The sequence below is a fragment of the Polaromonas sp. genome, from assembly GCF_030689685.1.
Classification (GTDB): Bacteria; Pseudomonadota; Gammaproteobacteria; order Burkholderiales; family Burkholderiaceae_C; genus Polaromonas.
On record NZ_JAUYEY010000006.1, the window covers coordinates 110176 to 167846 of the forward strand.

General features: G+C 61.0%; 47 protein-coding genes (2 of these 47 only partly in view). 31 read left to right on the forward strand and 16 right to left on the reverse strand.

Going from position 1 to position 57671, the window contains the following annotated elements:
• The 18 genes from Q8O29_RS01400 to Q8O29_RS01485 form a co-directional block, all read left to right on the forward strand.
• Window positions 1-790 carry the final stretch of a xanthine dehydrogenase small subunit gene (locus Q8O29_RS01400; protein ID WP_305560263.1) on the forward strand. The gene continues 827 nt to the left of window position 1, outside the view, so 790 of the gene's 1617 nt are visible here — the last part of the coding sequence; the start codon falls outside the window, past its left edge; it ends in the stop codon at window positions 788-790.
• A 65-nt stretch (window positions 791-855) separates the two neighbouring features.
• A complete protein-coding gene (xdhB, locus tag Q8O29_RS01405) occupies window positions 856-3171 on the forward strand; it encodes a xanthine dehydrogenase molybdopterin binding subunit (RefSeq protein WP_305560318.1) in 2316 nt (771 codons plus the stop codon).
• 72 nt (window positions 3172-3243) lie between these two features.
• On the forward strand, window positions 3244-3876 hold the full coding sequence (locus tag Q8O29_RS01410; RefSeq protein WP_305560264.1) for a bifunctional 2-polyprenyl-6-hydroxyphenol methylase/3-demethylubiquinol 3-O-methyltransferase UbiG: 633 nt from the start codon (window positions 3244-3246) through the stop codon (window positions 3874-3876).
• 274 nt (window positions 3877-4150) lie between these two features.
• Complete coding sequence (locus Q8O29_RS01415) at window positions 4151-4480, forward strand: iron-sulfur cluster assembly accessory protein (RefSeq protein ID WP_305560265.1); 330 nt, start codon at window positions 4151-4153, stop codon at window positions 4478-4480.
• Window positions 4481-4553: 73 nt separating this feature from the next.
• Entirely contained in the window at window positions 4554-5990 is a 1437-nt protein-coding gene (gene sufB, locus Q8O29_RS01420) for a Fe-S cluster assembly protein SufB (protein ID WP_305560266.1), read from the forward strand.
• Entirely contained in the window at window positions 5987-6781 is a 795-nt protein-coding gene (gene sufC, locus Q8O29_RS01425; protein ID WP_305560267.1) for a Fe-S cluster assembly ATPase SufC, read from the forward strand. The genes sufB and sufC overlap by 4 nt, the downstream gene beginning before the upstream one ends.
• Window positions 6778-8139, forward strand: coding sequence for a Fe-S cluster assembly protein SufD (sufD, locus tag Q8O29_RS01430; protein ID WP_305560268.1), 1362 nt, complete (start codon window positions 6778-6780; stop codon window positions 8137-8139). Before sufC ends, sufD begins: the two co-directional genes overlap by 4 nt.
• Window positions 8136-9395 (forward strand): cysteine desulfurase, encoded by a 1260-nt coding sequence (locus Q8O29_RS01435; protein ID WP_305560269.1) that lies wholly within the window; start codon window positions 8136-8138, stop codon window positions 9393-9395. The genes sufD and Q8O29_RS01435 overlap by 4 nt, the downstream gene beginning before the upstream one ends.
• Window positions 9395-9880, forward strand: coding sequence for a Fe-S cluster assembly sulfur transfer protein SufU (gene sufU / locus Q8O29_RS01440; RefSeq protein ID WP_305560270.1), 486 nt, complete (start codon window positions 9395-9397; stop codon window positions 9878-9880). The genes Q8O29_RS01435 and sufU overlap by 1 nt, the downstream gene beginning before the upstream one ends.
• A 102-nt stretch (window positions 9881-9982) precedes the next feature.
• Window positions 9983-10303 (forward strand): Grx4 family monothiol glutaredoxin, encoded by a 321-nt coding sequence (gene grxD, locus Q8O29_RS01445; RefSeq protein WP_305560271.1) that lies wholly within the window; start codon window positions 9983-9985, stop codon window positions 10301-10303.
• A gap of 16 nt (window positions 10304-10319) precedes the next feature.
• On the forward strand, window positions 10320-10880 hold the full coding sequence (locus Q8O29_RS01450) for a NifU family protein (protein WP_305560272.1): 561 nt from the start codon (window positions 10320-10322) through the stop codon (window positions 10878-10880).
• A gap of 257 nt (window positions 10881-11137) precedes the next feature.
• Window positions 11138-11779 carry a GTP cyclohydrolase I FolE gene (gene folE / locus Q8O29_RS01455; protein ID WP_305560273.1) on the forward strand — a complete coding sequence of 214 codons (642 nt, stop codon included), beginning with the start codon at window positions 11138-11140 and terminating at the stop codon, window positions 11777-11779.
• A 61-nt stretch (window positions 11780-11840) separates the two neighbouring features.
• Window positions 11841-12098 carry a BolA family protein gene (locus tag Q8O29_RS01460; RefSeq protein ID WP_296501662.1) on the forward strand — a complete coding sequence of 86 codons (258 nt, stop codon included), beginning with the start codon at window positions 11841-11843 and terminating at the stop codon, window positions 12096-12098.
• A gap of 45 nt (window positions 12099-12143) precedes the next feature.
• Window positions 12144-13394, forward strand: coding sequence for a P-loop NTPase (locus Q8O29_RS01465; RefSeq protein ID WP_305560274.1), 1251 nt, complete (start codon window positions 12144-12146; stop codon window positions 13392-13394).
• Window positions 13387-14082 carry a NifU family protein gene (locus Q8O29_RS01470; protein WP_305560275.1) on the forward strand — a complete coding sequence of 232 codons (696 nt, stop codon included), beginning with the start codon at window positions 13387-13389 and terminating at the stop codon, window positions 14080-14082. Before Q8O29_RS01465 ends, Q8O29_RS01470 begins: the two co-directional genes overlap by 8 nt.
• 21 nt (window positions 14083-14103) lie before the next feature.
• Entirely contained in the window at window positions 14104-14424 is a 321-nt protein-coding gene (locus Q8O29_RS01475) for a non-heme iron oxygenase ferredoxin subunit (RefSeq protein WP_305560276.1), read from the forward strand.
• A gap of 104 nt (window positions 14425-14528) precedes the next feature.
• A complete protein-coding gene (gene lipA / locus Q8O29_RS01480) occupies window positions 14529-15524 on the forward strand; it encodes a lipoyl synthase (RefSeq protein WP_305560277.1) in 996 nt (331 codons plus the stop codon).
• Window positions 15525-15619: 95 nt separating this feature from the next.
• A complete protein-coding gene (locus Q8O29_RS01485) occupies window positions 15620-15853 on the forward strand; it encodes a hypothetical protein (RefSeq protein WP_305560278.1) in 234 nt (77 codons plus the stop codon).
• Between the two features lie 162 nt (window positions 15854-16015).
• Here the strand turns inward: Q8O29_RS01485 and Q8O29_RS01490 are convergent, their stop codons facing one another.
• A complete protein-coding gene (locus Q8O29_RS01490) occupies window positions 16016-16915 on the reverse strand; it encodes a LysR family transcriptional regulator (RefSeq protein ID WP_305560279.1) in 900 nt (299 codons plus the stop codon).
• A gap of 96 nt (window positions 16916-17011) precedes the next feature.
• Between Q8O29_RS01490 and Q8O29_RS01495 the strand changes: the two genes are divergently transcribed.
• From Q8O29_RS01495 to Q8O29_RS01510, 4 genes are all read left to right on the forward strand, one after another.
• Window positions 17012-19240, forward strand: coding sequence for an indolepyruvate ferredoxin oxidoreductase subunit alpha (locus tag Q8O29_RS01495; RefSeq protein ID WP_305560280.1), 2229 nt, complete (start codon window positions 17012-17014; stop codon window positions 19238-19240).
• An 11-nt stretch (window positions 19241-19251) separates the two neighbouring features.
• A complete protein-coding gene (locus Q8O29_RS01500; protein WP_305560281.1) occupies window positions 19252-20859 on the forward strand; it encodes an indolepyruvate oxidoreductase subunit beta family protein in 1608 nt (535 codons plus the stop codon).
• A gap of 51 nt (window positions 20860-20910) precedes the next feature.
• Window positions 20911-21900, forward strand: a complete 990-nt coding sequence (locus Q8O29_RS01505) for a tripartite tricarboxylate transporter substrate binding protein (protein WP_305560282.1) — start codon at window positions 20911-20913, stop codon at window positions 21898-21900.
• A gap of 101 nt (window positions 21901-22001) precedes the next feature.
• Window positions 22002-22421, forward strand: coding sequence for a thioesterase family protein (locus tag Q8O29_RS01510; RefSeq protein WP_305560283.1), 420 nt, complete (start codon window positions 22002-22004; stop codon window positions 22419-22421).
• A 161-nt stretch (window positions 22422-22582) separates the two neighbouring features.
• Here the strand turns inward: Q8O29_RS01510 and Q8O29_RS01515 are convergent, their stop codons facing one another.
• From Q8O29_RS01515 to Q8O29_RS01530, 4 genes are all read right to left on the reverse strand, one after another.
• On the reverse strand, window positions 22583-23848 hold the full coding sequence (locus Q8O29_RS01515; RefSeq protein ID WP_305560284.1) for an Nramp family divalent metal transporter: 1266 nt from the start codon (window positions 23846-23848) through the stop codon (window positions 22583-22585).
• A gap of 90 nt (window positions 23849-23938) precedes the next feature.
• Window positions 23939-25255 carry a glycerate kinase gene (locus Q8O29_RS01520; protein ID WP_305560285.1) on the reverse strand — a complete coding sequence of 439 codons (1317 nt, stop codon included), beginning with the start codon at window positions 25253-25255 and terminating at the stop codon, window positions 23939-23941.
• 89 nt (window positions 25256-25344) lie between these two features.
• The gene (locus Q8O29_RS01525; protein WP_305560286.1) at window positions 25345-26292 is read right to left on the reverse strand and encodes a tripartite tricarboxylate transporter substrate binding protein; all 948 of its coding nucleotides are present in this window, start codon (window positions 26290-26292) and stop codon (window positions 25345-25347) included.
• Window positions 26293-26352: 60 nt separating this feature from the next.
• On the reverse strand, window positions 26353-27447 hold the full coding sequence (locus Q8O29_RS01530) for a tartrate dehydrogenase (protein ID WP_305560287.1): 1095 nt from the start codon (window positions 27445-27447) through the stop codon (window positions 26353-26355).
• A gap of 102 nt (window positions 27448-27549) precedes the next feature.
• Between Q8O29_RS01530 and Q8O29_RS01535 the strand changes: the two genes are divergently transcribed.
• Window positions 27550-28485: a LysR family transcriptional regulator gene (locus Q8O29_RS01535; protein WP_305560288.1), complete on the forward strand. Its 936-nt coding sequence runs from the start codon at window positions 27550-27552 to the stop codon at window positions 28483-28485.
• A 19-nt stretch (window positions 28486-28504) separates the two neighbouring features.
• Here the strand turns inward: Q8O29_RS01535 and Q8O29_RS01540 are convergent, their stop codons facing one another.
• The 3 genes from Q8O29_RS01540 to xdhC form a co-directional block, all read right to left on the reverse strand.
• Entirely contained in the window at window positions 28505-29635 is a 1131-nt protein-coding gene (locus Q8O29_RS01540) for an ABC transporter substrate-binding protein (protein WP_305560289.1), read from the reverse strand.
• A 207-nt stretch (window positions 29636-29842) separates the two neighbouring features.
• Window positions 29843-31084: a urate hydroxylase PuuD gene (locus tag Q8O29_RS01545; RefSeq protein ID WP_305560290.1), complete on the reverse strand. Its 1242-nt coding sequence runs from the start codon at window positions 31082-31084 to the stop codon at window positions 29843-29845.
• Window positions 31085-31189: 105 nt separating this feature from the next.
• Window positions 31190-31996: a xanthine dehydrogenase accessory protein XdhC gene (xdhC, locus tag Q8O29_RS01550; RefSeq protein ID WP_305560291.1), complete on the reverse strand. Its 807-nt coding sequence runs from the start codon at window positions 31994-31996 to the stop codon at window positions 31190-31192.
• 145 nt (window positions 31997-32141) lie between these two features.
• Between xdhC and Q8O29_RS01555 the strand changes: the two genes are divergently transcribed.
• Window positions 32142-32669, forward strand: coding sequence for a hypothetical protein (locus Q8O29_RS01555; protein ID WP_305560292.1), 528 nt, complete (start codon window positions 32142-32144; stop codon window positions 32667-32669).
• Between the two features lie 183 nt (window positions 32670-32852).
• On the opposite strand, the gene Q8O29_RS01560 is transcribed toward Q8O29_RS01555, so the two are convergent.
• The 7 genes from Q8O29_RS01560 to uraH all read right to left on the reverse strand — a co-directional run bounded on the left by Q8O29_RS01560 (window position 32853) and on the right by uraH (window position 48338).
• A complete protein-coding gene (locus Q8O29_RS01560) occupies window positions 32853-33200 on the reverse strand; it encodes a type II toxin-antitoxin system PemK/MazF family toxin (protein WP_305560293.1) in 348 nt (115 codons plus the stop codon).
• The gene (locus tag Q8O29_RS01565) at window positions 33197-33439 is read right to left on the reverse strand and encodes an AbrB/MazE/SpoVT family DNA-binding domain-containing protein (protein WP_305560294.1); all 243 of its coding nucleotides are present in this window, start codon (window positions 33437-33439) and stop codon (window positions 33197-33199) included. The genes Q8O29_RS01560 and Q8O29_RS01565 overlap by 4 nt, the downstream gene beginning before the upstream one ends.
• Window positions 33440-33554: 115 nt before the next feature.
• A complete protein-coding gene (locus Q8O29_RS01570) occupies window positions 33555-42974 on the reverse strand; it encodes a calcium-binding protein (protein ID WP_305560295.1) in 9420 nt (3139 codons plus the stop codon).
• Between the two features lie 2 nt (window positions 42975-42976).
• Complete coding sequence (locus Q8O29_RS01575; protein WP_305560296.1) at window positions 42977-43582, reverse strand: hypothetical protein; 606 nt, start codon at window positions 43580-43582, stop codon at window positions 42977-42979.
• A gap of 248 nt (window positions 43583-43830) precedes the next feature.
• The gene (locus Q8O29_RS01580; RefSeq protein ID WP_305560297.1) at window positions 43831-45198 is read right to left on the reverse strand and encodes an HlyD family type I secretion periplasmic adaptor subunit; all 1368 of its coding nucleotides are present in this window, start codon (window positions 45196-45198) and stop codon (window positions 43831-43833) included.
• Window positions 45199-45469: 271 nt separating this feature from the next.
• The gene (locus Q8O29_RS01585) at window positions 45470-47659 is read right to left on the reverse strand and encodes a peptidase domain-containing ABC transporter (protein WP_305560298.1); all 2190 of its coding nucleotides are present in this window, start codon (window positions 47657-47659) and stop codon (window positions 45470-45472) included.
• A gap of 325 nt (window positions 47660-47984) precedes the next feature.
• On the reverse strand, window positions 47985-48338 hold the full coding sequence (gene uraH, locus Q8O29_RS01590; RefSeq protein ID WP_305560299.1) for a hydroxyisourate hydrolase: 354 nt from the start codon (window positions 48336-48338) through the stop codon (window positions 47985-47987).
• An 85-nt stretch (window positions 48339-48423) separates the two neighbouring features.
• On the opposite strand from uraH, the gene puuE reads away from it, so the two are divergent.
• The 3 genes from puuE to Q8O29_RS01605 are packed head-to-tail and all read left to right on the forward strand — an operon-like array spanning window position 48424 to window position 52414.
• On the forward strand, window positions 48424-49368 hold the full coding sequence (gene puuE, locus Q8O29_RS01595; protein WP_305560300.1) for an allantoinase PuuE: 945 nt from the start codon (window positions 48424-48426) through the stop codon (window positions 49366-49368).
• A 2-nt stretch (window positions 49369-49370) separates the two neighbouring features.
• Window positions 49371-51191, forward strand: a complete 1821-nt coding sequence (gene uraD, locus Q8O29_RS01600; RefSeq protein WP_305560301.1) for a 2-oxo-4-hydroxy-4-carboxy-5-ureidoimidazoline decarboxylase — start codon at window positions 49371-49373, stop codon at window positions 51189-51191.
• Window positions 51191-52414: an ArgE/DapE family deacylase gene (locus Q8O29_RS01605; protein ID WP_305560302.1), complete on the forward strand. Its 1224-nt coding sequence runs from the start codon at window positions 51191-51193 to the stop codon at window positions 52412-52414. The genes uraD and Q8O29_RS01605 overlap by 1 nt, the downstream gene beginning before the upstream one ends.
• A 77-nt stretch (window positions 52415-52491) precedes the next feature.
• Here Q8O29_RS01605 and Q8O29_RS01610 read toward each other — a convergent pair whose 3' ends face one another.
• Window positions 52492-53406 carry a LysR family transcriptional regulator gene (locus Q8O29_RS01610; RefSeq protein WP_305560303.1) on the reverse strand — a complete coding sequence of 305 codons (915 nt, stop codon included), beginning with the start codon at window positions 53404-53406 and terminating at the stop codon, window positions 52492-52494.
• 111 nt (window positions 53407-53517) lie between these two features.
• On the opposite strand from Q8O29_RS01610, the gene gcl reads away from it, so the two are divergent.
• From gcl to Q8O29_RS01630, 4 genes are all read left to right on the forward strand, one after another.
• Window positions 53518-55305, forward strand: coding sequence for a glyoxylate carboligase (gene gcl, locus Q8O29_RS01615; protein ID WP_305560304.1), 1788 nt, complete (start codon window positions 53518-53520; stop codon window positions 55303-55305).
• Window positions 55306-55318: 13 nt separating this feature from the next.
• Window positions 55319-56098, forward strand: a complete 780-nt coding sequence (hyi, locus tag Q8O29_RS01620; protein WP_305560305.1) for a hydroxypyruvate isomerase — start codon at window positions 55319-55321, stop codon at window positions 56096-56098.
• Window positions 56095-56997 carry a 2-hydroxy-3-oxopropionate reductase gene (locus Q8O29_RS01625; RefSeq protein WP_305560306.1) on the forward strand — a complete coding sequence of 301 codons (903 nt, stop codon included), beginning with the start codon at window positions 56095-56097 and terminating at the stop codon, window positions 56995-56997. Before hyi ends, Q8O29_RS01625 begins: the two co-directional genes overlap by 4 nt.
• Window positions 56998-57227: 230 nt before the next feature.
• Window positions 57228-57671, forward strand: the beginning of a protein-coding gene (locus tag Q8O29_RS01630; protein WP_305560307.1) for an ABC transporter substrate-binding protein. It continues 594 nt past the right edge of the window; only the first 444 of its 1038 coding nucleotides appear in the window; the start codon lies at window positions 57228-57230; the stop codon falls past the right edge of the window.

Below are 57671 nucleotides of genomic sequence, written 5' to 3' on the forward strand. Positions count from 1 at the left end.
CGCGCTGGTGGCCGACCGGCCGCAACTGCAAACTTTTACCGCGCGTTTTGCGGGCCTGCCCGTGCGCAATGCCGGCACGCTGGGCGGCAACGTGGCCAACGGCTCGCCGATTGGCGACTCGATGCCGCTGCTGATTGCGCTCGGTGCCAGCGTGGTGCTGATGAGCCAGCGCGGCCACCGCGAGCTGCCGCTGGAAGCGCTGTACACGGGGTACCGGAAAAACGTCATGGCGCCCGATGAGGTGCTGGCGTGGGTCAAGGTGCCGAAGCCGGAGCGCCCTCACCCTCTCCCGGGGGGAGAGGGGAAAAGCCAGCGCGCTCCTGCTCCCTCGCCCCTCAGGGGAGGAGAGGAGGAGGAGGTAAACCAGAGCGCTCTTGCTCCCTCGCCCCTTCGGGGAGAGGGCTGGGGTGAGGGGCAGGAGCTGCTGCGTGTGTACAAGATTTCCAAACGCTACGACGACGACATCTCCGCCGTTTGCCTGGCCGTGAACCTGCAGATAGAGGCCGGCGCGGTGGCACGCGCCTCGATAGGTGCAGGCGGTGTCGCCGCCACGCCGGTACGCGCCCTACAAACCGAAGCCGCCCTCACCGGCCAGCCCTGGACGCTGCAAACCGTACAGCAGGCCATCAACACGCTGCGCACCGAGTTTTCACCCATCTCGGACATGCGTGCCTCCGGCGCCTACCGCAGCGAGGTGCTGGGCAATCTGCTGCAGCGTTTCTGGCTCGAAAGCCAGGGGCTGCAGCAGATCAACCTGGAATCGTTTGTACTCGAAGAGGTGACGCCGTGAACGCCCGCGAACAACCTCATAACGAAGGCCCGGTCAGCCGCGCCGACAACCCGTCCGGGCCACAGATGGCGGTGCCGCCGGTGACGCCGCCTCCTGGGCCACAGTCGCCCGCCCGCGGCGCGGCCGGACGCTCGCACAAACACGAAAGCGCACGCGCCCAGGTGGCCGGAGCCGCGACTTATGTGGACGACATTCCCGAGGTGCGCGGCACCCTGCACGCCGCGCCCATCCTGTCGACCGTCGCACACGGCCGACTGCGCGGTGTGGACGCCCGCGCCGCACTGCTCATGCCGGGCGTGCGCGATGTGATTCTGGTGCGCGACGTACCGGGCGACCCGCTGCTCGCCACCTTTGTGCATGACGAGCCGGTGTTTGCCTCGGGCACCGTCGAGCACATCGGCCAGGTCATTGGTCTGGTGGTCGCGGCTTCGGTGATGCAGGCACGGCGTGCCGCACGGCGGGTGGTGCTCGACATCGAGGAACTACCAGCCATCCTGAAGGTGCGCGATGCGCTCAAGGCCGAAAACTATGTGCTTCCGCCGGTATTCGTCAAACGTGGCGACGCCGCGCAGGCCTTGAAGTCGGCCCCGCACACGCTGAGCGGCCAACTCGAAGTTGGCGGCCAGGAGCATTTCTACCTGGAAGGCCAGGTCGCCTACGTGCTGCCGCAAGAGCAGAACCAGTGGCTGGTGTACTCCAGCACCCAGCACCCCGGTGAGGTGCAACACTGGGTCTCGCACGCGCTGGGCATCAGCAACCATGCGGTGCGTGTTGAATGCCGGCGCATGGGCGGCGGCTTTGGCGGCAAGGAGACCCAGGCCGGCCATCTGGCCGTGTGGGCGGCCATTGCCGCCAACAAACTGAAATGCCCGGTGAAGCTGCGGCTGGACCGCGACGACGACTTTCTGGTCACCGGCAAGCGCCACCCCTTTGCCTACGATTACACGGTGGGCTTCGACGACAGCGGGCGTCTGGCCGGCCTGAAGCTGATGATGGCCGCCAACTGCGGCTTCAGCGCCGACCTGAGCGGGCCGGTGGCCGACCGCGCGATTTTCCACACCGACAACGCCTACTTTCTCGAAGACGTGGAGATTGCGTCTTACCGCTGCAAGACCAACACACAAAGCCACACAGCCTTCCGAGGATTCGGCGGGCCACAAGGGGTGGTGCTGATTGAAACCATACTCGGCGACATCGCCCGGCAGTTGGGCCTGGACCCGCTCGATGTGCGCATGCGCAACCTGTACGGTGTTGAAGACCGCAACATCACCCATTACCAGATGAAGGTTGAAGACAATATCCTCCAACCTCTGCTATCAAAACTGGAGCTGACTGCGCAATACCGGCGTCGGCAAAAGGCCATTTCGGCATGGAACGCGCGCAGCCCGGTGATCAAGCGCGGCATGGCCATCACGCCGGTCAAGTTTGGCATCTCGTTCACCGCCACGCTGTTCAACCAGGCCGGCGCGCTGGTGCATGTGTACACCGACGGCAGCGTGCAGGTGAACCACGGCGGCACCGAAATGGGTCAGGGCCTGAACACCAAGGTGGCGCAAATCGTCGCCGATGAACTGGGCGTGGCCTTTGAAGACGTGCTGGCGACGGCCAGCGACACCAGCAAAATCCCGAATGCCTCAGCCACTGCCGCTTCTGCCGGCACCGACCTGAACGCCCGGGCCGCGCAGTACGCCGCGCGCAATGTGCGTGACAACCTGGCGCAGTTTGTGGCCGGCCTGGACAACTGCGGCGCCGGCGCCGTGCGCTTTGCGAGTGGCACCATCAGTTCGCCCCAAGCCAGCCGGCCCTTTCCCGAAGTGGTGCGCCTGGCCTATGCCAACCGCATCCAGCTCTGGAGCGACGGCTTCTACCGCACGCCAAAAATCCACTATGACAAAACCACCCTGACTGGGCGGCCGTTCTATTACTTCGCCTACGGCGCCGCGTGCACGGAAGTCGCCATCGACACGCTGACCGGCGAAAGCCGCGTGCTCAAGGTGGACATCCTGCACGACGTGGGTACAAGCATCAACCCGGCCATCGACATCGGCCAGATCGAGGGTGGTTTTGTGCAGGGCATGGGTTGGCTGACCACCGAGCAGTTGGTGTGGAATGACAAGGGCTACCTCAGCACCCACGCGCCCAGCACCTACAAAATCCCCGCGACCGGCGACATTCCGGAACACTTCAAAGTCGATTTCTGGCCGGAGCCGAATCGTGAAGACAATGTTTTCGGCAGCAAGGCGGTCGGCGAGCCGCCCTTTATGCTGGCGATCAGTGTGCTGGAAGCGCTCAGGGAGGCTGTGTCTGCGGCGCGCGCCGGAGCTGTTCGGCTGGATGCGCCGGCGACTGCCGAGAACGTACTGAGGGCACTTAAAGCCTGAGGCGTTCATGGCATCAGCCCATCCGAATTCTCACCGTTTCCGCCCCGTCAGCAATCGAATAGCATGACGGCTATGACCATGACCTCCGAAGCTATCGAACACACCGCCGCACTGACGCTGGCGCATTATGAGCGTCACGCAGACGAGTTCTGGCAAGGCACGCGCGATCATGACGTCAGTCAAAACATCGCCGCGCTGCTGCACTACATTGAGGCACCCCCGCCGTTTGAGCTGCTCGACTTCGGGTGCGGTCCAGGACGCGATCTCAAGACCTTCCAGGAGCTCGGCCACCACCCCACCGGTCTTGAGGGAGCAGCGCGGCTTGCCACGATGGCGCGCGCCTACAGCGGCTGCGACGTGCTGCAGCAGAATTTTCTCGAACTCAATTTGCCTGCCGCGCACTTCGACGGCGTGTTCGCCAACGCCGTGCTGTTCCATATCCCCAGCCAGGCCTTGCCACAGCTACTCAATGAGCTGTATGCGACCCTGAAACCAGGCGGCGTACTCTTCAGCTCCAACCCGCGCGGCGATGGGCGGGAGGGGTGGAGCGGCGAGCGCTACGGCGTCTTTCATGACTTGGAGGCGTGGCGCACCTATTTGTCAGCAGCGGGCTTCGTCGAACTGACGCACTACTACCGCCCCGCCGGCCTGCCGCTCAACCAGCAGCCCTGGCTGGCCAGCGTGTGGCGCAAGCCGGGGGCCTGAGAATGCCGGGCTGCATGGGCAAGTACGCAACAAAATAATCCCGAGCTGTCTTCATCAACCTCGGCAGCGACCACCCAGCCGCGTCGAGGCATTTGCCTACCTACACAAGCACGAAGCCGTGGCCTTGAACGCCAAGGTCACGCTAAACAACCTGCGTCTTTTTGGCCTCTTACCCGCTTGGTCAACATGGTTGACTCAATTACTCAAGCATGGTCCGATGTATTGTTGACTAAAATAGTCAACAATACAGGTTCAATTTGAGAGGTAAATGGTTATGGCAATCACCTTGACGGAAAAAGCAGCGAAAAAAATTCAATCGCAGCTGGCGAAAAACGGCAGCGGGATTGGGTTGCGCCTGGGCATAAAAAAGGTCGGCTGTAACGGTTTTGCCTACACTTTTGACTACGCCGCCGAAGCGCTGGCTGGCGACCAGGTGTTCGAGTCGCACAACACGATGCTGGTGGTTGATGCTGTCAGCCTGCCATTTATCGATGGTTCACACCTTGATTTCGTCAAGGAGGGTTTCAATGAAAGCTTCAAGTTTGACAACCCCAACGCCCAAGGTGAATGCGGTTGTGGTGAAAGCTTCAATCTAAAAAAATAAGCAACGCCAAACCGTAAATCGTCACTGGGGACGCGCATGAGCGTGGCCCGGAAAACAACCAGAGGTAAGTTCAATGAGTGCAGTACTGCAAAACTTGGTCAACCAGCCCTACAGGCACGGCTTCGTCACCGACATCGAATCGGAGGTCGCGCCCAAGGGTCTCAATGAAGACATCATTCGCATGATTTCGAGCAAGAAAAAAGAGCCCGGGTGGCTGCTCGACTTTCGCCTCAAATCCTACCAGGCATGGCTCAAGATGACCGAGCCCGAGTGGCAAAACTGTCATCACCCGAAGATCGATTATCAGGCGATCAGCTACTACGCCGCACCCAAGATCAAAGCCAAGTTAAACAGTATCGATGAGGTCGATCCCGAGTTGCTGCGTACCTTCGAGAAGCTGGGTGTGCCGCTGCATGAGCGCATGGCGCTGGCGGGCGTTGCGGTCGATGTGATTTTTGACAGTGTCTCGGTCGCCACCACCTACAAACACAAGCTGGCCGAAGTCGGCGTCATTTTCTGCTCCATGTCGGAAGCGGTGCTGGAGCATCCCGAGCTGGTGCAGAAGTATCTTGGCACCGTGGTTCCCACTGGCGACAACTTTTACGCGGCGCTCAATTCGGCGGTATTTACCGACGGCTCGTTCTGTTTTATTCCCAAGGGTGTCAAGTGCCCGATGGATTTGTCGACCTACTTCCGTATCAATACCGAGGAGTCGGGGCAATTCGAACGCACGCTGATCATCGCCGAGGAGGGGGCGTCCGTGTCTTATCTGGAAGGTTGTACCGCGCCGGCGTTCAGCACCAATCAGTTGCATGCGGCGGTGGTCGAACTGGTCGCGCTTGACAATGCCGACATCAAATATTCAACGGTACAGAACTGGTATGCGGGTGATGAAAACGGTGTCGGCGGCATTTACAACTTTGTCACCAAGCGGGGGCTGGCCAAAGGTGTCAACGCGCGTATTTCGTGGACCCAGGTCGAGACCGGTGCAGCGATCACCTGGAAGTATCCCTCGGTGGTCTTGCTGGGTGACAACTCGGTTGGTGAGTTCTATTCGGTCGCGGTCACCAACAACTACCAGCAAGCCGACACCGGCACCAAGATGATCCACATTGGAAAAAATACGCGCAGCACGATTGTCAGCAAAGGCATTTCCGCCGGCAAGTCGAACAACAGCTACCGGGGGCTGGTCAAAATTGCAGCCAGTGCCACCGCTGCGCGCAATTACTCACAGTGCGACTCGATGCTGATTGGCGAAGAGTGCGGCGCCAATACCTTCCCTTATATCCAGGTCCTCAACAACAGCGCCCAGGTTGAGCACGAGGCGTCAACCTCGAAGATCGGTGAAGACCAGATGTTTTACTTTGCCCAGCGCGGCGTCGATGCCGAGGCAGCGGTGTCGATGATCATCAACGGCTTCTGCAAAGACGTATTTCAACAATTACCTCTGGAGTTTGCAGTCGAGGCGACCAATCTCCTGAGCTTCAAACTGGAAGGAAGTGTCGGATGATTTACCCGAACAGCAAAGTATTACTCGAAGTGCGTGGACTGTGCGCGAGCGTCAATGGCGTCGAAATTCTGAAGGACCTTGACTTCACGGTCAGGAGCGGTGAAGTTCACGCCATCATGGGCCAAAACGGTTCGGGCAAGAGCACCTTCGCCAAGGTACTCGCGGGCCACCCTGCCTATGAAGTGACCAGTGGCAGCGTGCTGTTCGAAGGCCAGAACCTGTTGGCGCTGAAACCCGAAGAACGTGCGCGAGCCGGCTTTTTTCTGGCCTTTCAGTATCCAATCGAGGTGCCCGGCGTCGGTAACGGCCAGTTCCTGCGCCTCACCTACAACACGCTTCAAAAACAGCGTGGCAAGGAAGAACTCGACCCGCTTGAGTTTGACGACTTCGTGCGCGAAAAGATGAAGCTGCTGGAAATGAATCCCGATTTTCTGGACCGCAGCGTCAATGAAGGTTTCTCCGGTGGCGAGAAGAAGCGCAACGAAATACTGCAGATGGCACTGCTCGAGCCCCGTCTGGCCATCCTTGATGAGACCGATTCCGGCCTTGACATCGACGCGCTGAGGGTCGTCGCCCACGGTGTGAATCAGCTCACCACCCAAGACAATGCGATGGTGATGGTGACGCATTATCAGCGTCTGTTGAACTATATCGTGCCCGATTACGTGCACGTGATGGATGGCGGCCGCATCATCAAGACCGGCGGCAAGGCGCTGGCACTGGAGCTTGAGACGCGCGGCTACGAGTGGGTCAGCGCCGAGTACCAGTCCGCGGCGAGTGTGCCCGCATGATTGATGCCACCGCACCGACGCCGGCGCCGGCGTCGTCACTTATCGGGCCTTATCTCGAAAGCCTGTTGGCAGGACAGCCGCAACTGGAGGCAAGCCCCTTGGCGTGGCTCAAGGCGCTGCGCGCGGAGGCGGTTGAGCGCGTGGGCGTGTTGAAACTTCCCACCACGCGAGACGAGGAGTGGCGTTTTACCGATATTTCCCTTCTCAGCAAAATGTCGTTTGCGTCAGCGCTCAGTGCCACTTGTCTGGAAGCGGCAGATGCCGCCCCCTTTTATATCGAAGAAGCAAGCACCCGACTGGTGTTTGTGGATGGTATCTATGCGCCGGAGTTGTCCAGTCCCAATGCAGGTAGTGCTAGCCACAGCGGCGTGGTGGTGTCCAACCTGACGGCCGCGATGACTGCGCACGCAGCGGCGATAGAGCCTCATCTGGGCCGCCACACAGCATTCAAAAACGACGTATTCGCCGCGCAAAATACCGCATTTCTGCACGATGCCGCCGTGGTCATCGTGCCGCGTGACGTAGCGGTGGCAGCGCCAGTCCATTTGCTGTTTATTGCGACCCAAAAAGATGTTGTGAGTACCCCGCGCTGTCTGGTGCTTGCCGAGGCTGGCAGCGCCGTGACCGTGATCGAAGATTACGTCGTGTTGTACCAACTGGGCTGGCAGGAAGAAGCCCATTTCACCAACGCCGTTACCGAGGTCGTGCTGGCAGACAATGCGCATGTGACGCACATCCGGGTTCAGCGCGAAGGCAGTAAAGCGTTTCATATTGCCAACTGCGCGGTGTCGCTTGGGCGCGCCAGCAACTACCAGTCGGTCAGTGTCGCGCTGGGTGCGCGCATTTCTCGCTACAACCTGAACGTGCTGCAAACAGCCGAGGGCGCCACCTGTGCGCTTGACGGCCTGGCGCTGATCTCTGGCAGGCAGTTGGCCGACACCCATAGCTGTATGGACCATGCTCATGCCAACGGCAGCAGCCGCCAACTGCACAAATGCATCGTCGGCGGCAACGCACATGCCGTCTTCAACGGCAAGGTCATGGTGCGCGAAGGCGCGCAGCGTACCGACGCCCAGCAGACCAACCGCAACCTGCTCTTGACCGCCAAGGCGCACATCGATACCAAGCCGCAACTGGAGATTTTTGCCTCCGACGTCAAGTGCACGCACGGCGCAACCGTTGGCCAGCTCGACAGCGAAGAGGTGTTTTATCTGCAAAGCCGCGGGCTGACCGAGGCGGCGGCCCGAAACCTGCTGACCTATGCGTTCGGTGCCGAGATCATCGACCGCATTCCGATCGCATCGCTCAAGCGGCAACTCGAGCAGACGGTGCTCGAACAAACAACAAGTCTGCCATGAACGCCCTGCAAGCGGTACGCAAAGCACCAGCGGCGCCAGGCCTGGACGTCGAGCGGATTCGCGCCGATTTTCCGATCCTTAAATTGCAGGTCAACGGCAAGCCGCTGGTCTACCTCGACAATGCGGCGTCGAGCCAGATGCCGCAGCAGGTCATTGATCGGCTGGTGCGGTATCAGGCCACGCAGCACGCCAATATCAATCGTGCGGTGCATAGCCTGTCGGAGATCGCGACCAACGAGTATGAGCAGGCGCGGCGCAAGCTGCAGCATTTCATCCATGCGCGGGAAGAGCGCGAAGTGATCTTCACCAGCGGTACCACCGATGCCATCAATCTGGTGATGCACGGCTACGGCCGCAAGTTCATCGGGCCTGGCGACGAAATTATCCTGACCACGATGGAGCACCATTCCAACATCGTGCCGTGGCAGATGCTGGCCGAGGAAAAGGGCGCAACGATTCGTGTGGTGCCGATCAACGACGCTGGTGAGCTGGTGATTGAGGACTACGAGAAGTTGTTCAACAAGCGCACCAAGTTCGTCGGCGTGATGCAGGTCTCGAACGCGCTGGGCACGATCAACCCGATCAAGCAGATGATCGCCTTTGCCCATGCGCGCGGCGTGCCGGTGCTGGTCGATGGCGCGCAGGCCGTGCCGCACATGCAGGTCGATGTGCAGGATCTCGACTGCGACTTTTACGCATTTTCGGGTCACAAGCTGTGTGGCCCGACCGGCATCGGAATCCTCTACGGCAAGGCGGCGCTGCTGGAGCGGATGCAGCCCTTCAAGGGCGGTGGCGACATGATCATGTCGGTGACGTTCGAGAAAACCACCTACAACACGATCCCGCATAAATTCGAGGCCGGAACACCCCCTATTGCGGCGGCCATCGGACTGGCCGCCGCAGTGGATTATTTGTCGGCCATCGGCATGGACGCCATTGCTGACCACGAACTCGACCTGCTCAATTACGCGACCGAACAGATGAACCGGATGCCGGGCGTGCGCATTATCGGCACCGCCCGCGACAAGGCCTCGGTCATATCGTTCGCAGTTGACGGCGTGCATCCGCACGACATCGGCACCCTGCTCAATCAGGAGGGCGTCGCAGTGCGCACCGGACATCATTGCGCGCAGCCGGTGATGCAGCGCTTCAAGGTGCCTGCCACCTCGCGCGCCTCGTTTGCGTTTTACAACACCTTTGCCGAAGTCGACGCCCTGATCGCCGGCATTCGCAGTGTGCAGAAAGTGTTTTCATAATGGCCGACCCCAGAGCTTTGTATCAAGAGGTCATCCTCGACCACAACAAGAAGCCGCGCAATTACGGCACGCTCGCGCACGCCAGTCACCAGGCGGCGGGCCACAACCCGCTGTGCGGCGACCAGATCGACGTGGCACTCCATCTCAGTGACAAATGCATCGACTGCATCGCGTTTCAAGGTGCATCGTGCGCGATCTGCAAGGCGTCGGCGTCGATGATGACGGTGGCTGTCAAGGGCAAGACCCGGGCCGAGGCAGAAACACTGATTCACGAATTTACCGCTATGTCGACCGGCAAACTTGATCTGAGCGGCGATCATCACATCGGGCGGCTGGTGGTGTTTGCCGGCATAGCCGACTTGCCGGTGCGCGTCAAATGCGCGATTTTGCCGTGGCACACGCTGCACGCCGCATTAAACGCCGTTGAGAGCACATCGACCGAGGCGGAACTTGATCCGATGCACGTGACGATCGGTAATGCATGAAGATGAAAATAATTTCCCCTCATGGCGTACACAGCGCTTCACGCCGGACGCCTGGCTAATTCACCCGTAAAGACGGCAACTAAACAACTTTGGAGAATGAACATGACGGATGCGCAGACCAGAATCAACCAGCAAGTGACGACCAACCCGGTCGTGCTTTACATGAAGGGCACGCCGCAGTTCCCGCAGTGTGGCTTCTCGGGCTCGGCGATCCAGATGCTGAGGGCCTGCGGCGGACCGAGCCTCTTCACGGTAGACGTGCTGGCCGACCCGGAAATCCGGGATGGCATCAAGTCCTACGGCAACTGGCCGACCATTCCGCAGCTTTATATCAAGGGCGAATTTGTGGGTGGTTCGGACATCATGCGCGAGATGTTCGAGCAAGGTGAACTGCAACAATTGCTGCAGGCAGCAGAGGGATAAGTTTGAGGAAATCAACATGCCAAAAATTGCTGACATCGAAGATACCCCCAACCCGAATGCGGTGAAGTTCACGCTTCATGAGCCTCTGACCTGGGGCATTTCGCATTCCTACGAGAACGCAATCCAGGCCCAGGACGATGCGCTCGCCTCCACGCTGTTCGACATTGAGCATGTCAGCAATGTGTTTTACGTGGATCGCTGGCTCACCGTGACGCAGGATGGCGGCGCCGACTGGCCGGAGCTGGTGCGCCTGATTGCCGTGCCATTGCGCGCCGCACCGGCGGCGGCCGCGCAGTCCGCCGCTTCAGTTTTCGCAGCGCGCACGGCAATTGCCGACCTTGATGTCGAAGATCAGGAGCGGCTTGAGCATATCAACGTGCTACTGGATGCCCAGATACGCCCCTATCTGAAAAGCGATGGCGGCGATCTGCATGTGGTTGGTCTGGCCGGCAACCAACTCAGCGTGCACTACCAGGGCGCATGCGGCACCTGTCCAAGCTCGATATCCGGCACGCTCAAAGGCATCGAGAACCTGGTTCGAACCATAGAGCCGGACATCGAAGTCGTGGCTGTTTAGATTAGCAATCGCTGTTCTATCCCACGGCTACTTTCCCACGCTTAGTTGGGCTAGTACTGCAACCCGAAAATATCCAAACATGAAAGCGCGTCTTCGCACCCATGGCGGCGTTGCAACTCTTGCGAAGGCGGCCAGCCTTCGCTGCGGCTTGCGCCTTGCCCTGGGCACGAAGCCATCACTTTCATTATGTTTCGCTACTTCCGGGTTGCAGTACTAGTGCCCGACTGGCTAAAAACTTGAAAAGACTAAAAAATCGCATGAGTCAAAATTTCACGGCGCGAGCCATCGAAGAATCTGTTTTACAGGCACCGTCCCCGACAGAAAAAGCACAGAGGCTAGAACAAGGGTTTACCGAGCAGGACTGGCGCCGACTCCTGATCAGCTTGGGGGAGAATCCCGATAGAGCGGGCCTGGTAGAAACACCGTCCCGCGTTGCAAAAGCCTGGAAGCACTGGACTTCCGGCTACGCCAAAGACCCGGCTGAATGTCTCAAAGTATTTGAAGACGGCGCGCAGGAGTACAACGAACTCATCGTGCTACGCGGCATCCCTGTGTACAGCCATTGCGAGCACCATCTAGCGCCATTCTTTGGCAGTGCCACGATCGGCTATGTACCCAACGGAAAAATAGTAGGCTTGTCAAAGCTGACGCACCTGGTCGATTGCTTTGTCCATCGATTGCAAGTGCAAGAGCGACTCACCATCCAGATTGCCACTGCCCTGATGACGCACCTGGAACCGCAAGCCGTTGGCGTAGTCATTCGCTGTCGCCACCTGTGCATAGAAAGTCGCGGCATTCGCACCCAGGGAGAAGAAACCGTCACCTCATCCATGCTCGGCACATTGCAATCCAACCACGCATTGCGCGCGGAATTTTTCGCTGTTGAGCGTAAAGCGTAATTTTGTTTCTGTAAAAGGCGGCATCGAATCCCCCTGCCGCGCTACCAATAAGGAGAGTCACATGTCATCCCATCCAACTGAGTTCCAAGGTTCCGTCATCGATGCCCTGCGCGAGGCCATCGAGCGCCAGGTTCCTGATTCACGGGCCGAAGTAAACGGCGGCGGCGGCCATTACACCATCGAGGTCACGTCGCCCGCGTTCGCCGGCAAGAACATGCTGCAGAGCCAGCGCTTGGTGTACAGCGCTATCACCGATTTAATGAAAGGGGACATGGCGCCGGTGCATGCCGTCGACAGTCTGAAGACCCGGACACCCTGAGCAAAGATAGCCTGGAGAATCATTGAAGAGACAAGGAACTTAGCCATGCAGACCACTGAGCACGACCCACAGCAGCACGCGCCTGACGCGTTATCCCAGCCGCCCGTCGGCCCCGAGAAGCTGCCCGGAATCCGTCACATCATCGCCGTCGGCAGCGGCAAAGGCGGCGTCGGAAAATCCACGGTGAGCGTCAATCTGGCGCTCGCGCTGCAGCAGCTCGGGGCGAGTGTCGGGATAGTAGACGCCGACATTCTTGGCCCCAGCATCCCCGGCATGCTTGGCATTCCGACGGGTGAGCCGCCAGCGATGACCCCGGAGGGCAGGATGATCCCGGCGGAGCGGCACGGCCTCAAGGTGGTGTCTATGGGCATGCTCACCGGCGACGACAAACCGGCCGTCTTGCGCGGGCCGATGGTGGGCAAATACCTGAAGATGTTCGTCGGCGGCGTGCAATGTGGAGCGCTGGACTATCTGATCCTCGACCTTCCGCCAGGCACCGGCGACACCCAGTTGACGCTGGCGCAGAGCATGCCGCTGTCGGGCGTGGTGATCGTGACGACACCCCAGGCCGTGAGCCTCAAGATCGCCCGCCGCGGCTTGCGGATGTTTGAGAAAGTGCAGGTCCCGATTCTCGGGATCGTCGAGAACATGCGTACCTTCACCTGCCCCCACTGCGGCGAGAGCACGGATATCTTCCGTCACGGTGGCGGCGAGCAGATGAGCCAGGAGCTCGGCGTCCCGTTCCTCGGCGCCCTGCCTCTCGATGCCGATGTCGTCACCTGCGGTGATGAGGGCAGGCCCATCGTGGTGGACCAGCCGACGTCGGTCAGCTCTCTGGTGTATGCCGCCATCGCCGCAGCGCTGGTGGAGCAGCTCCACGCGGCGGTCGCGACGCTGAAGCCCTTTGTCTGGAAGTGGGACAGCAACGATGGTGCACCGGCCTGGCTGGAAGACGCGGTGCGGCCCTCCGGAGCGCGCAACACGCCCATCGGACTCCTGCGCCGCGATCCGCGTACCTTGTCCATCTTGTGGGAGGACGGTCATCGCGACGACTTCGACGTTCGCGACCTGCGCCTGGCGTGTCATTGCGCCCTGTGCGTCGAGGAGATGAGCGGACGCAAGCTGCTCGATCCCAAGACGGTGCGCGCTGATGTGAGCCCGCGCCAGATCGTGAGCGTAGGCAACTACGCGATCGGGTTCGATTGGAACGATGGTCATAACAGCGGTATCCATTCTTTCAACGACCTGCGCGCCATGGGCGAGCGCGCTGCGGCGAAGAGCGTCGAAAATGTCTGAAGCCCTGACTGTGGATAGGACGGCTGAGAATCCGACGCTGGTGGAGCAGCCGATCCGCATCCGCGCGGAGACTTCGCTGGCCGACCCCGACACCTGCAAGTTCACCGTGAGCCGCAGCTTGCACCCCGGTGGCCCCTTCTTCTTCCGAAACAAGGAAAGGGCTGCCGGCTCGCCGCTGGTCGAGCGACTGTTCGCGCTCTCCGGTGTGGCCAATGTGCTCATCGCGGAAAACGTGGTGACCATCGGCAAGGAGTCGGGCGCCTCGTGGGCGGGTCTGAAAGCGGCCATCGGAACGGCCATCCGGACGCAGCTGCTCACCGGCGTGCCGGCGATCCTGGAGATGGCGACCTGCGCCAGCACGCAGGGCAGGTCCGACGCCGAGCTTGGCGTGGTCGTTCAACAACTGCTGGACAAGGAAGTCAATCGTTCCATCGCGAACCACGGCGGGAAGATTTCGCTCGTGGAGGTCCGCGAAGGCAAGCTTTTCATCAGCATGAGTGGCGGCTGCCAGGGCTGCTCGTCCTCTCAGGTGACGCTGAGGCAGGGCTTCGAAGTCATGGTGAAAAGGGTCGCCCCGGAAATCGAGGAAATCGTCGATGCGACAGACCACGCAGCGGGGAAGAAGCCGTTCTACCCGCGCGCAGTCAGTCCACGCAACAAAGACCCCCATGACCGCCAAGGTAATTGAATTTGTGAATGAAGGATTGAAATGAGCGAATGGATCACGGTAGCGCGGGCCGAAGAGCTCACGCCAGGCGAGCGGCGGGCTACAGAGGTGGACAACGCGCAGATCGCCGTATTCAACCTCGACGGTCAGTACTTCGCCATCGAAGACGTCTGCACCCATGATGGGGGACAGCTCACCGGCGGCACCGTCGAGGGTGATCAGATAGTTTGCCCTCGACACGGGGCACGCTTTTGCATCCGCACCGGCGCGGCATTGTCCGCGCCAGCTTACGAGCCGACCAGAACCTTCCCGCTGCGCATCGAAAATGGTGAGATTCAGATACGCGATAGCCGCTGGGATTGATTCCAACAAGCAATTCCCCCTCACCCCAACCCCTCTCCCGCAAGCGGGCGAGGGGAGCACTGAGAGTCGCTGCGCGATTTTCACGTTACCAGGACAACCCCATCATGGCCATTGAAACCATCCGCTTCAGAAATATCGTGTCGGTGTTACCGCACGCGTCCGCGATCAGCCCTCGGCCGGACCAGCAAAGAGGTTCCCTCAAGACCAAGCGCGACGAGAACCTTGCCGTCGAAAGACTGCCCAAGCCAAACTGGATTCGCGTCAAGGCGGCGTCATCCTCGGGCCGCTTCAGTGATATCAAGCACATCGTACGCGCCAACCAGTTGGTGACTGTGTGCGAAGAAGCATCCTGTCCCAACATCGGCGAATGCTGGAGCAAAGGCACCGCGACCTTCATGATCATGGGTGACAAATGCACGCGGCGCTGCCGGTTCTGCAACGTCAGCACCGGTCGCCCCGATGAGCTGGATGCCCACGAACCGCAACGGCTTGCCCAAACCATTGCCTTGATGAAACTCAATTACGTCGTTATTACTTCAGTTGATCGCGATGATTTGCGTGACGGCGGGGCCAGCCATTTCGTCGCCTGCATCCGCCATATCCGCGCACTGTCACCGAATACGCGCATCGAAATCCTCACGCCCGACTTTGGTGGCCGCCTGGACTTGGCGCTGGGAATCCTCAGCGTCGTACCGCCGGACGTGTTGAACCACAACATCGAAACCGTGCCGCGCCTGTACAAAGAAGCCCGTCCTGGCGCGGATTTCCAAAACTCGCTCAACCTGTTAAAGAATTTCAAGCACGCGCATCCCGCCATACCGACCAAGTCCGGTCTCATGGTGGGGCTGGGCGAGACCGATGCTGAAATTTTGCAGGTGATGCGTGACCTGCGCGCCCACGACGTGAATATGCTGACCATCGGCCAGTACCTGCAGCCATCCAGCGGCCACATGCCGGTGCGCCGCTACGTGAATCCGGACACCTTCATGATGTATGAGGATGAAGCCTACAAAATGGGGTTCTTGAACGCAGCGTCGGGCCCGATGGTTCGCAGTTCTTACCACGCGGATCAGCAGGCAGCAAGAGCAGGAATCGTCTGATTGTCTGGTTGATAAAAAATAAAACGCAGTTGGAGAACGATGAGCGAAGACGAAGTTGCACGTGTTGTCTCCGATTCTAAAAATGGTGAAATTCCTTGAACAAGCTGACGCTCAACAGGTTGAATAACCACGTTTATCTCGTCCTCTCAGACCAGGGTGAGCATGTGGGAAACCTGAAGTTGATCAACGGGGTATGGAAGTTCAAGGCTATTGGTTACGACCCGAATGGTGATGTCATTCCCGGCGGGGGCCCACTCACTGACCGGCACAATACCACCTTCGCGGCTCTCGACGAAGCGCTGATTAGAGCCAGCCTCGCCCCAACTTGACGGACTCAGGGCGCGCTGTACGGTTCACCTCTTTCTTGGAGACGATACGAAGCGGACTCAAGGGGCTTTAAAGGCATTGCGTTTTGTTCATCTGGTGTTACCCCCTAAAAACGTATGCCATAGAGGCTTTGCCGGGCTTCGCATGGCGCGAGCTCACCAACCTTATTCCCTGAACAACGCCTCAATCACCCCGCGCAACCACCTGTTCCCCGGATCAGCCTCAAAGCGTTTGCTCCAGTGCAGCGCTACCGTGAAGTCGCGCAGCGGAAACGGTGGCTCGATGATGGCGTAGCCGCCGTCGGCCGCAAAAATTTGTGCGATGTTGCGCGGCATCACCACCGCCAGGTCGGTGGCCTTGACGATGGAGGGCAGGACCATGAAGTGTTCGGTCGTCAGGCGCAAGCGGTCTTCGATCTGCAGCATCTGCAAAATGCGCAGCGTGTCGGAATGTGTGCGTACCGCGACAAATTCAAGCTGGCGCAGATCGTCCAGCAGTGCCTGGCTGCTCCGCCGCTTTTTGACAAAGGGGTGGCCCTCCCGCAGCAACACGATGTACCTGTCTTTGAGCAATTGAAGACGCTGGGTGTCTTTGACCGTCGGCAAAAAACCGAAAGCAAAATCGATGCGCCCGCTGTCCAGCGCGGCGGCAATGTCGCTGCCGGGCAAGGGCGAGGTTTCGATGCGCACGCCAGGCGCCAACCGGCGCAGTGCCACCATCAGCTCCGGCAGAAAGCGCGCCTCGCCAATGTCGCTCATGTGGATGCGAAACACCTTGCGCGACTGCAATGGCTCAAACAACGCCGATTCATTGAGCGCCAGCTCCAGCGTGGCCAGCGCGCTGCGCACCGCGTCGGCGAGCCGGTCGGCCTTCGGCGTGGGCTGCACGCCACCGCCTGCGCGCACAAACAGCGGGTCCTTGATCAGCAAGCGCAAGCGCGTCAGGCCCTGGCTGGCGGCCGGCTGCGTCAGGTCCATCAGTTCGGCGGCGCGGCTGACATTGCGCGTGCGGTAAACCGCGTCAAACAGCCGCAGCAGGTTCAGGTCGATGTCTTTTATATGCATTGAATGAATACCAGATAGTCTTGTTATTTTATTGATGGATAGTCGATTGGCCACCAAACTCCTTGTTTTCCACGAAAATAAAACACGGAGACAGCCTTGGAAGTTTCATTCAGCAAGGAAATCGAGTCGCTGCGGCTGAAAAGCGGCGAAACTTTCCATGGCGAGGGCATTCTCGCGATCACCAAAGCACTGCTCCAGTCCGGTGTGGCCTATGTAGGCGGCTACCAGGGCGCCCCGGTGTCGCACCTGCTCGACGTCATGGTGCAGGCCAAGCCCTATATGGACGAACTTGGCGTACACGTCGAGGCCTGCGCCAACGAAGCGTCGGCCGCAGCCATGCTGGGCGCGTCCATCCACTACCCGCTGCGCGGCGCCGTGACCTGGAAGTCGATAGTGGGCACCAACGTCGCGGCCGACGCGCTGTCCAACCTGTCCTCGCCCGGCGTGCTGGGCGGTGCACTGATTGTGGTTGGCGAAGACTACGGCGAAGGCGCCAGCGTGATTCAGGAGCGCACCCATGCCTACGCGCTCAAATCGACCATGTGCCTGCTGGACCCACGGCCTGACCTGGGCAAGATGGTGGACATGGTCGAGCACGGTTTTCGCATTTCCGAAGCGTCGAACATGCCGGCCATTCTGGAGCTGCGCATACGCGCCTGCCATGTGCGCGGCAGCTTTGAATGCAAGGACAACCAGCCGCCCGCCATCTCCAAGCGGCAATTGATGGAAGAACCCGCCGCCTTCGACTACGCCAAGCTGGCGCATCCGCCGGTCACCTTCCGCCACGAAAAACTCAAGACCGAGGAGCGCATCCCCGCGGCGCGGCGCTACATCATTGAGCAGCAACTCAACGAGCTGATGGACGGGCCACGCAAAGACATCGGCATCATCGTGCAGGGCGGTATTTACAACTCGCTGATACGCGCGCTGCAGCAGTTCGGCCTGTGTGATGCGTTCGGCCAGAGCGAGATACCCATCCTCGTGCTCAACGTGACCTACCCGCTGGTGCCCGAACAGGTGGCGGAATTTGCACTCGGCAAACGCGCAGTACTGGTGGTGGAGGAAGGCCAGCCCGAATACATCGAGCAGGAGATTGCCACCTTTTTGCGGCGACGCGACATCAACACGCCGCTGCACGGCAAGGACATGTTGCCCTCTGGCGGCGAGTACTCGGTGGAGGTGGTGGCGCAGGGACTCGTGCACTTCGTCGAGAAGTATTTGCTCCCTCTCCCTTTGGACTTGCTCCCTCTCCCTCTGGGAGAGGGCGGGGGTGAGGGCTCCCCCAGCGGGAGAGGGAGTCTGGAAGGGGCCAAGGCCTGGCTGCAGGGCAACACCGAACGCCGCAGCGCCGTGGGCACACAGATCGCGGCGCAGCTGAACCAGGCCCTTCCGGTGCGCCCGCCCGGCTTTTGTATTGGCTGCCCGGAGCGCCCGGTGTTTTCGGCCCTCAAGCTGGCGCAGCAAGATGTGGGGCCGGTGCACATCGCGGCCGACATCGGCTGCCATGCCTTCGGCACCTTTGCGCCCTTCTCTTTCGGCCACTCCATCCTCGGCTATGGCATGAGCCTGGCCAGCCGCGCCGGCGTCTCGCCCATGATGGCGCGCCGCACCCTGTCCATCATGGGGGACGGCGGTTTCTGGCACAACGGCCTGCTGACCGGTGTGCAGTCGGCGCTATTCAATGGCGACGATGCGGTGCTGCTGATCTTCAAGAACGGCTACACCTCGGCCACCGGCACGCAGGACATCATTTCCACACCGAGCGATGACGCCAAATTCAACGCGACCGACAAGCTGCAAAGCCTGACGGCCACCAACACCACGATTGAAAAAACGCTGCAGGGCCTGGGCATCCAGTGGCTGCGCACGGTGCACACCTACGAGGTGGAAGAGATGCGCCAGACGCTGAACGAAGCGTTTACCACCGACTTCAATGGCTTGAAGGTCATCATTGCCGAGGGTGAATGCCAGCTCGAACGCCAGCGCCGCATCAAGCCCTGGCTGGCCGGCCTGCTTAAAAAAGGCAAACGCGTGGTGCGTGTGAAATACGGTGTGGATGAAGACATTTGCAACGGCGACCATGCCTGCATTCGCCTGTCGGGCTGCCCGACGCTGACGCTCAAGGACAACCCCGACCCGCTCAAGGTGGACCCGGTGGCCACGGTGATCGACGGCTGCGTCGGCTGCGGCCTGTGCGGCGCCAATGCGCATGCGGCGACCCTGTGCCCCTCGTTTTACCGGGCCGAAGTGATCCAGAATCCCCGATGGCATGAGCGCCTGTTTGGCAGCGTACGCGGTGCATTGGTGCGGGCGCTACAGACATGACCCCCGGTCCCATGCATCAACAAAAACCCATCACCCTGCTGATCTGCGCCCTGGGCGGCGAGGGCGGCGGCGTGCTGACCGAATGGCTGGTCGATATTGCGTGGGCCAGCGGCTATGCGGCGCAAAGCACTTCGATCCCCGGCGTGGCGCAGCGCACCGGCGCCACCACCTACTACCTGGAAGTCTTTCCAGTACCGCTGGCAGAGCTGGGCGGCAAGCGCCCGGTGTTCAGCCTGAACCCGGTTCCTGGCGCGCTCGACGGTCTGATCTCTTCCGAGCTGCTGGAAACTGCGCGCCAGGTCGGCAACGGCATGGCCTCGCCGCAGCGCACGCTGGTCATCAGCTCCAGCAGCCGCACCCTGACCACGGCCGAGCGTATGGTGCCCGGCGACGGCCGCACTGACAACGCGCCGCTGCTGCAGGTCATCGCCGATCAAAGCCGCGCCACCCAGGTCTTCGACATGGGCGAGATGGCGAGGGAATGCGGCACCGTGGTCAGCGCCGTGATGCTGGGTGCAATGGCCGCCAGCGGCCTGCTGCCTTTTGCGCGCCAGGCGTATGAAAGCGTGATCCGGCACGGCGGCAAGGGTGCCGAAGCCAGCCTGCGGGGCTTTGACCGCGCTTTCGCACAAGTCCATACCCAGCAGGCGCAGACCGCGCTGGTTTCCAGTTTGCTATCAAATAGGGAGCTATCTACGCCCGCCAGTCATGGGCTGGAAGCCGATTTGGCTCATATTTTTCCGCCGCCGGTGCATGCCATGCTGGCGCTGGGATACGCGCGCATGCTGGACTATCAGGACCGCGACTACGCCGACCTCTATGTCCAGCGCCTGCAGCAGGTACTGCGAGCCGAGCAACTGGCCGACCCCGCCCTCGCGCACGGCTACGCCACCACGCGCGAGATGGCGCGCTGGCTGGCGCTGTGGATGGCCTTTGACGACATCGTGCGTGTGGCTGCGCTGAAAAGCAGCGCCAGCCGCTGGCAGCGTGTCGCCGGCGAGGTCAAAGCCAGTGACGGCGACTTGCTGCAGGTGTATGACCACTTCAAACCCGGCGCACCCGAATTTGCCGCGCTGTTGCCAGCCGGTCTGGCCGCGCGCGTGACACGCTGGGACCGCCAACGCGTGGCCCATGGCAAGTCGCCTTGGGCCCTGCCGCTGAAGATCGGCACACACTCGGTGGTCGGCATGGTGTCGCTGCGTCTGCTGGCCAGTCTGAAATGGCTGCGCGTGCGCGGCAGCCGTTATGCCACCGAGCAGGCGCTGATCGAGCAATGGCTGGCCGGCGTGGTGCGCAGCACACAAACCCATTGGCAACTGGGCCATGAAATCGCACTGTGCGGCCGTCTGATCAAGGGTTATGGCAGCACCAACGAGCGCGGCAAGGACAACCTGATGCATGTGCTGGCGCACCTGGCCACAGGCGCCGCTTTTGCATCGAACGAATCACGCGCTGCGGCCATTGCCCAAGCGCGCGAGGCCGCGCTGGCAGACGAAGCCGGCAAGGCGCTGGACCAGACCCTGGTGCAGCACGGCGCGCCGGCCCGGCCGGTGAAGGCCCAGCCGATACGCTGGATGGACAACCCGCACCGCAAGCCGCGCGCTGCCAAGGCATCCTGATAGATCACTCCGAGTTACCACCACAGACCTTCCACTTTAAAAGGACAAACCATGAAAACCAGCTTCTATCCCCAGCGACGCGTATTGCTTGCCTTGGCACTTGCTGCCGGCGCCATGTTGCCCGCCGCCCACGCACAAACCGCCGCTTGGCCAACCAAGCCAGTACGCGTCATCGTCAACTTTCCGCCGGGCGGCGCGGCCGACCAGCTGGCGCGCGCCATCGGCGTGCCGCTGGCCGAAGCGCTGGGGCAGCCAGTGGTGGTGGAAAACCGCGGCGGTGCCAACGGCAACATCGGCGGCGAAGCGGTCGCCAAAGCCCCGGCTGACGGCTACACGCTGCTCATGAGTTCAGGCGGCATGGTGTCGGTCAATCCCCATCTCTATCCCAAAATGGCTTTTGATCCAGCCAAAGACCTGGTGCCTGTGGCCGCTGCTGCGCGCGTGCTGGTGTTTCTTGAAGTCAAACCAACGCTTCCGGTCAACAACATCAGGGAGTTTCTGGCCTACATGAAAGCCAACCCCGGCAAGTTGTCCTTCGGCTCACCGGGCAACGGCAGCTCACCCCACCTGGCCGCCGAGATGATGAAGGCCCAGACCAACACTTTTGCCGTGCATGTGCCCTACAGGGGCGCGGCGCCGGCCATGCAAGACCTGCTGGGCGGCCAGCTCGACTTCATGTTCGACCCCGGCATCGGCCTGCAACACGTGAGAGCCGGCAAGCTCAAGCTGCTGGCCGTGGGCAGTTCCAAACGGTCCCCGCTGTTTCCCGATGTGCCCACGCTGGACGAAGTCGGGCTGAAAGGGTTTGACGCCGACACCTGGTTCGGTTTTTACGCACCCGCCGGTACACCGGCCGACGTTGTGAGCCGGCTGAACCGCGAGATCAACAAGATACTCGGCAGCCAGGCCGTGAAGGACCGCATCCTGGCCATTGGTGGCATTCCGGCACCGATGTCTCCATCGGACTTCAACATGCGCGCATTGATCGACGGCGCGCGTTTTGGCGCCTTGATCCGGGCGCGGAATATCAAAGGCGATTAGCCCCCGGTAGCTCACTCCCACCGTTCGGGCTGAGCCTGTCGAAGCCTCCCTTCGACAAGCTCAGGGCGAACGGACCGGGGGCCTGACGACATCATGAACCCATGAGCAAACAGATCACCCACACCGTCCGCGTTGAATTCGGCGACTGCGACCCGGCGCGCATTGTGTGGTTTCCAAATTTTTTCCGCTGGATAGACGCCGCCTCGCGGAATTTCTTTGTGCAGTGTGGTGTGCCATCCTGGCAGGAGACTGAAAGAACCATGGGCGTGATCGGCACACCGCTGGTGGACACGCATTCGCGTTTTCTGCACACCGCCACTTATGGCGACACGCTGGATATCCAAGTGACGATTCCTGAATGGCGCGAGAAAAGTTTTGTGCAGCGTTACCGCATCATGCGCGGCGACGAACTCATCATGGAGTGCGACGAGGTACGCATCTTCGCCGGCCGCCGCGCCGACAACCCGGAAGCAATCCGGGCCTTGCCGATTCCGCCGGAGATTCGGCGGCTTTGTGAGTAAGTGATTGCCGCTGTCGTCATTCCCGCAAATCCTCTGCCCTTGTCATTGCGGGCCAGACCCGCAATCCATGGACCCGACTTCACCATTGAAATGGCAGGGACATGGATTCCGGCCTTCGCCGGAATGACAGACTCCTTTGCAGGCGTTGGCCAGCATCGTTTTCAACGCCAGAGCTGGCGAACCACATCCCAGAACATCATCAGCACAGCAAAACCCATCACCCCCACACCGCCCCAGCCAAACAAGCGCGTCTTGAAGCCGGAGGTGAAATTGCCCATCACCGACTTTTTACCGGCCAGTAGCATCAAGCCCACCATGATGGGCACCGCCACCACGCCGTTGATTACCGCACTCCAGTACAGCGCTTTCATGGGATCGATGGGCGTGAAGTCCAGGCCCGTTCCCACCAGGGTCGCGAGAATGATGATGGCGTAAAAACGCTTGGCCTCAAACCAGTGCCGCTCCAGGCCCTCGGGCCAGCCAAACGCTTCGGCCACCGCATAAGCTGCCGAGGAGGCCAGCACCGGCACGGCCAGCATGCCGGTTGCAATGATGCCGCCGGCAAACAGGGCAAACGCAAATTCGCCGGCCAGTGGGCGCAGCGCCTGCGCCGCCTGCGCCGCCGAGGTGACGTCGCGGATACCGGCCGCGTACAGCACCACGGCACCGAGCACCATGATAAAAAATGCAACGATATTGGAGAAAAACATGCCGATGTAGGTGTCTTGCTTGACACGGCGCAAATCGTTCCGTATCTCTGCGTCACTGCCCTGCCCTTTGCCCTTCAGACGCAGCTCTTCAACCTCCTGCGAGGCTTGCCAGAAAAACAGGTAGGGCGAAATCGTGGTGCCCAGCAGCGCCACAATCATCATCCAGTAGCCTGATGTCCACTGCAGCTTGGGAATCACCAGGTCGTACAACACCTGGCCCCACGGCACCTTCACCAGAAACACGGCAATCACGTAGGCAAACAAAAACAGCGTCAACCACTTCAGGATGGGCGCAAGCTTGCGGTAGGGCACAAACACCTGGAGAAGCACCGTGATCACACCAAAGGCCATGGAATGAAAATGCTGGGGGCCGCCCACCACCAACTGCAGCGCCTCGCCCATGGCGGCAATATCGGCGGCGATATTGATGGTGTTGGCAATCACCAGCAACAACACCATGGTCATCAGAAAAGCGCGCGGTGTGTGCTCGCGCAGGTTGGCGGCCACGCCCTTGCCGGTGACACGCCCAATCCGTGCGCTGACCAGCTGGATGGCGATCATGAAAGGCAGCGACAGAAACACGGTCCAGAGCAGCCCCGTGCCAAACTGCGCACCGGCCTGCGTGTAGGTGGCAATGCCGGACGGGTCATCATCGGCGGCGCCGGCGACAACGCCTGGACCGACATGGCGCAGAAAGGAGGGAACGCGCTTGAACATGCAGGGGAGCCTAACACGGACGTGTGCCGCCCCAATCCATCACTTCAAGACAAAATCTCCATTTTTCCCTTACCCGACGGGCGCCGGCAGCTATAAAATCAATAGCGCCCTGAAGTCATTCACATTGGTATGCGTCGGCCCGGTGAGCACCAGGTCACCTAGCGGTTCAAAGTAAGCATAGGCGTCGTTGCGGTCCAGGAAGCGGTCTATCTTCATGCCCTTTGCCAGCGCGCGCGCCAGCGTGTCAGGCGTCACAAAGGCCCCGGCGTTGTCTTCCATGCCGTCGATGCCATCCGTATCCGCTGCCAGTGCATACACACCGGCCTGCCCCTGCAGGCCCAAGGCCAGGCCCAGGCAAAATTCGCCGGCACGCCCGCCCCTACCTTTCGCGTCACCAGGCTGCCGGGGCCTGACCGTCACGGTGGTCTCGCCGCCGCTGAGGATCACACAGGGCCGGCTGAAGGGCTGGCCACGCAGCGCCACCGCACGGGCCAGCGCCGCGTGCACCTTGCCAACCTCGCGCGACTCGCCCTCCATCTCGTCGCTGAGGATGTAGGCCGTCAGCCCCGCCGCGCGCGCCGCAGCAGCAGCAGCTTCCAGCGACTGCTGGGGGGTCGCAATCATGTGAACTGCATGGCCCGCAAAGGCCTTGTCGCCGGGCTTGGGTGTTTCCAGCGCGCCGCTTTCGAGCTGCGCACGCAGGGCCGGCGGCACATCGATGTTGTAGCGTTTCAGGATGGCCAGCGCATCCGCGCAGGTGCTGACATCGGGCACGGTCGGGCCGCTGGCAATCACCGACGGGTCGTCACCCGGCACGTCGCTGATGGTCAGCGTCACCACCGTGGCCGGCGCACACGCCGCCGCCAGCCGGCCGCCCTTGATGCGCGACAGGTGCTTGCGCACGCAGTTCATCTCCCCAATGTTGGCGCCGCTGTTGAGCAGCGCCTTGTTGATGCCTTGTTTGTCTTCCAGGCTCAGGCCCTCGGCTGGCAGGGTCAGGAGTGCGGAGCCGCCGCCCGAGATCAGGCACAGCACCAGGTCATCCTTCGTGAGCCCCTGCGTCATCTGCAGGATGCGCTGCGCGGCAGCAAGACCGGCCGCATCAGGCACCGGGTGGGCGGCTTCGACAATTTCGATGCGTTGCGGCAGCCCCTCGGGGCGCGGCGGAATGTGCTGGTAACGCGTGACAACCAGACCTTCCAGCGGCGCCTCCGCCGGCCACAAGGCCTCGACGGCCTGCGCCATGGAGCCGCCCGCCTTGCCGGCGCCTATGACGATGGTCCGACCCTTCGGTGGCGGCGGCAAATGCGCTGCGGTGTTGTGCAGCGGCAGCGCGCGCTGCACGGCGGCCTGATAAAGATGCTCAAGAAAGGCGCGGGGATTGTTGGCGGGATTCGGTGCGGTCATTCGGTATCTCCAGACCCTATTGTGCCGCCGTAACCCGCTGGTAACTCCGCCGGAAGCCTGCGCCGTAACGACGGCGCGGGTGCTGCCGTTTACTTCTTGCCCAGACCCAAACGCTGCGCACCTTCGGTATACAGGCGGGTCTTGTCCTTCATGAAAGTGTCCATCTGGTCCACCCCCACGTTGACGAGCTCGAAACCGCTTTTGGCAGCCAGCTCCTTCATCTCGGGGTCGTTGTTCAGCGTGGCCCACATGTCAGACAGCTTTTTGCGAGCTTCTGGCGTGGTGGATTTGGGCACACCGATGCCGCGGTAGGCACCGTCCACCCAGTCCACGCCGAGCTCCCTGAAGGTCGGCACGTCCGGCAGCAGCGGATGGCGTTTTTCCATGGCCACGGCCAGGGCGCGCGTCTTGCTCTTGTTATTGATGGCAAAGGCGGTGTAGGTCACCGCGCCGTCGATCTGGTTGCCAACCACGGCCAGCGCCATGTCCCCGGTGCCCTTGTAAGGCACGTAGATGCTCTTGATGCCGAAGGCGGCATTGAGCCGCTCGTGCGAGGCGTGGTTGGCCGAATTCAGGCCCGAACCGCCCAGGCTCATCTTGCCGGGGTCTTTTTTTGCGGCAGCGATGAAATCGGCAAAGGTTTTGTAAGGGCTGGCCTCGGGCACCACCAGCGCGTCCGGCGTGAAGTGGAACCAGAACACCGGCGTCACGTCGGCCGTCTTGTACTGGACCACGCCCTCGATGGGCTGGAACACGATATGCGGCAGGTTCACGCCCACCACGTTCAGGCCATCGCCGGGCAACTGGTTCATTTGTGACCACATGAGGGCGCCACCGGCGCCGGCCTTGTACTGGATGACGGTGTCGACGGCCGGGCATTTCTTTTTGAGCACCACCTGCTGATGGCGTGCCGACAGGTCGGACTCGCCGCCCGGCGGGAAGGCCTGCCAGTACAGGAGGTTCTTGTCGGGACAGGGTTGGGCCAGCGCCAGGGGCGCCAGCAGGGCAAGGCTCAGGGATGCAATCAGCTTCTTCATGGTTTTGTCTCCTTCGGTTTTAATGGCTTCTTAATCAACTCTTGACTCTTGACTCATGCCTCAGGCGGCGCGGCGGTTTTCCTCCCGCATGCCGGACAGGCGCTCGCAAACGGCCTCGGTCACTTGCGCCATCGTGGCGCTGCCGCCCAGGTCGCGGGTGTGCAGCGAGGTATCGGCGGTGGTCTGCTCGATCACCTGCATCAGGCGTTGCGCCGCAGCGTTTTCACCGAGGTGCTCCAGCAACATCACACAGGACCAGAAAGTGCCGACCGGATTGGCCAGGCCCTTGCCCATGATGTCGAAGGCCGAGCCGTGGATGGGCTCGAACATCGACGGGTAGCGCCGCTCGGGATCAATGTTACCGGTGGGCGCAATGCCCAGGCTACCGGCCAGCGCGGCAGCCAGGTCGCTGAGCACATCGGCGTGCAGGTTGGTGGCCACCAGCGTGTCCAGCGAGGCCGGGCGATTCACCATGCGTGCCGTGCAGGCGTCCACCAGTTCCTTGTCCCAGCTCACGTCGGGAAACTCCTTGCTGATTTGCAGCGCAATTTCGTCCCACATCACCATGCCGTGGCGCTGGGCGTTGGATTTGGTAACCACCGTCAGCAGTTTGCGCGGCCGCGACTGCGCCAGCCGGAAGGCAAAACGCATGATGCGTTCGACACCAGCGCGCGTCAGGATGGACAGGTCGGTGGCCACCTCGATCGGGTGGCCCTGGTGCACGCGGCCACCGACACCGGCGTACTCACCCTCGGAGTTTTCGCGCACGATCACCCAGTCCAGGTCTTTGGCTGTGCAGCGCTTGAGCGGCGCGTCGATGCCGGGCAGGATGCGCGTGGGCCGCACATTGGCGTACTGATCAAACCCCTGGCAGATCTTCAGGCGCAGGCCCCAGAGCGTGATGTGGTCGGGAATATGCGGGTCGCCAGCCGAGCCGAACAAAATGGCGTCCATGCCGCGCAGCGCATCCAGGCCGTCATCCGGCATCATCACGCCGTGCTCTCGGAACCAGTCACCGCCCCAGCCGAAGGACGTGAAGTCGAAGCTGAAATTTTTCTGCGAGGCGGCCAGCGTCTGCAGCACCTGCTGGCCGGCTGGCACCACTTCCTTGCCGATGCCGTCGCCCGGGATGCAGGCGATCTTGTAGGTTTTCACGGGTTCTCCTGTTAAAGCAATGCCACTCACTTTACGGATTGCACTGCTCAAAAGAAGCGTCTAAAGTTATCCTATTGTTTACTTTGAGTTAAGAGTTATTCCATGTCCACACCGGTCTCCGCCCCTTCCGAGATGGCGTTTTTCAGCTTGCTGGCGCGCTGCGCCAGTTTCTCGGCAACCGCCCGTGAACTCGATGTCACGACACCAGCGGTCAGCAAACGCCTGGCGCAGATGGAAGGCCGGCTCGGCGTGCAACTTCTCAACCGCACGACGCGGCGCGTCAGCCTGACGCCCGAAGGTGAGCTGTACCTCGGCCATGCCCGGCGCATATTGGCCGAAATCGACGACATGGAACAATTGGTGTCCAGCGCGGTGGCCGCGCCCAAGGGTTTGCTGCGCGTGAACGCCACGCTGGGTTTTGGCCGCACCCACATCGCGCCGCTGATCTCGGGTTTTGCCAAGCTACATCCCGAGGTGCAGATCCAGCTTCAGCTCACGGTCGACCCACCGCCGGCCGACGACGACGCCTTTGATGTGTGTGTGCGTTTCGGCGAGCCGCCGGACGCGCGCGTGATCGCCCGCAAGCTGGCGCCGAACCGCCGCCTGTTGTGCGCGTCACCCGCCTACCTGGCCAAACGCGGCGCGCCCAAACTGCCGCATGAACTGGCGCAACACAGCTGCATCGGCATACGGCAAGGCGGCGAGGCTTACGGCATCTGGCGCCTGAGCGCGGGCAAACGCGTGGAAACTGTCAAGGTGCGCGGCAACCTGAGCACCAGCGACGGCGAAATTGCGGTGAACTGGGCGCTGGCCGGCCACGGCATTGTGATGCGGGCCGAGTGGGATGTGGCGCGTTACCTGCGCAGCGGCCGCCTGCGCCAGGTGCTGGAGAACTACCAGTCGCCGCCGGCCGACATTCATGCGGTCTGGCCGCAGCGGCACCAGGTGTCAGCCCGCGTCAGGGCCTTTGTCGACTATCTGGCCAGCCACTTCGAAAAAACCTCGACCCGCTCTGCAGGGCTGGTGAGCACTTGGTGAGCCGCCCCTTCCCAAGGCCTTACTGCCGGATGCGTCCGGTAGCGGTCACGATGCTCAACTCGACAAACCTGGAGCCGGACCGCATGCCGGGCTTGAAGCCGACCTTGTAGCCGCCCAGATCGACATCAATGCTGTCGAGCGCGTTGACAAACCCTTCACGCGATATCTTCGGCCCCATGCGGCGCGCGGCTTCCACGATCACCGCGCCGGCAATATAGCCCTCCATCATGGCGTAGCTTATCGGCACCTCCAGATTGGGGGTCTTGGTTGCGATGTCGCTGAACTCCTTGCTCAGCCGCCCTGAAATTTTGTAGGGATTGGGAGTGACCTGCGCGATCGCCAGGCCTTTGAGCTGGTCCTCACCGAGACGCTGGGAAATCTGTTCAATGTCCGCACCGGAGTGCGCAAACAACTGTGCCGTTCCGCCGTCCAGCCGGTACTTCTCGATGAAGGCCGCGGCGGCGGCACCGCTGGCGACCACGATGATGGCCTGCGGCGCGGCATTGATAAAAGTGTCGACCACGGCATTGGGCACCTTGTTGGTTCCCTGCACATAAGTAGCCTTGGCGGTGAGTTTGGCACCGCGGGCTTTCATCACCTCTTCCATGGCCGTCAGCAGCGTTGCCGCGCCAGCGCCATCAGGGTAAAACAGGCCCAGGCGGGTCACCCCCACCGTGACCAGGTGTTCAGTGATTTTGTTGATCTCATCGCGCAGGTTGGCACGCACGTTATAGACCAGAGGGGCTTCGCCGCGAATCTCGTCGACGCGGTAACCCACAAGGGCGATATTTTCGGTTTCCAGCAGTTTCGATGCCACCAGTTGGCCGACGATACGGTCGCCGAAATATCCGGCCAGCACCAGCGGACGGTTCTCGCTGAGCAGCGCCTTGGTGGCGGCAAGGTTGTCGGCGAGGCGCCCGCCATCGTCCTTGCGCACCAGGCTGAAGGTGTGGCCGTTGACGCCGCCAGCCTTGTTGGCCTTGGTCAAGGCCAGTTGGATACCGGTGGAGTAAGCGCGGGCCTGTGTACCTTCCAGCCCCGACAGGGGTGCGACCTGCCCGACGACAATCTGGGCGGCGCCTGCTGCCAGCGAGGCAGCCACGAAGCCGGTGATAACGAGCGTGCGAACCAGCAACTGGATGTGCATCATGTTTTGTCTCCTCGATGGTCAACGACGGCGGCACTTCGACCGTGCCTGGCCTGCTCGCAGCAACCTGTTTGCTGCGGTAGCGCATTGAAGCACGCCACAAGGCCGGCGTCGATACGCGGTATTACGCAGAACTTACAAGCTCAGTTGGCATGCCAACGTAAGCCTTAAGCTTGGCCCGCGCCAATGCAACGTGGCAACGAGCGGTGCTCACGGCGTTTTGGCGCCGCTTTCAAACCACTGCCGAACCAGCGCGCGTTCTGCATCGAGCATGCCGGTGGCGTTGTTGATGGGCATGATTTTGCTCACCACCACCTGCTGGTACACCGACTGCGCATGCTGCTTGAGCAAGGCGGGCGAATCGAGCCGGACATTTTTCATCTGCAACTGGGCGCCGTGGCACTGATAACAGCGCTGCTCCATCACTTTTTGCAGATTTATATAGTCATTTTGGCTTTCAGCCCCCGTCAGCCCTGCATGAGAAGCTATTGAATTAATAGCAAGCGGTACGGCTGGAGGCGCCAGCGGCGGCTTCATCCAGACGATGGCCCCCAGAATCAGCGCCCCGCCGACAAGCGCATATGGCAAGGGGTTGCCGCTCCGCCCCAGCTTGTAACCGTGGCGCATCACAAAAAACTGGCGGATCAGCGCACCGGCCAGCATCATGAGAATGAGCACCAGCCAGTTCTGCGGATGGCTGTAGGTAAAGCTGTAGTGGTTGCTGAGCATGGCAAACAGCACCGGCAGCGTGAAGTAGGTGTTGTGCACGCTGCGCTGTTTGCCACGCTGGCCATGCACCGGGTCCACCGGCTGGCCGGCCTTGATGCTGGCGATCACCTTGCGCTGGCCGGGAATGATCCAGAAAAAGACGTTGGCGCTCATGGCGGTGGCGATCATCCCGCCCACCAGCAAAAAGGCCGCACGCCCGGCAAACCAGTGGCAAGCCAGCCAGGACGCCACACACACCAGAACCAGCACCAGCGCGCCGACGATGGCGTCTCCGTTCTTTCTTTTACCGAAGATCTGGCATATGCCGTCATACAACATCCAGAACACCACAAAAAACGACAAGGCCACACCAATGGCGGCACCGGGCGACCAGTTCATCAGCGACTTGTCGATCAGGTAAGTCGAAGCGTTCCACAGGTAAGACACGGTGAACAGCGCAAAGCCCGACAACCAGGTGCTGTAACTCTCCCAGTAAAACCAGTGCAGGTGTTTCGGCAGTTCAGGCGGTTTGACCGCAAATTTGACGGGATGGTAAAAACCGCCGCCGTGCACCGCCCACAACTCGCCGCTCACGCCCTGCTTCTTGAGGTCATCGTCCACGGGCGGCGTCAGGCTCGAATCGAGAAAAACAAAATAAAACGAAGAACCAATCCACGCGATGGCGGTGATGACGTGGACCCAGCGCAGCAGCAGATTGGCCCAGTCCAGAAGATAGCTTTCCATGATCTCAACCTCTCGGCAAGCTGCTCACCACTGCGGGCGCTGTAAGCAGACAAAGGCCACGAACAACAAGTGCTCCGCTGCGACCATTCCAAAAGTGTATGCGATCTACTTTGGAGTGCCTTGCAACAACTGTGCCGCCACCGCCACCGCAATCACCTCCGGCTCCTTGCCTTTTATGCCGGGCAGGCCAATCGGGCAGGTCACATAGGCGAGTTCCTTGTCGCTGAAGCCGCGCGCTGCCAGCCGCTGCCGGAAGCTCGCCCATTTGGTTTTGCTGCCAATCAGGCCGATATAGGGCAGGTCGCCCTTCTCGCGCTGGCGCTTCAGGCATTCGGCCACGATATCGAGGTCTTCAGCGTGGCTGAAACTCATGATCAGCACGTGCGATCCAGGTGCCAGGCGGGGGACCGCGCGCTGCACGGGATCGGAATATTCACAAACCACTTGCTTCGGTACCGCCTCTGGAAAAATACCGTCCCGGCTGTCAATCCAGGTCAGGGCAAAAGGCAGGTTTGAGAGCACGCGAACCAGCGCATGACCCACATGGCCGCCGCCAAAAAGCGCAACCGGTTGTAACTGGCCGGTCAGCGCTTGTTCCAGCCGCTTCACATGCGCGCCATCCACAGACTCAAAGCGTAGCTGCACCACGCCGCCACAACACTGCCCGAGCGAGGGGCCAAGCACCACACGCTGCAGCTCGGGGCCGACAGCACCCGCCAGGCGTGCGCGTGCGCTCGCCACGGCTTGATATTCGAGATGCCCTCCGCCTATGGTGCCCACCAGAGCGTCTGGAAAAACCGCCATCCAGGTGCCCGCTTCGCGCGGCACCGAACCCTCTGTGGCGGCGACGTGCACCAGCACGGCGGGCTCGCGGGCCAGCCGTTCCAAAAACCGCTCTTTGATCTGGTTCACGGTACAAACCCCTTGAAATCGGACGCCATTTTTTGATCACTGAACCGCATAATGAGAAACTTGATGCGCCGACGGCGACCTGCCAAGCCGCCCGCAGGCCGCACGATAGCAGCGACCCCGCTCGGATGAACCCACAAGGATATGTATGTCAGACACTTCCAAACGCCGCTTCTGGCTGCTGGCCCTGCTCTCCACCGCTGTAGGCGCCCTCGTCTCGGCCTGTAAAACTGCACCGCCAACCGCACCCGCAGCCGAGCCAGCCGCAGCCGCCCCGCCAGTACCCGATACACCCATTGTCGGCCCGATAGCCGGCCCCATGGGCTCGGCGCGCAGCTCCCCGGCCACCACAGCACGCGCCTACCGCGAAAGCGGCGCCAGCCACATCTACGGCCTGCATGCCGACCGCATTTACAAAGGCCGCATGCCACCCCTGCTGTATGCAATCGGCGTGCTCAATGTCGAGATCAACCGGGTCGGCATCGTCACCCGCCTGGACTGGATGCGCGCACCGCGCCATGCGCCCGAAGTGATTGCCGAAATTGAACGCATGATCCAGAAGGCATCCCCCTTCCCGGCCCCTACGCGCCTGGGCAAGGTGGTTTATACCGACACCTGGCTGTGGCACAAAAGCGGCAAGTTTCAGCTGGATACTTTGACCGAGGGGCAGAATTAGAGCCCCCACGGTTGCTCACTGCGTGTGTCGTCCGAGGCCTTGCAGGCCGCGGCTCGCCAGACGCTTCGCCTCAGTCGCCTGTCCAAAGCTGCTCAAGCAGCTTTGCCGGCCTCAGCGAGCAACAACAAATCAATCTGTGCGCGTTCCAGCTCGTGATCGAGGGGAGCGATGCCGGGGTTGCGCCTACTCATCTTCAAAAACAGCGACAAGGCAGTCCAGCACCTCTTGCAGGACCGCATCGGGGACTTTTTCAACCAAAGTAGCCTGTCTTGCCGTCCAGTCCAACGATTTGAGTTGATGCGCATGCACTGAGCCGTCGGTACGCAAGCCATACCCCATCAAGGAAACCAGGAACCCGCTATTGCGAGCGATCTCAGACACACCGCCTGAAATGGGGCACACCATAGCCAACCGAAAACGGGTGTTGAAAGACCAAGGGGAGACCACCAGGCAAAAGTGTTTGCCCAGCATCTCTTTGCCAGCGGCTGGATCAAATTGAAGGTGAAGGATGTCACCCCGTTCCGGTATCAAAGCTCTGTTCCGATGGCTGGCATTTCATCCCAATCGGCCACCCGAGCCAGGTTCTCGGGCGATGCCGCCAATAACTCCGAGAGTTTGGGACGCTGGCGACCCGGCTTCACTTTGAGTTCCGCCCCGTTAATCTCAACAAATACGCGAGACCCGGCCTCAAGGTGATTTTGCTCCGCATACGACGGAGGAATCGTCAAGATGAGTGATCCGCCTGATCGGCGAAGGGATGCGTTAAGCATGGTGAACTCCAACAAAAATCTTATTTTAATATAACTTTTTTGTATTCAACCATGAAACGCAGCACGTTGGTCTTGCTCCCTCTCCTTCTGGCAGAGGGAGTAAAACCAGCCCCGCTCACCCCATCTGAGCCAAATCAAACTGCTGCACCTGTGCTGGCCTGGCCACCTGGTCAAGCCGACCGCCCATGCCGCTGACACCGCCCAGCAGGCCAATGGTCAGGCCCAGGTCTCTGGAGCCACGGCTGTCTATCGAGATGTCTGCCGTGAAGCGCCCGTCAGGGTTCTTGGCCAGTTGCATATCCAGCAAGGCGTCCTGCAGGTTCCACAGCAGCGGCAAAGCCCTGCGCTCGGCAAACTCGCTGCGGCTTAAGCTGCTTTGCTCGTCAACGCTGTATTTCAGGGCTTGCAGGCCTTGCTCAAAGCGCGCTCTGGCCGCTGCAATCGATTCGGCCACGGTTTGTGGCTCGATTGCTGCATCGCTGGTCTTTGTGGCTGCTGCGGCAGGTGCATCAAACAGGGCTGTCGGGTTGCCGGTGCGCACTTCTGCCGGCAAAGCCTGGGCTGCGGATGTTCCACTGTCCACGGCGGTTCGGCTCAGCACTGCCGCATGGTTCAGGCTGCTGCCGTCGGCAAAGCGGATTTTCTCCAGCGCGTTGGCGCCTTTGCCGCCGTTTTCAAAGTAGCTGGCTACCGTCAGCTGGTCGGCGCTGCCGTTGATGCTCAAGACCAGGTCATCGCCTTGGCGCAGCAGGCTGATGTCGGCATCAACGATGCCTGCACCCAGTTGCACCGTGTCGCCCGAAGGTTTGCCGACGTCGAAGTTGGCAATGATGTCGCGGCCACTGCCCCGGCCAAACATATAGGTGTCGTTGCCCAGGCCGCCAAACAGCACGTTGTTGCCGGCATTGCCCTCCAGGCGGTTGTTGCCGGCGTTGCCGATGGCGTTGATGTTGGCGCTGCCGATGAGGGTCAGGCGCTCTATGTTGTCTGCCAGGGCGTAAGACACGCTGGCATACACCGTGTCGGTGCCTTCCAGGGCGCTTTCAACCACCAGATCGTCAGAGGAGTCAACCCAGTATTTGTCATTGCCCAGCCCGCCTATCAGAATGTCGGCGCCCAAGCCGCCGTCAAGCTCGTCGTTGCCCGCCTGGCCCCAGAGTTTGTTGGAGGAAGTATTGCCCGTGAGTTTGTTGGCCAGCTCGTTGCCCATGCCGGCCTCGGCATTGCCAGTCAGTAGCAGATGCTCGACGTTGTCTGCCAGGCTGTAGTTGACGCTGGACTGCACGGTGTCGCTACCCTCTGCGGCATTCTCGATGACGGTGTCGGCCTGGCTGCCCACGATGTAGGTGTCGTTGCCTTTGCCGCCTATCAGCACATCCGCGCCCGCACCGCCGTCCAGGGTGTTGGCGGCGTTGTTGCCGGTTAACACGTTGGAGAGTTCGTTGCCGGTCAGGCTGATCGCTGAGCCCAACAGCACACCGTCTTCTACGTTGGCTGCCAGGGTAGCGGAGAAACGGCTGACCAAGGTGTCGCGCCCGCCGCCAGCGTCTTCTGCGATGGTGTCTACATCGTCTTCAAACAGGTAGGTGTCGTTGCCCAGCCCGCCTATCAGGGTGTCTGCACCTTTCATGCCGTTCAAGCTGTCGTTGCCGGCGCCGCCGGTCAAGGTGTTGTCGGCCGCATTGCCTTGCAGCAGGTTGTTCAGCGCGTTGCCTGTGGCATTGACTGCCGCTGTGCCGGTGAGGATCAGGTTCTCAACATCGCTGCTCAGGGTGTAGGTCACTGTGGCTTCGACCGTGTCTGTGCCTTCGCCCGCCAGCTCAATCACGGTATCACCTGCGTTGTCTACCTCGTACAGATCGTCGCCAGCTCCGCCGTACAGAGCGTCAACGCCCAGGCCACCTGTCAAGCGGTCGTCCCCGGCCAGCCCGTACAGGGTGTTGGCGCCGCTGTTGCCGGTGAGTTTGTTGGCCTGGGCATTGCCGCTGGCGTTGATATTGGCTGTGCCTGAGAGTTGCAGGTCTTCTACGTTGGCGCCCAGTGCGTAGCTGATCGATGAGATGACGCGGTCTGTGCCTTCTCCTTGCGCTTCGGTGACGTTGTCACCGACGTTGTCAACGTAGTAGCTGTCGTCGCCTGCACGGCCTTGCATCGTGTCGGCACCGGCACCACCGTTCAGGGTGTTGTTGGCGGCATTGCCTGTGAGGACGTTGTTCAGGCTGTTGCCGGTGGCGTTGATGGCGTCGAGGCCTGACAGGGTGAGGTTCTCTACATTCGCAGACAGAGTTCTGCTGACCGTGGTGATGATGGTGTCTGTACCCTGGTTAGCCAGTTCGGTCACCACGTCACCAGTGTTGTCTATGTGGTAGGTGTCGTCTCCCAGGCCACCTGTCATGCGGTCTGCGCCTTCGCCGCCATGGAAACGGTCATTGACACTGGTGCCGGTAAGCGTGTCTGCATTGGTCGTTCCGCGAATGTCAAAGCCTTTTTGCAGCAGTTCTTCAAAATTCAGCGCGCTGCCGTCGGCAAATTCGAAGTTCTGCACGCTTAAGAAGTTGGCGGCGTCCTGGGGGTTGAAGCCGTCCAAGTGGATGGCGTTGCCTGGGCCGCCTACCGTGAGCATCAGTGAGCCCAGGCCGAGGCTGACCATGCCCTGGGTGATGCCGGCGCCGAAGCGCAAGGTGCCGCCGCCGGGGTCGCTGATATGCACCTCACCGGCTCCGGCGTTGTACACGTAGGTGTCGTTGCCGGACTGGCCAATCAGTGTTGTGTTCGGACCGGCAATGAAGGTGGTGGCGAAGTCGGGCACGCCGTACAGGGTCAGGTTACCGGCGCTACCGTCTTTCACCAGACCTCTGTCGTCAAGCTCCTGGAATGAGATAAAGGAACCATTGCTCAATGTCAAAAAGATATCCGAATAGTTCTCTCTATCGGTGTACCAGCCCGTGAGGCGCAAGCTGTCTTGACCACTGCCGGCGGAAATAACCAGATCCACGCCGTCACTCTCCACCAAAATATCCGCCGCCGCCATTGCCCCTGCATCAATGCCTTGCAGCAAATTTGCGGCTACAGTTTGCTGCCCCATTCCGGCATAAAACCGTGTAAATCCAATATCAAAACTGGGGGCAGATGGCGCCAGGGCAATCAGACCTCCCAACGAAATGACCTGCCCGTCCGCAAACTCAAACTGTCCGATCATGCCGTTGAGCGGGTCGTTGACGCGTGGAATCATGACCCGCACGCCCTGGTCGGCGCCCCATTGCAGGTCAAGCGTTACGCGCTCGCTGCCGTCCAGCGGCGAGATGGCTGTGCTCCAGGACAAACTGATGTCGCCAAGCGTCAGTTCCTGCCCGAAGTGGACGGTTTTCATAGGCAGCAGCCCGGCGTCCAGGTAAGGCTGCAGGGCTGCAAAACTATTCGCCGTCAGCATGACGGTCTGCAGCGGGTACGTGGCGTAGTAGCTGCTGGCTGGGCCCCACTCCTGTGCGTCAAAGGTGAGGCTTTTTAAAAGCACGGGAAGTGGCTTGACGTAGTAACTGGGGGCCCAGCCAGCTAAAGCATCCGACCCTGTTACCTCACTATAGACACGACGTGCATCTTCAAGGGTATCGTGATAGCCCCCGTAACTCTCTTCCGAGCCTACAAAAAACTTGCCGCCATACTGGTAACTTTCACGCGCATCCCGAATACCTTGCCCCCGATAAATGGCTTCAACCGAATCATCTATCCAATCATTGTTTCGATCAGTCTGCGAATTGTCATCGCTCACCAAAAGATCCATCCCCGTATTGTTTGGATCTATCAAAATGCGGGTGTCGGGCTGTTCATACAGCCGTTGAACATAGTTTTCGTAATGTGGGACCTCATAGATGTACCCAAGGGCTTTACCTGCCACCGTGGTACGGCCATCACCCACCACCATGGTTCGGCCATTTTCAAGGTACTGATCTCCGTTGCCCGCCATCAGGGTCTCACCACCAATGAGTCTGGCGTTGCCCGTGCCACCATACGCAAAACCTGCGCCGTGAATGATGTTGTCGCCCACGCCGCCAATGACCGCCGAATAACGGTTGGCCATCACCGTATGGTCGCCGTCAGTCAGCGTGGTTGTCCCCAGGTTGTAGCTCAGAGTGTTGTGCGTGAGAGTGACCCGAATATAGTCAGGCAAAGGCCCTGCCAGCGCCACCGTTGCCGGGGTATTAAAAGTGAGCGTACTCCCGCTACCTGAATAGCTCTTATAGGTTTCTACGTATTTTTTCTGCTCGGAAATCAATTCAACTGGCGAGCTTTGCGGCCACTGGTAAGCGAAGGGCATGCCCCAAGAAGTCGCTGGCGTGTAGGTGGAATAGTTGTTCCAAGTCACAGCGCTCCAAGCCGCTTGGCTGGCAGAACTACTGCTTACAGGATTCAAAGTAACGAGTTCGGCAGAGACGGCTTGGGATTGATCGTCTAAGGAAATTAGGGTGTCAAACGCCGAAGCTTCATATTGCGCCCACTGGCTTTTGGTCCAAGTTGTGCTGAGAGCAGTAGAAGAAGTCGTCGTCCACACGTTGTTGAGATCTGCAAGCAACCGATGCGTATATAAAGATTGTTGTGTCAGTTCACGGCTATCGTTGAAAAATGTGCCCCTGAAGCGGTCGGAATCAACGGCTCGAAACCAAGTGCCATCAACCTGCCGGATGTACCCCTCCCCAGCATATTTCTCGCCGATGCTGCCCCGCGCCCAGGCCTTGAACTCCTGGATCAGACTGGCTTGCAAATCGCCCCATTGGGGTTTTGACGCATCGATCAGCGCCTGCGCCGACAGCGCATTGCCCTGAGCGTCCTTGAACACCCAGGAGGTCTGCACCGCACCGTAATAGTCCTTGATGCGCATGCTGGTGTCTGTGCCGCGTACCTGCACCACCAGGTCGTTGGCGCTGCGTTTGGCAGTCAAGCTTTGCAGTTGCAGCCCTGACGCATCAAGCTCAATTACCGAGCCTTCTGGCGAGCTGTCCAGCAGAGTAGCCTGGCCCATGTCGTAGCCCAGCCTGTAAGTGTCCAAACCCGCACCGCCGATCAAGGTGTCGGCCCCTTTGCCGGCATCCATCACGTCGTTGCCCGCGCCGCCGTCGATCACGTCGTTGCCCGCGCCGCCACGCAGTGTGTCGTTGCCCGCGCCGCCTGACAGGGTGTCGTTGCCTTCCCCGCCATCGAGTGTGTCGTCGCCCGCGCCCGCGCTGAGTGTGTCATTGCCTTCATCCCCCGTCAGCAGGTTGACACCATCGCCTGCGTCCAGCACGTCGTTGCCGCTGCCACCGCTGAGCGTGTCGTTGCCGGCACTGCCTAACAGCGTGTCACCGCCCCCACCGCCCAGCAAGATGGCCCCGCCATGCAGTGCGGTGAGTTGATCACCGCCTGATCCGCCGGTCAGCGTTTGGTTGTCCCCGGTGGTGGACACGCTCACTGAATTTGTCAGGCGGCCTTGCAGCCATTGGCTCAGTGCGGTGCCGTCGATAGAGGCCATGCCGCCGCTCAAGGCCCCGGCGATGATCAGGCTGCCGTTGCTGCCGTAGTCCAGCACCAGGTCGCTGCCGCTGGCGCTCACCGCATGGGGCTCGCCATCGGCCAGGGTCAAAGTGTTTCTACCGCTGCTGTCGGTCACGGTGTCGCCGGCTCCGGCTTCATATCGGTCGTCGCCTGCTCCGCCGTCCATGTAGTCGGCACCGCTACCTCCAATCAGGGTGTCGTTGCCAGCGCCGCCGTAGAGGTTGTCGTTGCCGTGCCACTGCCCGGCCAGCAGTTCGGTGGGCGCATCGCCATGCAGCAGATCATCACCGGCCCCACCGATCAGGGTGTCAGCGCCACCTCCACCTTCCAGAATATCGTCACCATTGCCACCGTCCAGGAAGTCATTGCCGTGATACTGCCCGGCGAGCGTCGCCTCGCGCTCATCGCCCAGCAGCAAGTCATTGCCTTCGCCGCCTTGCAGGTTGTCATCGCCCCCTTGCCCATACAAACGGTCAGCGCCTGCTCCGCCGTCGAGGTTGTCATCGCCATGGTATTGACCGCCTAACTGATTGTCATCGCCTTGTAGTTGGTCCGCGCCAACACCTCCCAACAGGGTGTCGTTGCCGCCGCCACCAAATAGCACATCGTCACCGTCCTCGCCGTCCAGGTAGTCGTTTCCGTGAAACTCACCGCCTAACCGAGCGAAGGCATCGTCTCCATGCAACTGGTCGTTGCCCGCACCGCCAAACAAAGTGTCATCTTTGCCGCCACCGAACAGGTAGTCGTTGCCCTCCTCGCCATCCAGATAATCTGTGCCGTGGAACTCACCGGCCAGAATAGTCTCGGTATCGTCTCCATAAAGCGAGTCGCCGTCTGAACCCCCAAACAAGGTGTCGTTCATCCCCCCACCAAATAAGGTGTCGTCACCCCCCTCGCCATCCAGGTAGTCATCGCCATGGAAGGGCGCCAGTAGCGTGTCTGTCTGGTCATCGCCCACCAGGCGGTCATTGCCGGCCCCGCCATACAAGGTGTCGCCTTTGCCCCCGCCAAGCAGGGTGTCGTCCCCATCTTCCCCGTCCAGGTAGTCGTCGCCGTGGTATTGACCCGCCAGCATGCTGTTCCAGTAGTAGTCACCAACCAGAAAGTCGTCTTCGGCGCCGCCAAACAGCGCATCATTTTGGCCTAAGCCAAAGAGGTAGTCGTTACCCGCCCCACCATCCATAAAGTCGCCGCCATGCAGCGCCCAAGGTGCCCTCTTGTAGCCGGTCACGCCGTCGAAGCCATCGCCATAAAGTACATCGCTGCCTTCTCCCCCATCAATCACATCGCTGCCGCCATTGCCCCAGACTTCATCGGCGCCACCCCCGCCCTGGATGTTGTCTGCGCCGTGCCCGGCATACACCCTGTCGTCGCCGCCTCCAGCGTCCATCACGTCGGGCGCATCGTCCAGCACCGCATCGTTGTCGCCAGGCAGAATCAGCCGGTACTGGGCGTCTATCCCTATGCCCCAGGTGCTGCCCTGGGTCCAGACTGTCTGGCCTTCCGGCAGCTCCCAGGCATCATCCGTTCTGATGCGCTGGCCCAGGGACAATGACGTGGCGCCGAAGATGAGGTCTTTGCCTTCGCCGCCCAGGATGCGGTCTGAGCCGGTGCCGCCAAGAAGCAGGTCGTCCCCGTCTCCGCCGTCAATTTCGTCGTTGCCCGCGCGGCCAAGCAGCGCATCGTTGCCGCCCAGACCGCTGATCTTGTCGTTTCCAGCCGCTCCGCCAATCACGTCGTTGAAGTTCTCTTCCATCACCCCGCCCAGGAGGGTGCCGTCAGCAGCCCAACTGGTTTCCAGCCATTCGTAATACGGGCTGCTCCCAGTCAACGGGGCGCGCTGGTCGCCGGTGTAGGTGTGGGTGGCTTCGCCTGCGTCCGTCAGGTTGACGCCCCAGTTGTTGGACGTCGCGCTTTGGCTTGTCCCCTGGTATGTGACGCTGAGTTGCGCGCTGGCGTCTACGGTGACTTCGCCTTCTTGCACCAGGGCAAAGCTGACTTGGGTCTGGCCTTCAGCCAGTGTGATGACGGCGCCGTCGGCATTGACTTTGCTGTCGCCAAGGATGGCTTTGAACTTGTCGGCCAGATCGGCCAGCGCCAGGGTGAGGGTGTCGCCGGCTTTGGCCGCTGCGTTTAAGAAGACGGTGAACCCCTTGCCGGTGCCTTCGGCCAGGTTCGATGACTGGCCTGCCAGGCTGGCGATGTCGGCGTTGACGTCGCTCCAGAAGTTGGCGATGCTGTCGCCGGTCAGCGCCACCTTGGGCGTGCTGTCTAGTTTGATGCCTAGATAGCCATTGTCGAGGGCTTGCGCCAGATCGAATTTCTCGATCTTGACTTTGCCGCCTGCATCGAGTTTGGCGATGGTCAAAGTGCCTGCCTGGCCTACCTGGGTTGGTGCGAAGGTGTAGGTCTCGCCTTGTTCGCCCACCCAGGTGTTGCGCTTGCCTGCCGCTTTGCCGCCGGACAGACTGACGCCAGCTTCGGTTTTGAGCAAACCTTCGCCGTCTGTGTTGTCTCGGATGGTGTCTTTGCCCGTGCCGACGATATAGGTGTCTCTGCCTTCGCCGCCATACAGGGCGTCGTTGTTCTCTGCGCCAGTCAGGGTGTCGTCGCCGTCGCCGCCGTAGAGCCGGTCGCTGCCTGTGCCGCCCGTGAGGCGGTCATCACCCGTGCCGCCGTGCAGTGTGTCGTTGCCTGCGCCGCCGTCGAGTGTGTCGCTGCCGGTGCCGGCAAACATGACATCGTCCAGGCTGCCGCCGGTGAAGTTGTCTGCGCCGGCGTTTCCGAGGAATATCTGTGCCTTGGCGTCGTTGCGCGCTGTGCCGGTCACGCCGCTGGAGCCTGCGGCTACGTTCCATTGGTCATAGACAGTACCGAAGGCGGGAAATGCAACGCCGCCGGTGACATGCTCGGCAGCAATGGCCGTGATCCACGGTAGAGCGTATAGATCGGCTTTGTTCAGTGCGCCTGCAAGACCCTCGCCTTTGGCGCTGGTGTATTGCAGCAACTCGCCGGTTTTAGTGAAGAATTCCTGGCCTGCGTAGTCTGTGCCTTGCCAGTAGTACCACTCGATGCCTTGGGCGATTAATGCGTCTTGGGCGACTTTGTTTAAACCGGCGATGTTGGTGCCTAGCTTTGAGAGGTCAGAAGCGAAGTGAGTGAGTTTGTCGCCTGTGCCTTGTTCGCTGCGGATGAGGTCGATGAGGAAGTTGTGCTCAGTGCCATCCGCTCTTAAGTTATAAAAAGCTTTGTCGAATACCATAGGCAACGCACGCTGCACGGCGACGGTGGCCTGAGCAAATGCCGGAGTCAGCAGACCTGCAGTGAGCAGGGCCTGAGAGTGCATATTGACAAGCCCGGCCACGCCGTTCATTTCCGCAAAGCCAAACTGCACCGGGTTGCCTTGGCCTGCGCCGGTGATTGTGTTTGAGTCTGTGCTGATGGTATGCACTGGCGAGCCGGGGGCGTAGTAGCTGGTGACGTTGCTTTCTCGGGCGGCGAATTGTGCTGAGACGCTCGCCGCATAGTCCCGAATGCTTTGCGGGGCCAAGCTGCCCAGCATGCCGATCACTGAGTTGACGATGGAAAAATCCGTGGCGACGCTTTGCGTGGGTGCAGGGTCAAACACGGTAGCTGGGCGGTTGAACCACACCCCCATGGTGGCGGCCAGGCCGCCGCCCAGGCTGTGACCAGTGAAGCTGATGTTGCTGCCTTGCGCATCGCTGCCGTAGTCGCGCAGCACTTGGGCATAGACCTTGGCGGCTTGCCGCTCTTGGGCGACGAGTAGGCCACCGTTGCCCAACCAGTCAACGCTTAAGTCGTCTGTACCGCGAAAAGCAATAACGATCTCGTTGCTGCTGCTGTTGCGAAAGACGGCGTACGCGAAGCCTTGGGTGCCCTGTGTTCGTGGCTTAAGTTCTTGCCAATCGGTAAGCACAAGATCATTCGGTTCACTAGCGGCATAGGCTTTAAGCGAGAGCAACGCAAATTCTTTTTCAGTAGCCATGATTACTTTCTCCTAGGGCAGCTTTGGGTTGTATGAGTTGGATCGATGGTTTGGTAGTGTTTGAACGCTACCGTGACGGACGCATTGCTTACAACGCGGTCAGCCGGAGAAAGTCTTCTCCCACTGGTTTCTAAAGGCACTAGTCCAAAGATCAAATTTGTTGGCAAGTTGTATAGCCATGAATCGATTTGTTCGGGCCAACTCCACTGTTTGCCCGAGCTATCAGGCTTAAGCTGAACATAAAATGGGGTCGTGCAGAAATAGTTGTTCTTCCATTGCCAGTCGTGGTTTGCTGCCGAAGCTACCAAATTCGGCGTCCCATCCGGCGCAATCGCTAAAAGCACCAAACCTGCATCATCGGTATGTGTATATCGCCTGCCCTTATAAGTGAACTCAATGGTGGAGCGCCACTCAGGCCCATAACCAAATTCCAGCGGGTTGCCGGGTGCGCTCTTGAACGTGTAGCTACCAGTGCGTTTCACCACAATCATCTCCCCCGTATTCAGCGGAACCTCCTCCTCCCATTGCACAGTCCTGGAACAGGCAGTCAGTTGCAGGGCAGCAAGCAAAGTTACCAATATTTGCAGCAACTTTTTGAAGTAACTCATTTCAGTCCTTTTTGGGTCTCGGTATTTCTAGTAAATGCCGTCCGGGGCAACAAGTAGCCCTGGTTTGTCGCTGTGTCTGTAGCCGCTACTAATTCGATAGCTACCCAACAAGCATTGGCGTGGGCTAGGGCACGATTTGGCTTGAAGGCTGAGTCTACAAACTATTGGATAAAATCGGCCTATAGCCCTTATTGGGTGTGCACAAGCAGCTACTAAATTCATAGCATCTCCAGAACTCGACACCCGCCTCACCGCTCCCTCCCCGCTTCAGCCGACACCTTTTGCACCGGGCTCAGCAAATACGCCATGATGGTCCGGCGCCCCTGGTGAATCTCTGCGGCGACTTGCATGCCGGCCTCCAGGCCCTTGCGCTGGCTGGTGTCGCCGTTGAGGGATTCGAGAAACTGTGTATCCAGTTTGACCAGCGCTTTGTAGCCCTGCGGCGCAACTTGGCCGGGGTTGGTGTTGTTGTTTGATTGCGCGTCGGGCGCCAGGGTCTGGATGCGGCCTTCGATCAGCCCGTGTTTTTGAAACGGGTAGGCCGCCACCTTGACCCTGACCTGCTGGCCTGCGCGCACAAAACCCACGTCTTCATTTTTAACCTGCACCTCGGCCAGCAGTTGCTCGCCCTTGGGCACCAGGGTCAGCAAGACCATGCCGGGCTGCACCACGGCGCCCTTGCTGGTGGTGGCCACGTCTTTGACGATGCCGGCCTGCGGCGCCTTGAGCTCAAGCAGGCTGGTCTTGTAGCCCATCTTCTGGGTGTCTTGCTCCAGCTTGGCCAGTTGGCCCATGGCCTCGGTGCGCTCAATCAGCAACTGGCTGCGAAAGGTGCTGGCCAGGCCCGCAATTTTTTTGTCTTGCGCGGTGATGGTGGACAGCAGGCCTTGCACGGTGGCGGCCTGGGCTTTGAGGTCTTGTGATTTTTCAATCGCCTCACGCTCTTTGTCGTTGCCGGCAATCGGGCTCAAAAAACCTTCGGCCACCAGCTTGCTGTGGGCCTTGGCGCTTTGCTCATAACTGGGCAGCGTGCTTTTGAGTTTGGTTAACGTTTCCTGGGCTGCGCGCAATTCGTTTTGCGCACGTTCGCGCGTGGCTGCCTCTTGAGCCAGTGAGTCAGTGAAAGCTTGTAGATGCGCTTTGGCCTGGGCTTGCACCTGGGCAATCATGGCCGGCTCGTCACCGTTTTTGATGGCCAGCGGTACACCCGCCAGCTCTGCGTCGACGCGGCGCAGTGTCAGGCGTTTTAAAGTCAATTCGCTGGCCAGGCTGCGGCTGTCGGCGCTGGTCATGGTCGGGTCGAGCCGAATCAGCACCTGCCCGGCCTGCACCAGGTCGCCTTCTTTGACCAGAATTTCAGCCACCACGCCGGCCTCGGCCGGTTGCACGATTTTTGTGTAGCTGATGGGCACCAGTTTGCCTTCGGCCACCGCCACAATATCTACCTTGGCAAAGATGACCCAGGCCAGCAAAATGGTAAAGAGCGCAGCAACGATGTAAAAAATCAGCCGCGGCAGCTTGGGCATGGGGCTTTCCTGAATGGCCAGCAGGCCGGGGGAAAACTCTGCGGCGTCGGGCAGCAGGCGTTTGGTGAGGGCTTGGGACAAAGTGCTCATTTGACGTAACTACTCAGGTGGTCGGGGTTGGTTTTACTCCCTCTCCTCCTGGGAGATGGCGGGGACTGAACGCTGCGGTTCCAGACGCACTTGAGCGCATCTGGACAGCGTGAAGAGGCGCGGACTCTGGCCGGGCTGCGGTCTGCAAGACAGGGCTGGCGGTCTATGCATAGAGCTGTCGTATGTTGTGGCTTGCTGGCCCTCACCCCAACCCTCTCCCAGAGGGCGAGGGGGCAAGAAAAGCGTGCGCATGCAGCGACCTGAGTAGTTATCATGCGACCGCCTTGGGTTGGATGATCTTTTTCACATGCCCGCCGCCAATCACAAATATCTCGTCCACCTGCAAGGTCTTGGGCAGCGCATGCGTGACAAACAGCATGCTGACCTTGCCGCGCAAGGCGTTGACCGTGGTGGCAAAAGAGTTGGCGGTTTGTGCGTCTAGCGCGCTGGTGGCTTCGTCAAAAATCAGTACCTTGGGTTTTTTGAGCAAAGCACGGGCAATGGCCAGGCGCTGCTTTTGCCCGCCCGATAAACCAGCGCCGCGCTCGCCAATCTCGGTCTGGTAGCCCTGGGGCAGCGCCTGGATGGCGTCATGAATTTCAGCCATCTGGCAGGCCTGCACCACCTGGTCAAAGCTTGCGTGCGGGTTGGCCATGATCAGGTTGTCATACACCGTGCCGCTGAAGAGCACCGTCTCTTGCGGCACCACACCAAAGTTGGCGCGCAGCTCGTTGGCGCTCAGGTGCAGGATGTCGATGCCGTCCACTTTTATTTGCCCCTCGGTGGGCCGGTAAAAGCCCTGTAGCAGTTTGGTCAGGGTTGATTTGCCGGTGCCGCTGGGCCCCATGATGGCGACGGTCTGGCCCGGCGCAATCGTGAGGTTGACGTTTTTGTAGAGCAGCGGTAAATCTGGCGCGTAACGAAAGCCGATGTCTATCAGTTCAATCGCGCCCCTGGCCTCGCTTTTGCGGCTGGGCGCCAGGCGGTAGGGCTCGGTGGCTACGTTCATCAGGTCACCCAGCCTGTCCACCGCCAGGCGGGCTTGCTGAAACTGCTGCCACAGGCCCACCATGCGCAGCATGGGCTGGCTGAGCTTGCCGGCAAACATCTGAAAAGCCACCAGCATGCCAATGGTGAAAACGCTGCCCGTGCCTGCGGCCAGGGCCACGGTGTCGGGGTGCATGACAATCCACGCGCCGGTGACCAGTATCAGCAGCGTCATCATCTGCTCCAGCGTGTTGGCCACCACGTTGTAGGTGTTGGCGATTTGTTTGGTCTGAAAGTCTGACTGCAGGTAAGTGGCCAGATAGCCGTCATAACGGGTTTGCAATTGCGGCTCAAACTGCAGACTTTTGACGGTCTCCAGCCCGGCGATGTATTCGGTCAGGAAAGCCTGGTTGCGCGCGCCCAGCATGAACTGCTGGTTCAGGCGCGTTTGAAAGATGGGAGCCACCAGAAAAGACAGCAGCGCGATGACGGCCAGAATGCCCAGCACGATCAGCGTCAGCGTGACCGAGTAGTAAAACATCACGCCCACGCAGATCAGCAAAAATGGCAGGTCCAAGATAATGGTGACGGCTGCTGAGGCAATGAACTCACGTATGACCTCCACCCCGTGCAAGCGTGCGGCAATCACGCCGGTGGGCCGGTTTTGAAAATACCTGGGTGGCAGACGAAACAGGTGCTGAAACACTGCCGCACCCAACACCGCATCAACCCGGTTGCCGGTGTGCAAAATTGCGTACTGGCGCACCCAGGTCAGCAGCGCAGCAAACAACATGAACACCGCCATGCCTATGGCCAGGGCAATCAGCGTGCTCTCGGTGCGATGTGTAACCACTTTATCTATGATGGCCTGGGTAAACAGGGGCAAGCCCAGCGCCAGTAGTTGCAGCACCAGGCTGGCGCCCAATACTTCGTGCCAGACTTTGCGGTGCTTGAGCAACTCGGGCACAAACCAGCTGAAGCCGAAGGACGGGCCGATAGCGGCAGTGGCATCAGGGTCGCGCACGGCTTCGTCTTCCGGGTACAGCAACACGGCCTGGCCACTCAGGGTTTGGGCAAATTCAGCCCTGGCGTTTGTCACTGGCAAGCTGGTGTGGGCGGGTAGCCAGACCGCCTGGTCGTCACTCACAGCAATCACCACGCCCAGTGTGAAGGCAGTGAAGGCAGGCGGGCCGATGTCTGCTATGCCCTCATTCGGCTCAGCGCTGGCCTCAGCGGTGTTGATGTTGCGCAACTCCACCAGCAGGGGCAAGGGCAACTGGTCAAGCACCTGGGGGTCTATGGCGCGAAGCTGGGTTTTAAAGCCCAAGCCGCGCGCCGCGCGCACCAAGGCAGCCTCGTCATAGGGCGGCGGAAACTGCTGTAGCAGCAATTGCGCGTCAAACGGGCGGCGGTATACCGCGCACAAGGTTTGCAGCGCCCACACAAAGTCGGTTTGTGAATATTCTTTGTTCATGCCCCTACCCACAAGCTGCTTGTGAGCTCTCCCTCAATTCGTATGCGCACAGCATATGTTTGAAACATCGCGAAACGATGCTGATTTATCTACAAATCGAGGTAGGCGTGTGGCTGACCCCTGTCAATGTTGACAGGGGTAGGGCGTAAACCACGGGTAAGTACTAGAGCCCCCACGCTCGCTCACTGCGTGTAGCTCGCTGCCCCCCGAGGGGGCGCTGCGCCTGCGGACTGGCAAAGCCAGATCCGCGGCCCCGGCTTGAATCAGAGCCGCCGTACTCGCTCGCTGTCCCATGAAGGGCGCGCGCATGTTGGCCCGAACGGGTTCACGACCCCCGGTACGTCGAATAACTCCAGGGGCTGACCAGCAGGGGTACGTGGTAGTGCTGGCTGGTGTCGGCCACGCCGAAGTCGATGCTGACTTTGTTCAGGAAGTTGGGCTCTGGCAGCGTGACGCCGCAGCCGCTGAAGTACGCCGCCACATCAAACACCAGCCGGTAGGTGCCGCGTTGCAGGCTGCTGCTGTCGTAAAGCAGGCCGTCCGGGTTGCGGCCATCGCTGTTGAGGGCAAAGGCTTTGACCAGCACTGCCAGCCCGCCCTCTGTGGTGTAAAGCTCGACCAACATGCCGGCCGCCGGGGTGCCGTGCATGGTGTCCAGCACATGTGTGCTCAAACCCATGTCATTTCCTTGTTGGTTGCCGCTGGGGCGATAGTGGGTCCACTGAAAGTGTATACACTTTCAACGCCATTTCGATGGCGCTGTTATGAACACGACCACTTACGACACCACCCTGCCCTACCCCCGCGACCTTGTTGGTTACGGCCGCACCCCACCGCATGCGCAATGGCCGGGCCAGGCCCGCATCGCCGTGCAGTTTGTACTCAACTACGAAGAAGGCGGCGAAAACTCGGTGTTGCATGGCGACGCCGGGTCCGAGCAGTTTCTCTCCGAGATGGCGAATCCGCCCAGCTACCCGGATCGCCACCTGAGCATGGAAGGCATTTACGAATACGGCTCGCGCGCCGGGGTCTGGCGCATCCTGCGCGAGTTTGAAAAACGCCAGCTGCCGCTGACGGTGTTTGGTGTCAGCATGGCGCTGCAGCGCCACCCTGAGCTGACCGCTGCTTTTGTTGAACTCGGCCATGAGATTGCCTGCCACGGCCTGCGCTGGATCAATTACCAGAACGTCGATGAAGCCACCGAGCGTGAACACATGCGCCTGGGCCTGGACATCATCACGCAGATGACCGGCCAGCGTCCACTGGGCTGGTACACCGGCCGGGACAGTCCGCGCACGCGCCGGCTGGTCGCCGACGACGGTGGCCTCGCCTACGACAGCGATTATTACGGCGACGACCTGCCCTTCTGGATGAAGGTCGAGCGCAGCGACGGCACGCTGGTGCCACGCCTGGTCGTGCCCTACACGCTGGACACCAACGACATGCGCTTTGCCCTGCCCCAGGGTTTCTCGCAGGCCGATGATTTTTTTATCTATCTGCGCGACAGCTTTGATGCGCTGTATGCCGAGGGCGAGACCGCGCCCAAAATGCTCAGCATCGGCATGCACTGCCGCCTGCTGGGCCGGCCCGGCCGCATCGTGGCGCTGCAGAAATTTCTCGATCACATCCAACAACACGAGTATGTCTGGATCTGCCGCCGCATTGACATTGCCAGACACTGGCAACACGTCCACCCTTTCAAAGAATGATCATGGCCCTGACCCTGGAACACATCAACACGGCGCCTGTTGCAGAGGCCGCCGCCCAGCTCGACGGGCTGTACGAACACTCCCCGTGGATCGCCGAAGCCGCGCTCGCGCAGCGGCCCTTCCGGTCCCTGCCGCATCTCAAACATGCGATGGCGCGCATTGTTCATGACGCCGGGTGCGAAGCGCAACTGGCCCTGATCCGCGCCCATCCGGAACTCGCCGGCAAGGCCATGGTCAGCCAGGCGCTGACGGCAGAATCGACCAATGAACAAAACAAGGCGGGGCTGGCAAACTGCAGCCCCCAGGAGTTCGAAAAAATCCAGGCGTTCAATGCCGCCTACACCGCCAAATTCGGTTTTCCCTTCATCCTTGCGGTGCGCGGCCCGCGCGGCACGGGCCTGCTCCGGCAGGAGATCATCGCCACTTTCGAGCGGCGCCTGGCCAATCACCCCGACTTCGAGCTGGCCGAATCGCTGCGCAACATCCACCGCATCGTGGAGCTGCGACTGAACGACAAGTTCGGTGTCGAGCCCCGACTGGGCCACCAGGTCTGGGACTGGCAGGAAGAACTGGGCGCTTTCAGCGACCCGGGCTACAAGGAACAAGGCCAGCTCACGGTGACTTACCTGACCGACGCACACCGCGCCGCTGCCGGGATGATTGAACGCACCATGCTGGGCAGCGGCTTTGATGAGGTGAACATTGACGCGGTTGGCAATGTGGTGGGGCGCTACAAGGCGCGCCCTCACCCCAGCCCTCTCCCGGAGGGAGAGGGAGAAAGAGAGGGAGAGGGAGTAAAAACTCTGATGACTGGCTCGCACTACGACACGGTGCGCAACGGCGGCAAATACGACGGTCGGCTTGGCATCTTCACGCCCATCGCCTGCGTGGGCGAGTTGGCGCGCACCGGCACACGCCTGCCCTTTCACTTTGAAGTGATTGCCTTTGCAGAAGAAGAAGGCCAGCGTTACAAGGCGACGTTTCTCGGCTCGGGCGCACTGATTGGCCAGTTCAACCCGGCCTGGATGGACCAGAAAGACGCGGACGGCATCAGCATGCGCGAAGCCATGCAGCACGCCGGGCTGCCGGCAACGCTGGAGGCCATCCGCGCGCTGCAGCGCCAGCCATCGGACTACCTCGGTTTTGTCGAGGTCCACATCGAGCAGGGGCCGGTGCTCAACGAACTCGATATTCCGCTGGGCATCGTCACCTCCATCAATGGCGGCGTGCGTTATGTCTGCGAAGTCAGTGGCATGGCCAGCCATGCCGGCACCACGCCGATGAACCGGCGCCGCGACGCGGCCGTCGCTGTGGCCGAACTCGCGCTGTACGTGGAGCAGCGCGCCGCCCGCGACGGTGACTCGGTTGGCACCATCGGCATCCTGAACGTGCCCGGCGGTTCCATCAATGTGGTGCCGGGTCGCTGCCAGTTCACACTGGACCTGCGTGCCCCCAACGACGCACAGCGTGATGCACTCGTCAGCGACGTGCTGGCAAAACTGGACGCCATCTGCGAACGGCGCGGTGTAGCTCACACGGTGGAAGAAACCATGCGCGCTGCCGCAGCGCCCAGCGCGCCCGACTGGCAGCAGCGCTGGGAAAGTGCGGTGGACAGCCTGGGCGTGCCGCTATACCGCATGCCCAGCGGGGCGGGGCATGACGCCATGAAGTTGCACGAGGTCATGCCGCAGGCCATGCTGTTTGTGCGCGGGCAAAACTCCGGTATCAGCCACAACCCACTGGAAAGCACCACCAGCGACGACATCGAGCTGGCGGTCCAGGCCTTCCAGCATCTCCTGAACCAACTCGCGACCGAACACTGATGACCGATGACGACAAGCTTGATGCCTGGGTCGACGCGCACTTCGACGAAGAAGTGCGCTTCCTGCAGGAACTGATCCGCGTTCCCACACCGACCCCACCCGGCGACAATGCGCCGCACGCCGAACGCACCGCCGAGCTGCTCAAGGCTTTCGGCTTCGAGGCCGAAAAACACCCGGTACCGGCTGCTGAGGTGCAGGCCTATGGGCTGGAATCGCTGACCAATTTGATCGTGCGTCGTCCTTATGGCAAAGGCCGGACCATTGCGCTGAACGCGCATGGCGACGTGGTGCCGCCCGGCGAAGGCTGGAGCTGCGACCCGTATGGCGGAGAAATAAAAGACGGCCACATCTATGGCCGCGCCTCGGCCGTCAGCAAGTCCGATTTCGCGACCTTCACGTTTGCGGTGCGTGCGCTGGAGTCCCTGGGCCTGCCGCTGCATGGCGGCGTGGAATTGCACTTCACCTATGACGAAGAGTTCGGCGGCGAAATGGGCCCCGGCTGGCTGCTGCGCAACAAGTTGACCCGCCCTGACCTGCTGATCGCGGCCGGCTTCAGCTACGAAGTTGTCACCGCGCACAACGGCTGTCTGCAAATGGAGGTCACCGTGCACGGCAAGATGGCGCATGCGGCCATTCCCGATACTGGCGTGGATGCCCTGCAAGGCGCAGTGCAGATCCTGACCGCGCTCTACGCCCAGAACACCTTGTACCGGCAGGTCAGCTCGCAAGTCGCCGGCATCACGCATCCTTACCTGAACGTCGGCCGTATCGAGGGCGGGACCAACACCAACGTCGTGCCCGGCAAGGTGATGTTCAAGCTGGACCGCCGCATGATCCCCGAGGAAAACCCGGCGGAGGTCGAAGCCAGCATACGCAAGGTGATTGCGAAGGCGGCAGCGACATGCCCGGGCATCCAGGTCGAGATCAAGCGTTTGTTGCTGGCCAACGCCATGAAGCCGCTGCCCGGCAACCAGCCGCTGGTCGAGGCCATCCAGAAACACGGGCAGGCCGTGTTCGGCGAGCCGATTCCCGCCATGGGCACACCGCTGTACACCGATGTGCGCCTGTATGCCGAGGCCGGCATCCCCGGCGTGATCTACGGCGCCGGGCCGCGTACGGTGCTTGAGTCGCACGCCAAACGCGCTGACGAACGCCTCTCGCTGGAAGACCTTCGCAAGGCAACCCAGGTGATTGCCCGCACGCTGCGCGAGTTACTGAGCTGACAACGCTCTGTTTTTGATAGCTGTTGATGCACGCTGGATAAGGGCTAAAGGCCTTTTTCTTCATAAAAAGGGCTGTTTCAGGCTTTCGGCAAGGTCTCCCACCAGCGCTCGGCGAAGCGCCCCTGCAGGTAGGCCACAAAGGCCTGCACCTTGCCGGGCACCAACTTGGGGGAGGGAAAAACCGCATGGATTTCCTGCTCTGGCAGGCTGTGGTCGGCGAGCACTTCCAGCACCTGCCCGGATACCAGCGAATCAGCGGCCACATAACGCGGCATGGCGGCGATGCCCAGGCCGTTGCGCGCAGCCGCCAGCACGGCCGACAAGTTGTTGGATCGCAAACGGCCAGCCACCGGTACCGTCACCGCTTCACCCTTGGCCGAGATCAGGCGCCAGACATCGTCGCCCAGCACACTGCTATAGATCAGCGCGGCGTGACCGCTCAGGTCTCTGGGTTTTTTCGGCGTGCCGTACTTCTTGAGGTAACGCGGCGCCGCGACCATCACCCAGGGATTGACGCCCAGGTAACGCGCGCCCAGGCTGGAGTCGGCCAGCTTGCCCATGCGCACCGCCACATCCAGGCCTTGCGACACCAGATCGGTGTAGCGGTCTTCGAAGCTCAGGTCCAGTTGCACCTGCGGATGCCTTTTCATGAAGTCCAGTGCCAGCGGCACGATCACGCGTCGGCCAAACGCCACCGAGGTGCCTATGCGCAACATGCCCTGGGCCTGGTTCTGGCGCAGGCGCACAACGTTGTCGGCTTCTTCGGTCTCGCGCACGATGATCTTGCATTTTTCGTAATACAGCGCGCCCGACTCCGTGAGGCTCACGCCACGGGTGTTGCGGTTGAGCAGGCGCACGTTCAGGCGCTCTTCGGTCGCCGCAATCTGCTTGGAGACCGTGGGCTGGGTGGTCGAAAATTCCCGCGCCGCTTTTGAGAAGCTGCCGGTTTCCACCACCCGCACAAACATGTGCATGACCTGCAATCTGTCCATGGCCTGATGATAGTCACTTATTCCACCACGGAATAGCTTTTATGGTTTGTGTGCATCTTCTGCAACCTCGTCCTGCTGCCTACAGTCGAGCCTCCACAAAGGAGACAAGACATGGCAAAAATGACAGCCGCCCAGGCCGCCGTCTGGGTGATGGAAAAGGAAGGCGTGACGCAGGCCTTCGGCATCCCCGGTGCGGCGATCAACCCGCTGTATTCCGCGCTGCGCAAGCAGGGCACGATCAGCCATATCCTGGCGCGCCACGTCGAAGGCGCCTCGCACATGGCCGAGGGCTACACACGGGCCGCCGCTGGCAACATCGGTGTCTGCATCGGCACCTCCGGCCCGGCCGGCACCGACATGATCACCGGCCTGTATTCGGCGCAGGCCGACTCAATTCCCATCCTCTGTATCACCGGCCAGGCGCCGCGCGCCCGCCTGTACAAGGAAGACTTCCAGGCGGTGGACATCGAGTCCATCTCCAAACCGGTGACCAAATGGTCGGTCACCGTGCGCGAGCCGGCGCTGGTGCCGCGTGTGTTCCAGCAGGCTTTCCATGTGATGCGCTCGGGCCGCCCGGGCCCGGTGCTGATTGACCTGCCCTTTGACGTGCAGATGGGCGAGATCGAATTCGACATTGACACCTACTCGCCGCTGCCGGTGTACAAACCCGCAGCGACACGCGCACAGATCGAGAAAGCTCTGACGATGCTCAACGAGGCGGACAAACCGCTGATCGTGGCCGGCGGCGGCATCATCAACGCCGACGCGTCGGACTTGCTGGTGCAGTTCGCCGAGATCACCGGCATCCCGGTGATCCCCACGCTGATGGGCTGGGGCACGATTCCGGACAGCCATCCGCTGATGGCCGGCATGTGCGGACTGCAGACCAGCCACCGCTACGGCAACGCGACCATGCTGGCTTCGGACTTTGTGATCGGCATCGGCAACCGCTGGGCGAACCGCCACACCGGCTCGGTCGAGGTCTACACCAAGGGCCGCAAGTTTGTGCATGTGGACATCGAACCGACCCAGATCGGCCGCGTGTTTTCGCCCGACTTCGGCATTGTGTCGGACGCCAAGGCCGCGCTGGAACTGTTTGTCGAGGTCGCCACCGAGTGGGCAGCACAGGGCAAGCTGAAAGACCGTGGCGAATGGGCGTCGGCCTGCCGCCACCGCAAGGGCACCATGCTGCGCAAGACCAATTACGACAGCGTGCCGATGAAGCCGCAGCGCGTCTACCAGTGCATGGTCCGTGCCTTCGGCGAAGACGTTTGTTACATCAGCACCATCGGCCTGTCGCAGATTGCCGGCGCGCAGTTCCTGCATGTCTACAAGCCGCGCCACTGGATCAATTGCGGCCAGGCCGGCCCGCTGGGCTGGACCGTGCCGGCCGCGCTCGGCGTGCGCGCGGCTGACCCAACCCGCAAGATCGTGGCGCTGTCGGGCGACTATGACTTCCAGTTCATGATCGAAGAGCTGGCCGTGGGCGCGCAGTTCAAGCTGCCCTACATCCACATGGTGGTGAACAACTCCTACCTCGGGCTGATCCGCCAGGCGCAGCGCGGCTTCGAGATGGACTACTGCGTGCAGCTCGGTTTCGACAACATCAACACCGATCAGGACGAACCGGTCCGGGCCTACGGCGTGGACCACGTCAAGGTGGTCGAGGGCCTGGGTTGCAAAGCCATTCGTGTGCATCGGCAGGAAGAGCTGGCGCCGGCGATCCAGCAGGCCGAGGCCTGGATGAAGGAGTTCCAGGTGCCGGTGGTGATCGAGGTGATCCTCGAGCGTGTGACCAACATCGCCATGGGCACCGAGATAGACAACATCATCGAGTTCGAGGACCTGGCCGCCACCCGTGACGATGCACCCACCGCCGTGGCTGCGATGCTGGACTAGGACAAGACTATCCATGCCGAAATTCGCCGCCAACCTCACCATGCTCTTCACCGAGCTGCCCTTCATGGACCGCTTCGCCGCTGCACGGGCCGCTGGCTTTGAAGCTGTGGAATACCTTTTTCCCTACGACTACGGCAAGGAAGAACTTGTCACCGCCTTGAAAGACAACGGGCTCAAGCAGGTGCTGCACAACCTGCCGGCCGGCGACTGGGCCGCCGGCGAACGCGGCATTGCCTGCCACGCCGGCCGCACCTCCGAGTTCCGCGAAGGCGTTAATCGGGCGATAACCTACGCCACGGCGCTGGGCTGCCCGCAGCTCAACTGCCTGGCCGGCAAGCTGCCGGAAGGCGCCAGCAGCACGCTGGCCCATGCCACCCTGGTGGCCAATTTGCGCTTTGCGGCATCGGCCCTGAAAGCGGCCGGCATCCGGCTGCTGATTGAGCCGATCAACACTTTCGACATCCCCGGCTTCTTTCTGTCACGGACCGACCAGGCGCTGGCCATCCTGGACGAAGTGGCGTCACCCAACCTGTTTGTGCAGTACGACATTTACCATGCGCAGCGCATGGAGGGCGAACTGGCCAGCACCCTCAGTAAACACCTGGCACGCATAGGCCATATCCAGCTGGCCGACAACCCAGGACGCAACGAGCCAGGCACCGGCGAGATCAACTACGCCTGGCTGTTCAAACACATTGATGCGGCCGGCTACGCGGGCTGGATCGGTTGCGAATACAAACCCAAAACCACCACGACAGCAGGCCTGGGCTGGCTGGCAGGAGCAAACACATGACCAAATCAGGACTGAAGATCGGTTTTATCGGACTGGGCATCATGGGCGCGCCCATGGCCATGCACCTGCTGCAAGCCGGTCACATCTTGTTCGTCAACACCCTTCGCAAGGTGCCCTCGGCGCTGGCCGACGCTGGCGCCACCCTCTGCACCACGGCGCGCGGCGTGGCCGAGCGCGCAGACATCGTCTTTGTGATGGTGCCCGACACACCCGACGTAGAGGCCGTGCTGTTCGGCAACGAAGGGGTCGCCTCGGGCTTGTCCCACGGCAAGACCGTGGTCGACTGCAGCTCCATCGACCCGATTGCCACGCGCGGCTTCGCCAAAAAAATCCAGGCCCTCGGCTGCGAGTGGCTGGATGCACCGGTGTCCGGCGGCGAGGTCGGCGCCAAAGCCGCCAGCCTGACCATCATGGTCGGCGGCGAGCCATCGACCTTCGAGCGGGTTAAACCCCTGTTCGACTTGATGGGCAAGAACGTGACCTTGGTAGGCGGCCCCGGCGACGGCCAGGTCTGCAAGGTGGCCAACCAGATCATTGTGGCGCTGACGATTGCCGCTGTCGGCGAAGCGCTGGTGTTCGCCTCCAAAGCCGGTGCCGACCCGGCCCGCGTGCGCGCCGCACTGATGGGTGGCTTTGCCTCATCGCGCATTCTTGAAGTGCACGGCGAACGCATGATCAAGCGGACCTTTGCACCGGGTTTCCGCATCGCGTTGCATCAGAAAGACCTCAACCTGGCGCTGCAGGGCGCGCGGGCGCTGGGCATTGCGCTGCCGCAAACCGCCGGCGCGGCGCAACTGATGCAGTCCTGCGTGGCACTCGGCCACGGCCAGGCCGATCATTCTGCACTCGTCAAGGCGCTGGAAGCCATGGCCCAGCACCGGGTGGCGCCCGACGCCTAGGCGGCCACGACCTTGCCTGCCGGCAATTTCTGAATAAACAGGGGCCAGACGCCCCGAATCGTTCCGCCTGCCCCGTTTTAAGGGGTATGTACGGAGATTTCGCTGCGTCCATTCCGCCGAACTTGCCCGAGAATAGACCCTGAAAATAATGTGTACAACCCATGTGTACAAACACAGGCATTGTTTTTGCTTGGCTTGAAGCAGCCGATTCATTTCTATCTGGAGTTCCCATGACAAAACGCGTTTTCATCAAAACCCTGGCCGCCCTGACGGTCACTGCCGCCACCTGCAGCAGTGCCTTTGCGCAAAACACGCCCATCAAGTTCCAGCTTGACTGGCGTTTTGAAGGCCCGGCCGCGCTGTTTTTGACACCGGCTGCCAAGGGCTACTTCAAAGACGCCAAGCTCGATGTGACGATAGATGCGGGCAATGGCTCTGGCGGCACTGTGACGCGCGTGGCGTCGGGCACCTACGACATGGGTTTTGCCGACCTGGCCGCGCTGATGGAGTTTCATGCCAACAACCCGGACGCCCCCAACAAGCCGGTGGCCGTGATGATGGTTTACAACAACACGCCGGCCTCGGTCATGGCCCTGAAAAAATCCGGCATCAAGACCGTGGCCGACTTGAACAACAAAAAACTCGGCGCGCCGGTGTTTGACGCCGGCCGCCGC

Excerpts from the sequence above, each read along its gene's own strand:
- xdhB (WP_305560318.1), top strand. The coding sequence starts at position 856 with ATGGCGGTGCCGCCGGTGACGCCGCCTCCTGGGCCACAGTCGCCCGCC.
- Q8O29_RS01410 (WP_305560264.1), top strand. The coding sequence starts at position 3,244 with ATGACCATGACCTCCGAAGCTATCGAACACACCGCCGCACTGACGCTG.
- Q8O29_RS01415 (WP_305560265.1), top strand. The coding sequence starts at position 4,151 with ATGGCAATCACCTTGACGGAAAAAGCAGCGAAAAAAATTCAATCGCAG.
- sufB (WP_305560266.1), top strand. The coding sequence starts at position 4,554 with ATGAGTGCAGTACTGCAAAACTTGGTCAACCAGCCCTACAGGCACGGC.
- sufC (WP_305560267.1), top strand. The coding sequence starts at position 5,987 with ATGATTTACCCGAACAGCAAAGTATTACTCGAAGTGCGTGGACTGTGC.
- sufD (WP_305560268.1), top strand. The coding sequence starts at position 6,778 with ATGATTGATGCCACCGCACCGACGCCGGCGCCGGCGTCGTCACTTATC.
- Q8O29_RS01435 (WP_305560269.1), top strand. The coding sequence starts at position 8,136 with ATGAACGCCCTGCAAGCGGTACGCAAAGCACCAGCGGCGCCAGGCCTG.
- sufU (WP_305560270.1), top strand. The coding sequence starts at position 9,395 with ATGGCCGACCCCAGAGCTTTGTATCAAGAGGTCATCCTCGACCACAAC.
- grxD (WP_305560271.1), top strand. The coding sequence starts at position 9,983 with ATGACGGATGCGCAGACCAGAATCAACCAGCAAGTGACGACCAACCCG.
- Q8O29_RS01450 (WP_305560272.1), top strand. The coding sequence starts at position 10,320 with ATGCCAAAAATTGCTGACATCGAAGATACCCCCAACCCGAATGCGGTG.
- folE (WP_305560273.1), top strand. The coding sequence starts at position 11,138 with ATGAGTCAAAATTTCACGGCGCGAGCCATCGAAGAATCTGTTTTACAG.
- Q8O29_RS01460 (WP_296501662.1), top strand. The coding sequence starts at position 11,841 with ATGTCATCCCATCCAACTGAGTTCCAAGGTTCCGTCATCGATGCCCTG.
- Q8O29_RS01465 (WP_305560274.1), top strand. The coding sequence starts at position 12,144 with ATGCAGACCACTGAGCACGACCCACAGCAGCACGCGCCTGACGCGTTA.
- Q8O29_RS01470 (WP_305560275.1), top strand. The coding sequence starts at position 13,387 with ATGTCTGAAGCCCTGACTGTGGATAGGACGGCTGAGAATCCGACGCTG.
- Q8O29_RS01475 (WP_305560276.1), top strand. The coding sequence starts at position 14,104 with ATGAGCGAATGGATCACGGTAGCGCGGGCCGAAGAGCTCACGCCAGGC.
- lipA (WP_305560277.1), top strand. The coding sequence starts at position 14,529 with ATGGCCATTGAAACCATCCGCTTCAGAAATATCGTGTCGGTGTTACCG.
- Q8O29_RS01490 (WP_305560279.1), bottom strand. The coding sequence starts at position 16,915 with ATGCATATAAAAGACATCGACCTGAACCTGCTGCGGCTGTTTGACGCG.
- Q8O29_RS01500 (WP_305560281.1), top strand. The coding sequence starts at position 19,252 with ATGCATCAACAAAAACCCATCACCCTGCTGATCTGCGCCCTGGGCGGC.
- Q8O29_RS01505 (WP_305560282.1), top strand. The coding sequence starts at position 20,911 with ATGAAAACCAGCTTCTATCCCCAGCGACGCGTATTGCTTGCCTTGGCA.
- Q8O29_RS01510 (WP_305560283.1), top strand. The coding sequence starts at position 22,002 with ATGAGCAAACAGATCACCCACACCGTCCGCGTTGAATTCGGCGACTGC.
- Q8O29_RS01515 (WP_305560284.1), bottom strand. The coding sequence starts at position 23,848 with ATGTTCAAGCGCGTTCCCTCCTTTCTGCGCCATGTCGGTCCAGGCGTT.
- Q8O29_RS01520 (WP_305560285.1), bottom strand. The coding sequence starts at position 25,255 with ATGACCGCACCGAATCCCGCCAACAATCCCCGCGCCTTTCTTGAGCAT.
- Q8O29_RS01525 (WP_305560286.1), bottom strand. The coding sequence starts at position 26,292 with ATGAAGAAGCTGATTGCATCCCTGAGCCTTGCCCTGCTGGCGCCCCTG.
- Q8O29_RS01535 (WP_305560288.1), top strand. The coding sequence starts at position 27,550 with ATGTCCACACCGGTCTCCGCCCCTTCCGAGATGGCGTTTTTCAGCTTG.
- Q8O29_RS01540 (WP_305560289.1), bottom strand. The coding sequence starts at position 29,635 with ATGATGCACATCCAGTTGCTGGTTCGCACGCTCGTTATCACCGGCTTC.
- Q8O29_RS01545 (WP_305560290.1), bottom strand. The coding sequence starts at position 31,084 with ATGGAAAGCTATCTTCTGGACTGGGCCAATCTGCTGCTGCGCTGGGTC.
- Q8O29_RS01555 (WP_305560292.1), top strand. The coding sequence starts at position 32,142 with ATGTCAGACACTTCCAAACGCCGCTTCTGGCTGCTGGCCCTGCTCTCC.
- Q8O29_RS01565 (WP_305560294.1), bottom strand. The coding sequence starts at position 33,439 with ATGCTTAACGCATCCCTTCGCCGATCAGGCGGATCACTCATCTTGACG.
- Q8O29_RS01570 (WP_305560295.1), bottom strand. The coding sequence starts at position 42,974 with ATGGCTACTGAAAAAGAATTTGCGTTGCTCTCGCTTAAAGCCTATGCC.
- Q8O29_RS01575 (WP_305560296.1), bottom strand. The coding sequence starts at position 43,582 with ATGAGTTACTTCAAAAAGTTGCTGCAAATATTGGTAACTTTGCTTGCT.
- Q8O29_RS01580 (WP_305560297.1), bottom strand. The coding sequence starts at position 45,198 with ATGAGCACTTTGTCCCAAGCCCTCACCAAACGCCTGCTGCCCGACGCC.
- Q8O29_RS01585 (WP_305560298.1), bottom strand. The coding sequence starts at position 47,659 with ATGAACAAAGAATATTCACAAACCGACTTTGTGTGGGCGCTGCAAACC.
- uraH (WP_305560299.1), bottom strand. The coding sequence starts at position 48,338 with ATGGGTTTGAGCACACATGTGCTGGACACCATGCACGGCACCCCGGCG.
- puuE (WP_305560300.1), top strand. The coding sequence starts at position 48,424 with ATGAACACGACCACTTACGACACCACCCTGCCCTACCCCCGCGACCTT.
- uraD (WP_305560301.1), top strand. The coding sequence starts at position 49,371 with ATGGCCCTGACCCTGGAACACATCAACACGGCGCCTGTTGCAGAGGCC.
- Q8O29_RS01605 (WP_305560302.1), top strand. The coding sequence starts at position 51,191 with ATGACCGATGACGACAAGCTTGATGCCTGGGTCGACGCGCACTTCGAC.
- Q8O29_RS01610 (WP_305560303.1), bottom strand. The coding sequence starts at position 53,406 with ATGGACAGATTGCAGGTCATGCACATGTTTGTGCGGGTGGTGGAAACC.
- gcl (WP_305560304.1), top strand. The coding sequence starts at position 53,518 with ATGGCAAAAATGACAGCCGCCCAGGCCGCCGTCTGGGTGATGGAAAAG.
- hyi (WP_305560305.1), top strand. The coding sequence starts at position 55,319 with ATGCCGAAATTCGCCGCCAACCTCACCATGCTCTTCACCGAGCTGCCC.
- Q8O29_RS01625 (WP_305560306.1), top strand. The coding sequence starts at position 56,095 with ATGACCAAATCAGGACTGAAGATCGGTTTTATCGGACTGGGCATCATG.